Genomic DNA, 57,671 nt, shown 5'->3' on the forward strand with positions numbered 1-57,671 from the left:
GCCACCCAGCCGGGTGGCCGCCCCTCGACGTCGGCCCCGCCCCGCCCTCGTCCACCGGCCGGTGAGGACCCACACCGGCCGGTGCGCGATCCGTGCCCGACCGTGCCCGAACCTGCGCGGCCGACGCGTGGCTCACGCCAGGCCTGCTCGGCCGGTGTGTGATCCGTGCCCGAACCCGCGCGGTTGGTGCGGCTTGCGTGGGGGTGTGTGGCTGGTGCCGGGATCTGCTCGGTCGGCCCGGATCTGCTCGGCCGGTGTGTGATTCGTGCCCGGACCTGCGCGGTCGGCGTGTGATCGGTTCCCGGACGTGCGCTGCCCGTGCGAGCGCGCACCGGCCGACGCGCGGCCGTGCCCGGACCTGCTCCTGCTCGGCCGGTGCGTGGCCCGTGCTGGGACTTGCGCGGCCGGTGCGTGGCCCTGCTGGGACTTGCGCGGACGGTGCGGCTCCTACGCGGCCCGTGCTCGGCCCGTGCGGGGTTCGCCCGTGGCAGGGCCTGCTCGGGCCCTGCCACGGGGCCCCGCACGGGCCGGCTCGGCTCTGGTCTCAGCCGCTCTGCTGGTGGCCGGACGGGCGGCGCGCGAGCGTCGTCAGACGGGCCCTCCCGGACGCCTTGAGCGCCGTCCAGCGGTCGGACAGGCCCCAGATCGCGCGGATCGCCGAACGCGGCGCCACGACGGCACGCACGCGTGTGGTCCAGCCGACCCGCTCCCGCAGCGCCGCCCGCACCTTGCGGACGTCATCGGCCAGCCCCGCCTCGGCCCTCGGTTCCGGGGCGAACAGCACCTGCTCCACGGCGCCCGCGACCCGGTGCACCGACCGGCCGACTGTCCCGTCCAGCTCCGCGATCCGGACGATCCGCGCGGCAGCCGCCCGCGGGGTCAGCGCCTCGTTCGGCTCGATGCCGTAGTCCCAGGCCGTGTCGGTCAGCTCGCGCCACACCGCCAGCACATGTCCGGCGGCGGCCTCACCGGCCTCCGGCGGCGGCACGTCCAGGAGCACTCCCGGACCGGCGTCGGCAGGCTGCCGACCGTCGGCGCCGTCCTTGCTCCGGCCCGGGGGCGCCCCGGCCGGCGGGGACGAGGAGTGCTGGGCGGACGCCAGCCGCACCGAACGCCGTCTCAGCCGCCACAGCATCGGCAGCAGCGGTACGGCGAGTGCCGCCGCTCCCAGCAGTGTCCATCCCGCGATCGCGTACCAGCGGGGACCGCCGCCGTCCTGCTGCGCCTGGTCCAGGGGCAGCGCTTGGGCGCAGCCCTCGAGTTTCTTGTCCTGGGCCGAGCAGCTGGTGCTCGCCGAGGGCTGGGCGGAAGGCGCCGCGTCCGCCGAGCGGGAGGCCTGCGGCAGGTCGGGGACGGCCTCGCCCGAGGTGTCCGGCAGCGTGTACGTGGGCGTCGAGCCCCGCGTCGGGGTCGGCTCGAAACGGGTCCAGCCGACGCCCTCGAAGTACAGCTCCGGCCAGGCGTGCGCGTCCTTCAGCCCGACCGCCACCGAACCGTCCGCCTGCGGCGTACCCGGCGCGAAGCCCACCGCGACCCGTGCCGGTATGCCCAGCGTGCGGGCCATCGCGGCCATCGCGAACGAGAAGTGGACGCAGAAGCCGTGCTTGTCCCGCAGGAAACGGGCGATCGCGTTGGAGCCGCTGCCGACCTCGACCTCGGTGTCGTACTCGAAGCCGCCCGTCACCGCGAAGTAGTCCTGGAGCTCGACCGCCTTCTGGTAGTCGCTCGTGGCGCCCTTGGTGATCTCCCGGGCCCGCTGCGCCACGACCGGCGGGAGAGAGTCCGGGACCTTGGTGTAGGTGCTCTTCACGGAGCTCGGCGCCTCGGATGCCGAGGCCAGCTGCTCCGACGTCGGCTGCACATCGAGGCTCTTCACCTGGTAGGTCTTGCCGCTGGTGTTCTGGCCGTGGTCGCCGACCAGCGTCATGCCGACCGGCTCGTACCGCCAGTTGCCCTTGATCTGCACGTCACTGGGCGGGTAGGGCATCGGCAGCCAGTCCTGCGCGTACCCGGCGGCGGCCGCGACCCGGGTCGTGATCTCCGTGCGCTTGATGCCCGGGCCCAGACCGGTGGGCGAGGGGAGCTCGTCAGGTACGGCGATGATGTGACGCTTGGCCGGCTTCCACGTCGTGCCGTCGAAGTCGTCGAGCGACACGATCCGCAGATACATGTCCGAGATGTTGGTGGTGTTGGTACGCAGGGTCAGGACCGTGCGGTCCTCGTCCACGTTCAGGCTGTCGCGCAGCGAGACCAGCGGGTTGACCGCGGAGATCGTGCCCCCGCTGCCGTTGCCCGCGCCCACGCCGGTACCCGTCCCGTCCAGCAGGCCGCCCTGTATCGCGGGCAGCGGCAGCAGCGGCACCACGAGGGCGACGCCCAGCGCGGCCATGCCGATGCGCCGGCCGGTGCGCATGGGGGCCACCGGGCCGGGTGGCCCGCCCGGGGCGCGCGACCCCCCGCCGAAGACCCGGCCCCACTGCGAGAGCCGTTCCCGGCCTTCGGCGAGCAGCAGCATCAGATAGCCGGCCGCGGCGACCAGGAACCACAGCCAGTCGGTCGCCCCGGTGGACAGGCCCGCGGCGACCGAGTACAGCGCCAGCAGCGGCAAGCCGGCCGGGGCCGCGTTGCGGTAGGTCACCGCGAGGGTGTCCACGGCCAGGGCGATCACCAGCACGCTGCCGATCACCATCAGCCGGATGCCGTCGGACAGCGGGGCCGGTATCGCGTAGCGCCCCACGTCGTCGGCGCCGGTCTGGAGCAGATCACCGAAGTGCCGGAAGGCCTCCGGGCCGGGAACCAGACCGGCGAGGGCCTGCTCCCGGGCGAAGAGCAGGGTCAGCAGCACCAGCGTGACCAGGGTCTGGGCCGCCACGGTCAGCGGCCGGGCCAGCGGCACCCGCCGGGTCGCCGCGCCCACCCCGGACTGGATCGCCAGCAGGAACGCCGCCTGGAGGAGCCATGTCGCCGGGGTGACGAGCGGCAGCAGGGCGCACGAGGCCATCAGCGTCGCCGCGGCCGAGCACAGCGTCAGTCGAGCCCGCCCGCTCATGACCTGCCCTCCCAGCCGCTCGTCCCGCTCGCCGTCATCACGCCCGTCCGCTCACGGTCCGCCTGGCGCCACAGCTCGCTCAGCGAAGCGCCCCGCGGCACGCTCAGGGCCGTCCAGCCCGCCTCGCGCAGCATCCGCAGCCGCTCCTCCTGCCTGTTCATCGGACCGGGCACGCCGTTCGGTTCACGCACCCAGCTGTCCGCGTCCAGCAGGAAGGCGACCGCGCCCCCACTGCGCTGGCGCATCTTCGCGGCCACCGCCGCCTGCTCCTCGTCGAGATCGCCGAAGAAGGCCACCAGCAGCCCCTCGTTGCCGCCGCGCAGCACGTCGTAGGACCGGGACAGGCCCGTGCCGTCGGAGTGGTCGACCACCGCCAGGGTGTCCATCATCAGACCGGCCGCGTCAGCCGACTCCTGGCTCGGGCCGGCGAAGCCGTCGGCGCCCTCACCGGGCACGGAGTCGCCCGTGTCCGTCAGCAGCCGTACCGAGAAGCCCCGCTCCAGCATGTGCACCAGCACCGACGCGGCGCCCGAGACCGCCCATTCGAAGGCGGAGTCGGGGCCCGCGCCCCGGTAGGCCGGGCCCCGGGTGTCCAGCAGTACCGTGCAGCGGGAGCGCTGGGGCTGCTCCTCGCGGCGCACCATCAGCTCGCCGTAGCGCGCGGTCAGGCGCCAGTGCACCCGGCGCAGGTCGTCGCCGTAGCGGTAGCCGCGCGGGATCACGTCGTCCTCGCCGGCCAGCGCCAGTGAGCGCTGCCGTCCGTCGCCGTACCCCTTGGCCTCGCCGCTGAGGCGGACCGGGGGCAGCGGCTCCACACGCGGGATCACCGTAAGGGTGTCGTAGCTGGAGAAGGCCCTGGTCAGTTCGCACATGCCGAACGGATCGCTCAGGCGCAGCTGGAGCGGACCCAGCGGGTAGCGGCCGCGCAGGTCTGAGCGGACCCGGTAGGACACCTCGCGGCGGCCGCCCGCCTCCACCCGGTCAAGGACGAACCGGGGGCGCGGGCCGAGCACGTACGGCACCCGGTCCTGGAGCATCAGCAGGCCGGTGGGCAGCCGCGAGACGTTGTCCATCCGCAGGTGGACGCGGGCCTCGCTGCCGGCGGGCACGCGCGCGGGAGAGAGCCGACGGCTGCCCGCGACCCGGTAGCGGGTGCGGTAGACGACGGCCGCGCAGATCAGCGGTAGCGCGGCCAGCAGCAGCCCGACCCGCAGCAGGTCGGGCTGTCCGAGCACATAGGCGCAGACGGCCGCCGCGATGCCGGCGGCCAGGAAGGAGCGGCCGCGGGTGGTCAGACCGGCCAGGGCCGTGCGTGCGCCGCCCTTCTCGCCCTGCTCCCCACGGCCCGTCGACGGCTGCCCGGTCCCGCCGCCGGCCATCACAGCCTCCGCGGCTGCTGCTGGCCGTACGCCTGTGTGCCGTGGCCCAGCCCGTACCCGTGCTGCTGGGGGGTCGCGGGCACCGAGGTGCGCTGGATGATCTCCTCGACCACCTGCTCCGCCGTGCGGCGGTTCAGCTGCGCCTGCGCGGTGGGCAGCAGACGGTGGGCCAGCACGGCCACGGCGAGGTTCTGCACGTCGTCCGGCAGCGCGTAGTCCCGGCCGCTGAGCGCGGCGGTCGCCTTGGCCGCGCGCACCAGGTGCAGCGTCGCGCGCGGGGAGGCGCCGAGTCTGAGGTCGGGGTGGTTGCGGGTGGCGGAGACCAGGTCGACCGCGTAACGCCGGACCGAGTCGGCGACGTGGACACCGCGGACGGCGTCGATCAGCTTCACGATCTCGTGGGCGTGCGCGACCGGCTGGAGGTCGTCCAGAGGGCTGACCCCGCCGTGGACGTCGAGCATCTGGAGCTCGGCCTCCGGGCTCGGGTAACCGATGGAGACACGGGCCATGAACCGGTCGCGCTGGGCCTCGGGCAGCGGGTAGGTGCCCTCCATCTCGACCGGGTTCTGCGTGGCGACCACCATGAACGGGCTGGGCAGCTCGTACGTCGTCCCGTCGACGGTGACCTGGCGCTCCTCCAGCGACTCCAGGAGCGCCGACTGCGTCTTGGGCGAGGCGCGGTTGATCTCGTCGCCGATCACGATCTGCGAGAAGATCGCGCCCGGCTTGAACTCGAACTCCCGGCGCTGCTGGTCCCAGATGGACACACCGGTGATGTCCGAGGGCAGCAGGTCGGGCGTGAACTGGATACGGCGCACCGAGCAGTCGATGGACTTCGCCAGCGCCTTGGCGAGCATCGTCTTGCCGACGCCCGGAACGTCCTCGATCAGCAGATGCCCCTCGGCGAGGAGCACGGTCAGCGAAAGCCGTACGACCTCGGGCTTGCCCTCGATCACTCCCTCCACCGAACTGCGGACACGCTCCACAGTGGCGGTCAGATCTGTGAGGCTCGCTCGCTCGTCATAGGTCGTCACCCGGCCCTCCTCGGCCCAAACTTTCTCCGGGCCGACGCTCCGTGCGGCAAACGGCCCACCCCGAATCACGGACGCCGTCCGCGAACTGCTCAGCGTGACGTCACACCCGCATTCTTGCCGCCGTTACCGATTCGTGTCACTCGCCTGTGGACAACAGCCCGTGATATGTCGGCGTTATGGCCATTTGGGCACCCAGGGTGCCGAAATCAACAGCTAAACGACAGCGAACGACAGCGAACGAAGGTGAACGACGGCGCCCGTGAACGGTCGCACAAAATCCCGGAGGCGATTACGCGGGGTCGATCTCGCGCAGCAGGCCGGTCTTCACGTCGAAGACGAACCCGCGCACGTCGTCGGCGTGCACCAGGAACGGTGAGGTGCGCACCCGCTGCATCGACTGCCGTACGTCCTGGTCGACGTCCCGGAAGGCCTCCACGGCCCAGGCCGGACGCTGGCCGACCTCCATCTCCAGCTCGGTGCGGAAGTCCTCGGTGATCGCCTCCAGACCGCAGCCGGTGTGGTGGATGAGGACGATGCTGCGCGTACCCAGCTTGCGCTGGCTGATGGTGAGGGAGCGGATCACGTCGTCGGTGACCACACCGCCGGCGTTGCGGATCGTGTGGCAGTCGCCGAGCTCGAGGCCGAGCGCCGCGTGCAGGTCGAGACGGGCGTCCATGCAGGCCACGACCGCCACGCGCAGAACGGGGCGGGCGTCCATACCGGGATCGGTGAAGGCGTCCGCGTACCGCTCGTTCGCCTCGATGAGGCGATCGGTGACGGTGCCGTCGGTTATGGCGCCTTCGGGCCGTGCGGGAACCGATGCAGAAGTCGTCATACCTATGACGGTACTGGTCACACCCCTTCCGGTCCTGCTGTGGGACCGGAAAAAGAGTGTCATCACGTGCCCTTTGTGAGGTAAGCCACAGAAGTGGAGGGCGGGTGATCCGGCCGGGCCGCGCCGCGCAGGCCGGTTGATTGACCGCGAGACGGCGTGGACTAAAGTGACGCGAAGCGGGAGGCGACGATCTCCCTGCTGGACTGAACCCGTGAGACCCCGGCCCCGGCCGCCGGAGATCTCCCCGCGGCGCCGGCAGGCCTTCCCTTCTTATAGGGGGCGGGGACCCGGCGGTGCGTACACCCGCCGCACCTGAGAGGGCCCCTTGAGCCACAGTCGACACGTCCCGGTGATGCTCCAGCGGTGCCTGGACCTGTTGGCCCCCGCCCTGCAGCGGCCGGGATCGGTGGTGGTCGACTGCACACTCGGCCTCGGCGGCCACAGCGAGGCCCTCCTGACCCGGTTCCCCGAGGCCCGGCTGATCGCCCTCGACCGTGACAAGGAGGCGCTGCGCCTGTCCGGTGAGCGCCTCGCCCCGTTCGGTGAGCGCGCCACCCTCGTGCACGCGGTCTACGACGAGCTCCCCGAGGTACTGGACCGGCTCGGCATCGCGCGCGTGCAGGGCGTTCTGTTCGACCTCGGCGTCTCCTCCATGCAACTCGACGAGGCCGACCGCGGCTTCGCCTACGCCCAGGACGCCCCGCTCGACATGCGGATGGACCAGACGACCGGCGTCAGCGCCGCCGAGGTCCTCAACACGTACCCGCCCGGTGAACTCGTGCGGATCCTGCGGGCGTACGGCGAGGAGAAACAGGCCAAGCGGATCGTCTCCGCGGTCGTGCGCGAGCGGGACACGGAGCCGTTCACCAACAGCGCCCGGCTGGTGGAACTGATCCGTAACGCGCTTCCCCAGGCCGCCAAGCGCACCGGGGGCAACCCCGCCAAGCGCACCTTCCAGGCGCTGCGCATCGAGGTCAACGGCGAACTCTCCGTCCTGGAACGGGCGATCCCGGCCGCCGTGCAGACGATCGACGTCGGCGGGCGGATCGCCGTCCTGTCGTACCACTCGCTCGAAGACCGGCTCGTCAAGCAGGTGTTCGCGGCCGGTGCCGCCAACACGGCGCCGCACGGACTGCCGGTCGTCCCCGAGCGTTACCAGCCCCGGCTCAAGCTGCTCACCCGCGGTGCCGAACTTCCCACCGAGGAAGAGGTCGCCGAGAACCGGCGCGCCGCCCCGGCGCGCCTGCGCGGGGCCGAGCGAATCAGGGAGTCCATCGAATGACGGGCGTGAGCCGAGGGTTCGGAATTGCGACCCGGGGAGGGCGTGTGAGTAGGAAACCCGAACTGAAAGGGAGGGCCGCCCGGCTCGCGCGGCTTTTCCCGGCCGGCCCGCGGCAGGCGGCCCGCACGCCGTTCGTCCTCCTCGTCGTCCTCCTCCTGGGCGGCGGTCTGATCGGACTGCTCGTGCTGAACTCCGCGCTCAGCGAGGGCTCGTTCAAGATGGACGACCTCCAGAAGGACACCAAGAGCCTCACCGACGAGCAGCAGGCGCTCCAGCGGGACATCGACTCGTACTCCGCTCCCGACGCCCTCCAGCGCCGCGCGCGCGAACTCGGCATGGTCCCGGGCGGAGACCCGGCCTTCCTGAACCCCGACGGCACCGTGAAGGGCGTTCCCTCGGCCGCCGCCCAGCGGTCGCTGGGGGACGTCCCCGCCGCAGTCCGCCCGCCGGAGGCGGTCTCGCTCTCCCGGACGATCGAGGCGCCGCCGTCCCCCGCGACACCCACGCCGAGCACCCTCACCGGGCCGAGCGAGCCCCCGGCCCCGAGTGCCGCCCCGACCGAAGCCATCCCCGAGACCCCCGGCAGGTGACGGAAGTGTCCGACAGGGAACCGCCGCGCCGGCGCGTACCCGGCCCCGCCCGGCCCTCCCGCCCCGCGTCCGCCCAGCGGCGCCCGGGCCCCGGCGCCCGTCCCGCCCGCCGCCCCACCGCACCCGCCGCACGCCCCGCCCCGCCCGCCCTCCGGCTCGGCAGCCCGCGTCCCCGTCTGCGGATGGTCGGGCTCGCGCTGGCCCTGGTGCTGATCGCCTTCGTCGTCCGGCTCCTCCAGGTACAGGCCGTCGACGCGAGCACCTACGCCGCCAAGGCCGAACAGAACCGGTTCGTCGGCCAGGTGCTGACCGCCGAACGCGGCGAGATCACCGACCGCACCGGCGTGGCCTTCGCGACCAGCGTGGACGCCTACGACATCACGGCCGACCCCACGATGTTCACCCGCGGGCAGCTGAAGGTCGACGACGGCCCCGAACAGGCGGCCGCGCTCCTCGCGCCGATCCTCGGCCAGGAGCAGTCGGCGCTCGTCAGGAAGCTGCGGCCCAAGGACGCGAGCCTGCGCTACGTCAGACTCGCCGGCCGGCAGACCCCGCAGGTCTGGAAGCAGATCAAGGACCTGAGGTCCGCCCTGTCCGCCAAGGCGGAGACGGACAGCTCCACCGTCAACGTCCTCGCCGGCGTCTTCTCCGTCCCGAGCAGCAAGCGCGTGTACCCCAACGGGAACCTCGCCGCCGGGATACTGGGCTGGGTCAACGCCGACGGCAAGGGCGGCGGAGGTGTCGAGCAGCAGCTGAACACGACCCTGTCCGGCAAGGACGGCAAGATCCGCTACGCCCAGTCCGGCGGCCGCCAGGTGCCCACCGTGGGGTCCACCGAGACCCCCGCGGTGCCCGGCTCCGACGTCGAGCTGACGATCGACCGCGACATCCAGTGGGCCGCGCAGAACGCCATCACCGACCAGGTGAAGGAGTCCCGGGCGGACCGCGGCTACGTCATCGTCCAGGACAACCGCACCGGCGAGATCCTCGCCATGGCGAACTCGCCGGGCTTCGACCCGGGCGACCTCTCGCAGGCCCGCTCCGCGGACATGGGCAACGCGTCCGTCCAGGACGCCTACGAGCCCGGCTCCACGGCCAAGGTCATGTCGATGGCTGCCGTGCTGGAGGAGAACGCCGCCACACCGCTGACGCATGTCACCGTGCCCAACCGGCTGCACCGTGGCGACCGGCTCTTCCAGGACGACATCGACCACGCCACCTGGTACCTCACGCTCAACGGCGTGCTCGCCAAGTCCAGCAACATCGGCACCATCCTGGCCACCGGCCAGCTCGGCAGGACACAGGCCGAGGCCAACCGGGTCCTCTACTCGTACCTGCGCAAGTTCGGTATCGGCAGCCAGACCGGACTCGGCTTCCCCGGCGAGACGAGCGGCATCCTGGCCCAGCCCGGCAAGTGGTCGACCTCGCAGCAGTACACGATCCCCTTCGGCCAGGGCATGTCCCTGAACGCGCTCCAGGCGGCCTCCGTGTACTCGACGATCGCCAACGGCGGGGTCCGCGTCGAGCCCACCCTGGTGCGCGGTACCAAGGGACCGGACGGACGCTTCACCCCCGCCGGGGCTCCCGCGAAGACCCGGGTCGTCAGCCAGAAGACGGCGAAGGCCCTCGCCCAGATGCTGGAGTCGGTCGTGGACGACCAGGAGGGCACGGGCGCCAAGGCGCGCATCCCCGGCTACCGCGTCGCGGGCAAGACCGGTACCGCCAACCGCGTAGATCCGGCCACCGGCACCTACAAGGGCTACACCTCGTCGTTCGCCGGGTTCGCGCCCGCCGACAACCCCCGGGTCACCGTGTACTGCGCCATCCAGAACGCCACCCAGGGCAGCTACTTCGGCGGCCAGATCTGCGGTCCCGTCTTCAAGCAGGTCATGGAGTTCGCCCTGAAGACCCTCCAGGTCCCACCGACCGGCGCGAAGGCCGCGAACCTCCCGGTCGCCTTCACTCCCTGACCCTCCCGCGACTCCCCGGCACCCGCCCGCCCCCGACCCTCCGACCCGTCACTGTTCAGCGCCGAACAAGCCAGGAACCAGCCCGTGACCATGATCACTCCCGACCCCGGGAACCATGCGCCGTCCACGACGTCGCCCGCCTCCCCGCCCTCGCTTCGCCCGCAGGCGGGTGTGCCCGGTACGCTCACCGCCGTGCCACACGCTGATCAGTCCCACACCACCCAGAAGGGCGCTTCCGTGACATATCCGGGACCGCCGCGACCGGCCCGAGTCTCCGCCACACCCCTCGTGGAGCTCGCCGATCAGCTGGGGACCGAGCAGCCGGAGAGCGCCGCCGCCGAGGTCACGGGCATCACCCACGACTCACGCGCGGTCCGCCCCGGCGATCTGTACGCCGCCCTCCCGGGCGCCCGTCTGCACGGCGCCGACTTCGTCACGCAGGCCGCGGGCCTGGGCGCGGTCGCCGTCCTGACCGACCCCACCGGTGCCGAGCGCGCCGCCGCGACCGGCCTGCCGGTCCTGGTGGCCGACGACCCGCGCGGGCGGATGGGCGAACTGGCGGCGACGATCTACGGGCGCCCCGGCCGCGGCCTGCTCCAGATCGGGATCACCGGCACCTCCGGCAAGACGACCACCGCCTATCTCGTCGAGGGCGGCCTCAGGACGGTCCGCTCCACCGGGCTCATCGGCACCGTCGAGACGCGCATCGGTGACGAGCGCATCAAGTCCGAGCGCACCACCCCCGAAGCCACCGACCTCCAGGCGCTGTTCGCCGTGATGCGCGAGCGCGGTGTCGAGGCGGTCACCATGGAGGTTTCCAGCCACGCCCTGGTCCTCGGCCGGGTCGACGGCTGCGTCTTCGACGTTGCCGTCTTCAACAACCTCAGCCCGGAACACATGGAGTTCCACTCCGGCATGGAGGACTACTTCCAGGCCAAGGCGCAGCTGTTCACCCGGAAACGCAGCAAACTCGGCGTGGTCAACTTCGACGACGAGTACGGCCGCCGGCTGATCCAGGAGGCGGAGGTCCCCGTCGTCACGTTCTCCGCCGAGGGGCACCCGGACGCCGACTGGCGGGCGGTCGACGTCGAGGCCGGTCCGATGGACTCGACCTTCACCGTCGTGGGTCCGGACGGCGTGCGGGTCGCCGCCAGGTCGCCGCTGCCGGGCTCCTTCAACGTGGCGAACACCCTCGCCGCGATCGTCTCCCTGGCCGTCGCCGGCATCGACCCGCGGACCGCCGCCGACGGCGTCGCCGCGGTGCCGGGCGTGCCGGGCCGGCTGGAGCGCGTGGACGCCGGGCAGCCCTACCTCGCGGTCGTCGACTACGCCCACAAGACGGACGCCGTCGAGTCGGTCCTCAGGGCGCTGCGCAAGGTCACCAAGGGCCGGCTGCACGTCGTTCTCGGCTGCGGCGGCGACCGGGACCGCACCAAGCGCGCCCCGATGGGCGCCGCCGTCGCACGGCTGGCCGACACCGCCGTACTGACCTCCGACAACCCCCGCTCCGAGGACCCCCTCGCGATCCTCGCGACCATGCTCGAGGGCGCGGCGTCCGTGCCCGCGCACGAGCGCGGCGAGATCCTGCTGTTCGAGGAGCGGGCCGCCGCGATCGCCGCGGTCGTCGCCCGCGCGCACGCCGGGGACACCGTGCTGGTCGCGGGCAAGGGCCATGAGCAGGGCCAGGACATCGCCGGGGTGGTCCGTCCGTTCGACGACCGCCAGGTGCTTCGCGAAGCTATCCAGCAGACCCAGGGATGAACTTGTGATCGCCCTCTCCCTCGCCGAGATCGCAGCAGTCGTCGGCGGGCAGACGCACGACATACCGGATCCTTCCGTGGAAGTCACCGGACCGGTCGTCCGGGACTCACGTGAAGTGGTGCCCGGCGCCCTCTTCGTCGCCTTCGTCGGCGAACGCGTGGACGGCCACGACTACGCGGCCCAGGTCGTCGGGGCGGGTGCGGTGGCCGTACTGGCCGCACGCCCCGTCGGCGTCCCCGCGATCGTCGTGGACGACGTCCAGACGGCGCTGGGCGCACTGGCCCGGCACGTGGTGCACAAGCTCGGCGCGACCCTCGTCGCGCTCACCGGCTCGGCCGGCAAGACCAGCACCAAGGACCTCATCGCGCAGGTCCTGCGGCGCAGGGCGCCCACCGTCTTCACGCCGGGCTCGCTCAACAACGAGATCGGGCTGCCGCTGACGGCCCTGTCGGCGACCGGGGAGACGAAGTTCCTCGTGCTCGAGATGGGCGCCCGCGGGATCGGTCACATCCGCTACCTCGCCGATCTGACGCCCCCGAAGATCGGCCTCGTCCTCAACGTCGGCACCGCCCACATCGGCGAGTTCGGCGGCCGCGAACAGATCGCACAGGCAAAGGGCGAGCTCGTAGAGAGTCTGCCCCCGGCCAGTGCGGGCGGCGCCGCGATCCTCAACGCCGACGACCCGTTGGTACGGGCCATGGCCTCCCGTACGAAGGCGAAGGTGGTCTTTTTCGGAGAGTCCGGCGAAGCGGACGTTCGGGCCGAGAACGTGCGACTCACGGACAGCGGACAGCCCGCCTTCAGCCTTCACACACCCTCCGGGTGCAGTGACGTGACCATGCGCCTGTACGGTGAGCACCACGTGTCGAACGCGCTCGCAGCGGCCGCCGTCGCCCATGAGCTGGGCATGTCCGCGGAAGAGATCGCCACCGCGCTCTCCGAGGCGGGCTCCCTCTCCCACTGGCGGATGGAGGTCACCGAGCGCCCGGACGGCGTGACGATCGTCAACGACGCCTACAACGCGAACCCCGAGTCCATGCGAGCCGCCCTGCGCGCGCTCGCGGCCATGGGCAAGGGGCGGCGGACCTGGGCGGTGCTCGGCAAGATGGCCGAGCTCGGGGACGAGGCGCTCGCCGAGCACGACGCGGTCGGACGGCTCGCCGTCCGGCTCAATGTCGGCAAGCTCGTCGCGGTCGGGGGCAGGGAAGCCGCCTGGCTGCAACTGGGCGCATATAACGAGGGTTCGTGGGGTGAGGAGTCGGTGCACGTGTCCGACGCACAGGCGGCGGTCGACCTGTTGCGCAGCGAGTTGCGCCCGGGGGACGTCGTGCTCGTGAAGGCGTCCCGTTCGGTCGGCCTCGAGAGTGTCGCGCAGGCGCTGCTCGCGACCGGCACCGAGGGTGAGGTCGCCGCCCGATGATGAATCAGATCCTGTTCGCGGGTGTGATCGGCCTCTTCCTGACGCTGGTCGGTACGCCGCTGCTCATCAAGCTGCTGGCGCGCAAGGGCTACGGCCAGTACATCCGCGACGACGGCCCGCGCGAGCACGCCAGCAAGCGCGGTACGCCGACCATGGGCGGCATCGCCTTCATCTTCGCGACGATCGCCGCGTACTTCCTGTCCAAGGTGATCACCGGCAAGCCGCCGACCTACACCGGTCTGCTGGTGCTGGGCCTGATGTGCGGCATGGGCCTGGTCGGCTTCCTCGACGACTACATCAAGATCGTCAAGCGGCGTTCGCTGGGTCTGCGGGCGAAGGCGAAAATGGCCGGCCAGCTGATCGTCGGTATCACCTTCGCGGTGCTCTCGCTCCAGTTCTCCGACTCGCGCGGCAACACCCCGGCCTCCACGAAGCTGTCGTTCATCACGGACTTCGGCTGGACGATCGGCCCCGTGCTGTTCGTCGTCTGGGCGCTGTTCATGATCCTCGCGATGTCCAACGGCGTGAACCTGACGGACGGTCTGGACGGCCTCGCCACCGGCGCCTCCGTCCTCGTCTTCGGCGCCTACACGTTCATCGGCGTCTGGCAGTTCCAGGAGTCCTGCGCCAACGGCGAGACCCTGACCAACCCCAGCGCCTGTTACGAGGTGCGCGATCCACTGGACCTCGCGGTCATCGCCTCCGCCCTGATGGGCGCGTGCCTGGGCTTCCTGTGGTGGAACACCTCACCGGCCAAGATCTTCATGGGCGACACCGGTTCACTGGCGCTCGGCGGCGTGCTCGCGGGTCTGGCGATCTGCTCCCGCACCGAGCTGCTGATCGCCCTCCTGGGCGGCCTGTTCGTGCTGATCACGATGTCGGTGGTCATCCAGGTCGGCTCCTTCAAGCTCACCGGAAAGCGCGTCTTCCGCATGGCGCCACTCCAGCACCACTTCGAACTCAAGGGCTGGTCCGAAGTCCTTGTGGTGGTCCGTTTCTGGATCATCCAGGGCATCTGCGTGATCGTCGGACTGGGTCTCTTCTACGCGGGATGGGCAGCGGACAAGTGACCGACTGGCAGGGGAAGAACGTCACCGTCGCCGGGCTCGGCGTCTCCGGCATCCCGGCGGCCAGGGTGCTGCACGGGCTCGGCGCGAGGGTCACCGTCGTCAACGACGGCGACGACGCACGCGCGCGTGAGCAGGCCGCCGAGTTGGAGGCGCTGGGCGTCACGGTGCGCCTCGGTGACGGCGCGACCCTGCCCGAGGGCACCGAACTCATCGTCACCGCACCCGGCTGGAAGCCCGACAAGCCGCTCTTCACCGCCGCCCACGAGGCCGGCGTACCGGTCTGGGGCGACGTCGAACTCGCCTGGCGGCTCAGGGAACTGGACGGCAGGAAGGCCGCGCCCTGGCTGTGCGTGACCGGCACCAACGGCAAGACGACCACCACACAGATGCTGGCGTCGATTCTGAAGGCGGCCGGCCTGCGCACGGCGGCCGTCGGCAACATCGGGGTCTCCCTGCTGGACGTCGTCCTCGGCGAGGAGCCGTACGACGTCCTCGCCGTGGAGCTCTCCAGCTACCAGCTGCACTGGGCACCCTCCCTGCGCGCCCACTCGGCGGCAGTCCTGAACCTCGCGCCCGACCACCTCGACTGGCACGGCTCCATGGAGGCGTACGCCAAGGACAAGGGGCGCGTCTACGAGGGCAATCAGGTCGCCTGCGTCTACAACGTGGCCGACAGGTCCACGGAGGACCTGGTGCGGGAGGCGGACGTCGAGGAGGGCTGCCGGGCCGTCGGCTTCACGCTCGGCGCCCCGGGACCGTCCCAACTCGGCGTCGTGGACGGCATCCTGGTCGACCGCGCCTTCGTGGAGAACCGGCAGAAGAACGCGCAGGAGCTGGCCGAGGTCTCCGACGTCAACCCGCCGGCCCCGCACAACGTCGCCAACGCCCTTGCCGCGGCGGGCCTCGCGCGCGCGTTCGGGGTGCCCGCCAAGGCCGTACGGGACGGTCTGCGGGCCTTCACCCCGGACGCCCACCGCATCGCCCACGTGGCGGACGTGGACGGCGTCGCGTACGTCGACGACTCCAAGGCGACCAACACACACGCGGCACAGGCCTCGTTGGCGGCCTACGAGTCGATCGTCTGGATCGCCGGCGGACTGGCGAAGGGAGCCACCTTCGACGAGCTGGTCGCCAAGTCGGCGAAGCGGCTTCGCGCGGTGGTGCTCATCGGCGCCGACCGGGCCCTGATCCGTGAAGCCCTGGCGCGACACGCCCCGGAAGTACCCGTCGTCGACCTCGACCGGACGGACACTGGGGCGATGCTCGCGGCCGTCCAGGAGGCCCGGCGCCTCGCCGTCGAAGGCGACACGGTGCTCCTCGCCCCGGCCTGCGCCTCCATGGACATGTTCACCAACTACAACCAGCGCGGTGACGTGTTCGCTCAGGCGGTTAGCGAACTCGGCGCCTGACCCGGCCGCCTGCCGGGCGACCTTGGGAGGGACGCGTGGGACCGTCACGGCAGACGTACGTCGCGGCAGCCGATCACAGCGGCTGCGCCATGCCCGGTGGAGCGGCAGATGCCCGGTAGCCGTACCGGGCGTCCGCCCGTCCAGCGGACCGTCCGTAAACCCGCCGACGCCTCCCGCCCGCGCCGCGACAACCCCGTACGACGGCTCTACACGCGTGTGCACAAGGCCTGGGACCGGCCGCTGACCGCGTACTACCTGATCTTCGGCGGCAGCCTGCTGATCACCGTGCTGGGCCTCGTGATGGTCTACTCGGCCTCCCAGATCACCGCGCTGCAGATGTCGTTGCCGGGATCGTTCTTCTTCCGCAAACAGTTCCTGGCCGCCTCCATCGGGGCCGCGCTGCTGCTGGTCGCCTCCCGGATGCCGGTGAAACTGCACCGGGGGCTCGCCTACCCGATCCTGGCGGGCGCCGTCTTCATGATGGTGTTGGTGCAGGTGCCGGGCATAGGGATGTCGGTCAACGGCAACCAGAACTGGATCTCGCTCGGCGGCTCCTTCCAGATCCAGCCCAGCGAGTTCGGCAAGCTCGCGCTGGTGCTGTGGAGCGCCGATCTGCTCGCCCGCAAACAGGAGAAGAATCTGCTCGCGCAGTGGAAGCACATGCTGGTGCCGCTGGTGCCGGTCGCGTTCATGCTGCTCGGGCTGATCATGCTCGGCGGCGACATGGGCACGGCGATCATCCTCACGGCGATCCTGTTCGGACTGCTGTGGCTGGCGGGGGCGCCCACGCGGCTCTTCGTCGGGGTGCTGTCGATCGCCGTTACCCTCGGTGTGATCCTCATCAAGACCAGCCCGAACCGGATGGCCCGGTTGCAGTGCATCGGCGCGACCGATCCCGGCCCCGGCGACGCCTGCTGGCAGGCCGTGCACGGGATCTACGCCCTGGCCTCCGGCGGGATCTTCGGCTCGGGGCTCGGCGCGAGTGTGGAGAAATGGGGCCAACTGCCCGAAGCGCACACCGACTTCATCTTCGCCGTCACCGGGGAGGAACTGGGTCTCGCGGGGACGCTGTCGGTCCTCGCCCTGTTCGCGGCTCTAGGCTATGCGGGTATCCGCGTGGCCGGACGCACGGAGGACCCCTTCGTCAGGTATGCCGCGGGAGGCGTGACCACCTGGATCACCGCTCAGGCGGTGATCAACATCGGTGCGGTGCTCGGCCTGCTGCCGATCGCCGGTGTCCCTCTCCCGCTGTTCTCCTACGGGGGTTCCGCCCTGCTGCCGACCATGTTCGCCATCGGGCTGCTGATCGCCTTCGCACGCGACGAGCCCGCTGCGCGGGCGGCGCTTGCGATGCGGCACCCCCGCTTTGGTAGAAAGCGGGGGACTGGGGGCTCCGCGTTCGACCGGAGTCCCCGCAGATGGAACACGATGCGACGGCGTGCCTCGGCGGCGCGCTCGTCCGGAGAGCGGTGAATTTCGGTGCATGTCGTACTCGCTGGTGGGGGGACCGCCGGCCACATCGAGCCCGCGCTGGCCCTCGCGGACGCCCTGCGCAGGCAGGACCCCACTGTGGGGATCACAGCCCTCGGTACGGAGCGCGGCCTGGAGACCACGCTCGTTCCGCAGCGGGGCTACGACCTCGCGCTGATCCCCGCCGTGCCGCTGCCGCGCAAGCCCACACCTGAGCTGATCACCGTCCCGGGCAGGCTGCGCGGCACGATCAAGGCCGCCGAGCAGATCCTGGAGCGCACCAAGGCGGACGCGATCGTCGGCTTCGGCGGTTACGTGGCCCTGCCCGGCTACCTGGCCGCCAAGCGCCTCGGCGTCCCGATCATCGTCCACGAGGCGAACGCCCGCCCCGGTCTGGCCAACAAGATCGGCTCGCGCTACGCGGCCCGGGTCGCCGTCTCCACGCCCGACAGCAAGCTCCGGGACGCCCGCTACATCGGCATCCCGCTGCGCCGCTCCATCGCCACCCTGGACCGCGCCGCAGCGCGCCCCGAGGCCCGGCACATGTTCGGCCTCGACCCCAACCTGCCGACCCTCCTGGTCTCCGGCGGTTCGCAGGGCGCCCGCCGCCTCAACGAGGTCGTCCAGCAGGTCGCGCCCTGGTTGCAGCAGGCCGGGATCCAGATCCTGCACGCGGTCGGCCCGAAGAACGAACTGCCGCATGTGCAGCAGATGCCTGGAATGCCCCCCTATATCCCGGTACCGTACGTGGAGCGGATGGACCTCGCGTACGCCGCCGCGGACATGATGCTCTGCCGCGCGGGCGCGATGACCGTCGCCGAACTCTCCGCCGTCGGGCTCCCGGCCGCCTATGTCCCGCTGCCCATCGGCAACGGCGAACAGCGGCTGAACGCCCAGCCGGTGGTCAAGGCGGGTGGCGGACTGCTGGTCGACGACGCGGAACTGACCCCCGAGTGGGTCCGGGAGACCGTCCTGCCCGTCCTCGCCGACCCGCACCGGCTGTACGAGATGTCCCGCGCGGCCAGCGAGTTCGGCCGCAGGGACGCCGACGACCTGCTCGTCGGCCTGGTGTACGAGGCGATCGCCGCCAGCCGTGCACGCCGATAGGAAACGCGTCGGCGAGTGAGCCGAAGGGGCGCGTCGGTGCTGAGAGGCCGAGTGTGCGCAGGCCCGAAGGGGTGAGCACGGCCGGCCTCTCGGCACCGGATGTGGTGCCCCGGAGGTGAACCGAGCCAGGAAAGGAAGTGTGCGTGGCCGGATCCGCCACCGTCGAGCGCGGTGCACGTCAGCAGGAGTCGTCCGGCCCGCCCCTCGTCCGGTGGTTGGGACCGCGCCGACTTCGTAAGATCATCATTCTCGCGCTGGCCGTCGTGCTCCTCGGTGCGGGTACCGGCTGGGTGTTGTACGGCTCGCAGTGGCTGCGCGTCGAGCGGGTCTCCGTGTCCGGCACCGGCGTACTGACGCCGCAGCAGGTGCGCGAAGCCGCCGCCGTACCGGTCGGATCGCCGTTGGTCTCCGTCGACACCGACGCGATCGAGGCGCGGCTGCGGACTAAACTGCCCCGGATCGACTCGGTCGACGTGGTGCGTTCCTGGCCCCATGGAATCGGCCTGAAAGTGACAGAGCGTACGCCGGTTCTGCTTGTGCAAAAGGGGTCGAACTTCGTGGAAGTGGACGACGAAGGTGTCCGTTTCGCCACGGTTTCCAAGGCCCCGAAAGGCGTTCCGCTGCTCGAAATGGCCGTCACCTCGTCGCGTTCGGCCGCCGCGAGCCTGCGCCGCTTCGGCGAGGCCCGGCTGGTCCGGGAGGCGGTGAAGGCCGCCGGCTCCCTCCCGGCCCCCGTCGCGCGGGCCACCCGGGTCGTCAAGGTCCGTTCCTACGACGACATCTCGCTGCGGTTGAGCGGGGGTCGCACGGTGGCGTGGGGGAGCGCCGACGAGAGCGCCGCGAAGGGCCGTACACTCACCGCTCTCATGAAAGCCGCCCCGGCAGCTCGGCACTTCGATGTCAGCGCTCCCACCGCCCCTGCGTCAGCGGGCAGTTGACGCACATTCGCGCAGGCCAGCACCCTGGTTGGGCAGCGACACGGCTGATCACATAGGGTGAAAAGAAAAACGGGAGGTTCGGCGTGTTCGTTGAACGGGCGCCACTTGTCGACTTAGTGTCCTGTTCAGAAGACTCCAAGGAACAGACACACTGGTAACCCTAAACTTCAGCGTTAGGGTTCGGGTCGGCGAAACGGACCGCCCCATTCGGCATCAGTCGTCGGATCACATCACCTGTGAGGCGACGACACGTAACTCGAGGCGAGAGGCCTTCGACGTGGCAGCACCGCAGAACTACCTCGCAGTCATCAAAGTCATCGGTGTCGGCGGCGGTGGTGTCAATGCCATCAACCGGATGATCGAGGTCGGTCTCAAGGGCGTCGAGTTCATCGCCATCAACACCGACGCGCAGGCGCTGTTGATGAGCGACGCCGACGTCAAGCTCGACGTCGGCCGTGAACTCACGCGCGGACTCGGCGCCGGCGCCAACCCGGCTGTCGGCCGCAAGGCCGCCGAGGACCACCGCGAGGAGATCGAGGAGGTCCTCAAGGGGGCCGACATGGTCTTCGTGACGGCCGGCGAAGGCGGCGGCACCGGCACCGGCGGCGCACCCGTCGTGGCCAACATCGCACGCAACCTCGGCGCCCTCACCATCGGCGTGGTCACCCGCCCGTTCACCTTCGAGGGCAGGCGCCGCGCCAACCAGGCCGAGGACGGCATCGCCGAACTCCGCGAAGAGGTCGACACCCTCATCGTCATCCCCAACGACCGGCTGCTGTCCATCTCGGACCGCCAGGTCTCGGTCCTCGACGCCTTCAAGTCGGCCGACCAGGTCCTGCTCTCCGGTGTACAGGGCATCACCGACCTCATCACCACCCCCGGTCTGATCAACCTCGACTTCGCCGACGTCAAGTCGGTCATGTCCGAGGCCGGTTCGGCCCTCATGGGCATCGGTTCGGCCCGTGGCGACGACCGCGCGGTGGCCGCCGCCGAGATGGCGATCTCCTCGCCGCTCCTCGAGGCCTCCATCGACGGCGCCCGGGGCGTCCTGCTCTCCATCTCGGGCGGCTCCGACCTCGGCCTGTTCGAGATCAACGAGGCCGCCCAGCTGGTGAGCGAGGCCGCGCACCCCGAGGCCAACATCATCTTCGGCGCGGTCATCGACGACGCCCTCGGTGACGAGGTCCGGGTCACCGTCATCGCGGCGGGCTTCGACGGGGGGCAGCCCCCGGCCCGCCGGGAGACCGTCATGGGCTCGTCCTCGTCCTCGGCCCGCCGTGACGAGCCCACTCCGGTACGGCAGGCCGAGAGCCGTCCGTCCTTCGGATCGCTCGGTAGCGTGACCCCGAAGGAGGAGCCGGAGCCGGCGCCCGAGCCGGTGGCCGACCTCCCGGTCGCCCCGCCGGTACCGCCGTCGCGGTCCTACTCGGACAGCGCGGCCGAGGAGCTGGACGTGCCGGACTTCCTGAAGTGATAGGACAGCGCGAAAGCGTGAGCGGCGCGCACTTCGCCTTCACCGACCGGTGGGGCGGGGTGAGCGCCGCTCCGTATGAGGAGCTCAACCTCGGCGGAGCGGTCGGCGACGACCCCGACGCCGTACGCACCAACCGCGAGCTGGCCGCCAGGTCGCTGGGCCTGGACGCCGGCCGGGTCGTCTGGATGAACCAGGTGCACGGCAACGACGTCGCCGAGGTCGACGGACCGTGGACCACCCCGCTCATCCCGCCGGTCGACGGTCTGGTGACCGCGGCCCGTGGACTCGCCCTCGCCGTGCTGACGGCGGACTGCGTGCCGGTGCTGCTCGCCGACCCCGTAGCCGGGGTGGTCGGGGCCGCGCACGCCGGGCGGCCCGGCATGGTCAAGGGCATCGTGCCCGCGGCGATCGACGCGATGGAGTCGCTCGGCGCCGACCCCTCCCGGATCGTCGCCCGCACCGGGCCGGCCGTGTGCGGGCGCTGCTACGAGGTGCCGGAGGAGATGCGGGCCGAGGTGGCCGCCGTCGAGCCGGCGACGCACGCCGAGACGAGCTGGGGAACTCCCGCGGTCGACGTGACCGCCGGGGTGCACGCGCAGCTCGACCGGCTCGGGGTGCACGACCGGGAGCGGTCGCCGGAGTGCACTCGGGAGTCGAAGGATCACTTCTCGTATCGCCGCGATCGCTCCACAGGGCGACTCGCGGGATATGTCTGGTTGGACTGATGGGGCATGACGGACCGTAAGGACGAACTCGCCGCAAACCTGGCGAAGGTGGAGGAGCGCATCGCCGCCGCGTGCGCGGCCGTCGGCCGTGAGCGCGACGAGGTGACCCTGATCGTGGTCACCAAGACCTACCCGGCGAGCGATGTGCGGCTGCTGTCGGAACTCGGCGTGCGCCATGTCGCCGAGAACAAGGACCAGGACGCGGCGCCCAAGGCGGCCGAGTGTGCCGAGCTGCCCCTGAGCTGGCATTTCGTCGGCCAGTTGCAGACCAACAAGGTGCGCTCCGTGGTCGGTTACGCGGATGTGGTGCAGTCCGTCGACCGGGCCAGGCTGGTGACGGCCCTGTCGAAGGAAGCCGTTCGGGTCGGCCGTGAGGTGGGCTGCCTTCTTCAGGTGGCCCTCGACGCGGGGGCGAGCGAGCGGGGTGAGCGGGGCGGTGTGGCGCCGGGCGGCGTCGAGGAGTTGGCGGGTCTGGTCGCCGGCTCGCCGGGGCTGCGACTTGACGGACTGATGACCGTCGCACCCCTGACCGGGGAGTACGCCGGTCGCCAACGGGAGGCCTTCGGGCGGTTGATGGATTTGTCGACTGACCTGCGCCAGGCTCATCCTGCTGCGAACATGGTGTCGGCAGGGATGAGTGCGGACCTCGAGGAGGCCGTGGCGGCCGGAGCGACACATGTACGCGTCGGCACTGCGGTACTCGGAGTCCGCGCCAGGCTCGGGTAACGTCGCCAGGAAGTCGGACCACAGCAGAAAATATGGTCATTACCGCCGAAAGGCGGACACAAGGGCCACGTGGATCGCGGGACTTGGCAGTCGAAAGTCGATCCACCACAGAGCGGAGGACTCAGAGAATGGCCGGCGCGATGCGCAAGATGGCGGTCTACCTCGGCCTCGTGGAGGACGATGGGTACGACGGCCGGGGCTTCGACCCCGACGACGACTTCGAACCCGAGCTGGACCCGGAACCCGAGCGGGACCACCGGCGACACGAGCCGTCCCACCAATCACACGGTACGCATCAGTCCCAAAGGGATGAAGAGGTGCGAATCGTGCAGCCACCCGCGCCGCGTGAGCCGGTGGCGCGATCCGCTTCGCTGGGCGCGGAATCCGGACGTCCGGCGCGCATCGCGCCCGTGGCATCCATCACACAAGAACGTCAGTCCCTGGAGAAGAACGCACCGGTGATCATGCCCAAGGTCGTGTCGGAACGAGAGCCGTACCGGATCACCACGCTTCACCCCCGGACCTACAACGAGGCCCGTACCATCGGGGAACACTTCCGTGAGGGCACCCCGGTGATCATGAATCTGACCGAGATGGACGACACGGACGCGAAGCGACTTGTCGACTTTGCGGCCGGTTTGGTGTTTGGTCTTCACGGCAGCATCGAGCGGGTGACGCAGAAGGTGTTCCTGTTGTCGCCTGCTAACGTCGATGTCACGGCGGAGGACAAGGCCCGCATCGCAGAGGGCGGGTTCTTCAACCAGAGCTGAGACGCAAGACCGGAAGAGCAGTACAGAACAGCACGGAGCAGGGGAGAGGGAAGCACCGAACATGAGCGTGGTCCTGGATGTCGTCTACATCGCGCTGATGGTCTTCCTCATCGTGCTCATCTTCCGGTTGGTCATGGACTACGTCTTCCAGTTCGCCCGCTCATGGCAGCCCGGCAAGGCGATGGTGGTCGTTCTCGAGGCCACCTACACTGTCACCGATCCACCGCTCAAGCTTCTGCGGCGGGTAATCCCGCCGTTGCGTCTCGGGGGCGTGGCGCTCGACCTGTCCTTCTTCGTACTGATGATCATCGTCTACATCCTGATCTCGATCGTGAGCCGGCTGTGAGCGATGTGAACTACCGTCTTGCCGATGCCGACGACTACGTTGAGGTGAAGAGATGCCGTTGACCCCCGAGGACGTGCGGAACAAGCAGTTCACGACCGTCCGCCTCCGAGAAGGCTATGACGAGGACGAGGTCGATGCCTTCCTCGATGAGGTCGAAGCCGAACTGACCCGCCTGCTTCGTGAGAACGAAGACCTGCGTGCCAAGCTCGCCGCGGCCACGCGCGCTGCTGCCCAGAACCAGCAGAACATGCGCAAGCCGCCGGAACAGGACCAGCAGCAGGGTGGCATGCCCCAGCAGGGTGGCATGCAGCAGGGCGGCATGCAGCAGGGCGGCATGCAGCAGCAGGGGATGCCCCAGCAGGGGATGCCTCCGCAGGGCATGCCGCAGCAGGGCATGCGAGGTCCGGGCGCTCCGGTGCCCGCCGGCATATCGGGCCCGCCGCAGCAGCAGATGGGTGGCCCCATGGGAGGCCCGCCCCAGCTGCCGAGCGGTGCGCCGCAGCTGCCCGCCGGTCCCGGCGGCGGTCAGGGTGGTCCGCAGGGTCCCGGCCCGATGGGTCAGGGTCCGATGGGCCAGAACCCCATGCAGCAGCAGATGGGCCAGAACCCGATGCAGCAGCAGATGGGTCAGAACCCCATGCAGCAGCAGATGGGTCAGAACCCGATGCAGCAGCAGATGGGCGGCCCCATGGGCGGTCCGATGGGCGGCCCCGGTCAGGGCCCCGGTGGCGACAGCGCCGCCCGTGTCCTCTCGCTGGCCCAGCAGACCGCCGACCAGGCGATCGCCGAGGCGCGTTCCGAGGCCAACAAGATCGTCGGTGAGGCCCGCAGCCGCGCCGAGGGTCTCGAGCGCGACGCGCGTGCCAAGGCCGACGCCCTGGAGCGGGACGCGCAGGAGAAGCACCGCGTCGCGATGGGCTCCCTGGAGTCCGCGCGCGCCACGCTGGAGCGCAAGGTCGAGGACCTGCGTGGCTTCGAGCGCGAGTACCGCACGCGTCTGAAGTCGTACCTCGAGTCCCAGCTGCGTCAGCTGGAGACCCAGGCCGACGACTCCCTCGCGCCGCCGCGCACCCCGGCCACGGCTTCCCTGCCGCCGTCCCCGGCGCCTTCCATGGCTCCGGCCGGCGCGGGCGCCCCGTCCTACGGCAACCCGGGCATGGGCGCTCCCGGTCAGGCCGCTCCGTCCTACGGCGGTCAGCAGCAGATGTCCCCGGCGATGACCCAGCCGATGGCGCCGGTGCGGCCGCAGGGCCCGTCGCCGATGGGTCAGGCCCCCTCGCCGATGCGTGGTTTCCTCATCGACGAGGATGACAACTGACGGCCAGTAGTACGCCTTAGGCGTCGGCAGCGTTCAAAGGGCGGGACCCCGGATCACCATCCGGGGTCCCGCCCTTTTTACGCGTGTTGACAGCGATCACGGCGACGACGGCTCCGACGGACGCGCTCCCGCCTGGTTCCCCTCGTGAAGCTGCCAAGGGCCCTCACAGGGCCTGCGGGAGGCCGGCCGGACAAGCGTGAGGGCCCGGCGCCCCCTCGGGGGTACCGGGCCCTCACGGCTGTGTCGTGCGCGCCCTACACCTTGCGCAGGCGGAACGTCAGCGTCAGGCCGTCGTCCGTGAACGGGGCGCCGAACGTGTCGTCCGCCTCACCCTGGGCGAAGTCCGTGCCGAGCACCTCGTCGGCGATGAGGCCGGCGTGGCCGGACAGGGCGTCGACGGTCGCCGGATCGGTCGCTGTCCAGCGGAGCGCGATGCGGTCGGCGACGTCGAGGCCGCTGTTCTTGCGGGCTTCCTGGATCAGCCGGATCGCGTCCCGGGCCAGGCCCGCGCGGCGCAGTTCCTCGGTGATCTCCAGGTCGAGGGCGACCGTCGCGCCGGAGTCGGAGGCGACCGACCAGCCCTCGCGCGGGGTCTCCGTGATGATGACCTCGTCGGGGGCCAGGGTGATCGTCTCGCCGTCGACCTCCACCGACGCCGTGCCCTCGCGCAGGGCGAGGGAGAGCGCGGCCGCGTCGGCGCTCGCGACGGCCCTGGCCACGTCCTGGACGCGCTTGCCGAACCGCTTGCCCAGGGCACGGAAGTTGGCCTTGGCGGTCGTGTCGACCAGGCTGCCGCCGACTTCGGAGAGGGACGCCAGGGACTCGACGTTCAGCTCCTCCGTGATCTGCGCGTGCAGTTCGCGGTCGAGGGTGTCGAAGCCCCCGGCGGCGATCAGGGCGCGCTTCAGGGGCTGGCGGGTCTTGACGCCCGACTCCGCGCGCGTGGCGCGGCCCAGCTCCACCAGCCGGCGGACCAGGACCATCTGCTTCGACAGCTCCGGGTCGATCGCGGAGAGGTCGGCCTCCGGCCAGGCCGCGAGGTGGACGGAGTCCGGGGCGCCCGGGGTGACCGGCACGACGAGGTCCTGCCAGACCCGCTCGGTGATGAACGGCGTCAGCGGGGCCATCAGCTTCGTGACCGTCTCGACGACCTCGTGCAGGGTGCGCAGCGCGGCCTTGTCGCCCTGCCAGAAGCGGCGACGGGAGCGGCGCACGTACCAGTTGGACAGGTCGTCGACGAACGCGGAGAGCAGCTTGCCGGCGCGCTGGGTGTCGTACGCCTCCAGCGCCTGCGTCACCTGGTCGGTGAGCGCGTGGAGTTCGGAGAGCAGCCAGCGGTCCAGGACCGGGCGGTCGGCGGGGGCCGGGTCGGCCTCGCTCGGCGCCCAGTCGGACGTACGGGCGTACAGAGCCTGGAAGGCGACCGTGTTCCAGTACGTCAGGAGCGTCTTGCGGACGACCTCCTGGATGGTGCCGTGGCCCACCCGGCGGGCCGCCCACGGGGAACCGCCGGCCGCCATGAACCAGCGGACGGCGTCGGCGCCGTGCCGGTCCATCAGCGGGATCGGATCCAGGGTGTTGCCCAGGTGCTTGGACATCTTGCGGCCGTCCTCGGCGAGGATGTGGCCGAGGCAGACGACGTTCTCGTACGACGACTTGTCGAAGACCAGTGTGCCGACGGCCATCAGCGTGTAGAACCAGCCGCGGGTCTGGTCGATGGCCTCGCTGATGAACTGCGCCGGGTAGCGGGACTCGAAGAGGTCCTTGTTCTTGTACGGGTAGCCCCACTGCGCGAACGGCATCGAACCCGAGTCGTACCAGGCGTCGATGACCTCGGGCACGCGCGTGGCGGTCCGTGCGCAGTCCTCGTGCGGGCACGCGAAGGTGACCGCGTCGATGAACGGACGGTGCGGGTCCAGCTCGGACTGGTCGGTGCCGGTGAGTTCGCTGAGCTCCGCGCGCGAGCCGACGACGGTGAGGTGGTCGTCCTCGCAGCGCCAGATCGGCAGCGGTGTGCCCCAGTAGCGGCTGCGGGACAGCGCCCAGTCGATGTTGTTGTTCAGCCAGTCGCCGAAACGGCCGTGCTTGACCGTCTCCGGGAACCAGTTGGTCTTCTCGTTCTCCTGGAGGAGGCGGTCCTTGATGGCCGTCGTGCGGATGTACCAGGACGGCTGCGCGTAGTAGAGGAGCGCGGTGTGGCAGCGCCAGCAGTGCGGGTAGCTGTGCTCGTACGGGATGTGCTTGAAGAGGAGGCCGCGCTGCTGGAGGTCCTCGGTGAGCCTCTCGTCGGCCTTCTTGAAGAAGACGCCGCCGACCATCGGGACGGACTCCTCGAAGGTGCCGTCGGGGCGGACCGGGTTCACGACCGGCAGGCCGTACGCGCGGCAGACCCTGAGGTCGTCCTCACCGAAGGCGGGGGACTGGTGGACCAGACCCGTACCGTCCTCGGTCGTGACGTACTCGGCATTGACGACGTAATGGGCCGGCTCCGGGAACTCCACGAGCTCGAACGGACGTTGATAGGTCCAGCGCTCCATTTCGGCGCCGGTGAAGGTCTGCCCGGTGGTCTCCCAGTCCTCACCGAGCGCCTTGGCGAGCAGCGGCTCGGCGACGACGAGCTTCTCCTCGCCGTCGGTCGCGACGACGTAGGAGACGTCGGGGTGCGCGGCCACGGCCGTGTTGGAGACCAGCGTCCAGGGGGTCGTCGTCCAGACGAGAAGGGCGGCTTCGCCGGCGAGCGGACCGGAGGTGAGCGGGAAACGGACGTACACGGACGGGTCGACGACCGTCTCGTAGCCCTGGGCCAGCTCGTGGTCCGAGAGGCCGGTGCCGCAGCGCGGACACCAGGGGGCGACGCGGTGGTCCTGGACCAGCAGGCCCTTGTTGAAGATCTCCTTCAGCGACCACCAGACCGACTCGACGTACTCCGGGTCCATGGTCCGGTAGGCGTCGTCGAGGTCGACCCAGTAGCCCATGCGGGTCGTCAGCTCGGTGAAGGCGTCGGTGTGCCGGGTCACGGACTCGCGGCACCTGGCGTTGAACTCGGCGATGCCGTACGTCTCGATGTCCTGCTTGCCGGAGAAGCCGAGCTCCTTCTCGACCGCCAGCTCCACCGGGAGGCCGTGGCAGTCCCAGCCGGCCTTGCGGGCCACGTGGTAGCCGCGCATGGTGCGGAAACGGGGGAAGACGTCCTTGAAGACGCGGGCCTCGATGTGGTGGGCGCCGGGCATGCCGTTGGCGGTGGGCGGGCCCTCGTAGAACACCCACTCGGGGCGGCCCTCGGACTGCTCAAGGCTCTTGGCGAAGATCTTCTGCTCGCGCCAGAAGTCGAGCACCGCGTGCTCGAGGGCGGGCAGGTCGACCTGGGCGGGCACCTGGCGGTACTGCGGCGTTGTCATCTGCGAGCTTCCTCCGGCGGACGTACTGCCTTCCGTCGGAGGGACGAGAGCCTTCTTGCCTGTCTACGCCTTCTGCGGCGCGCTCCCGCGGTACCACCCTCCTTGGCCCTCCGGTGCGCTCTGCGCGCCGGCGAGCCCCCTCATTGGGGTCGCGATGCCGGTTCTACTGGCCCTCGCCTGTCGGCTGTGGCTTTCTTCCGGCGGCTCCGGGGTGATCTTCACGTCGCGCTCACCCCCGGGCTCCCACCGTCCCCGGGTCGCTCTGGGCCGCGTACGCCGCTACTCGTCCCCATCCATGCTTCTCGCTCCGCCCAGTGTACGGGTCCACGACGACAGCGGCCGACCGGTTTTCGGGGGCGCGGAGAGCGCGGATCGGGTCGGTTCGAAATGACTCGAATGGTGGCTGTATGGGATGGTTCGCGCGTTCGGATTCCGGAGGGCCCGGCTCGGCGGATTACCGGGCGGGGAGCTGGGCACAACGGATGCAGGCTTTCCGCGTGGCATGCGCGAGGAGGGTGAATCGGGCGGTGCGTCCCGTTGCCGCGGACTCCAAGTCGATTTATCGTCCCAGCACGATTCGCGTGCAAGATCACAATATGTGAAGGGGCCGCGGCCATGGTGGCGAAGAAGACCGCCGTACAGCAGTCGGCGTCCGGCAGGTCCACGCATGCCTCCGGCGGTGCGGCCAGGGACGCCGGGGTCGTGAAGACGGTGCGGTCCGCCGCGGCGGACGTGGCCACGAAGGGTGCCGCCGAGGAGGCGGTGGCCCGAAGACCTGTGCAGGAGGCGACGGAGGCGGCTGAGCCGGCGGCTGAGCCGGTCGGGAGGGACGCACCTGCCGGGAGGGCATCCGCCGGGAAGGCGTCCGCCGCGAAGAAGAGCCCGGCGAAGAAGAGCGCGCCGAAAAGGGCCGCCGCCATCAAGGAGGCCACCTTCAAGGAGGCCACAAGCCAGGCGGCCTCGAGCAAGGCGGCAGCCAAGAAAGCGGTCGCGAAGAAGCCGGTCGCCAGGAAGACGGCGACCGCGAAGAAGGCGGCCGTGAAGCAGGCCACCGTCGACGAGGAGAAGATCGCCGGCGCCGAAGGCGTGACCGGGACGAGTGCGGGCAGGAAGAGCACGGCCAAGAAGGTGGGCGCGGCCTCGGCCGCGGAGCAGACGGGAGCCACGACTGTGGTTGCGAAGAAGACTCCGGGTACGGCCACAGCGGCGAAGACCGCCGTTCCCAAGGCGCGCCTCGCCGCTGTGGAGCCGGGCGAGCTCGCGGTGCGTCCCGGCGAGGAGCCGTGGACGCCGGAGGAGGTCGAGGAGGCCCGCGCGGAGCTCGAGTCCGAGCAGGCGCGGCTGCGCGCGGAGCTCGCCTCGTCCGAGGCGGCCCTGGCCGGACTGATGCGGGACTCCGGCGACGGCGCCGGCGACGACCAGGCGGACACCGGGACGAAGAACATCACACGCGAGCACGAACTGGCGCTGGCCGCCAACGCGCGCGAGATGCTGATCCAGACCGAGCACGCCCTGGAGCGGCTGGACGCCGGTACGTACGGCCTGTGCGAGAACTGCGGTCGGGCCATCGGCAAGGCCCGGATGCAGGCCTTCCCGAGGGCCACGCTGTGCGTCGAGTGCAAGCAGAAGCAGGAGCGCCGGTACTGATCACCTGGCGGCCGGGGGGTGTGCCGTACCCTCGTCCTCAGTCAGGTACCTAGTTGAGGGACTCACGTGGCAGAGGCGGAGCGCGTCATCGGTACGCCGGACACCCCACAGGCGGGATCCGAGCCGGAGCAGTCGTCCGGCCCGGGAGGGCAGGGGAGCACCGAGGCGCGGCCCAGGGGCAAGCGCCGGATCGCCGTGCTCTTCGCCGTCGCCACGTTCGCGTACGCACTCGACCTGGTCAGCAAGATGATCGTGGTCGCCAGGCTGGAACATCACGCGCCGATCGAGATCGTCGGTGACTGGCTGAGGTTCGAGGCCATCCGCAACGCGGGTGCGGCCTTCGGCTTCGGCGAGGCCTTCACGATCATCTTCACGGTGATCGCGACGGCCGTGATCGTGGTGATCGCCCGGCTCGCCCGCAAGCTCTACAGCCTGCCCTGGGCGATCGCCCTGGGGCTGCTGCTGGGCGGCGCGCTGGGCAACCTCACCGACCGGATCTTCCGCGCGCCGGGCGTTTTCGAGGGCGCGGTCGTGGACTTCATCGCACCCAAGCACTTCGCGGTCTTCAACCTCGCCGACTCGGCGATCGTCTGCGGCGGCATCCTGATCGTGCTGCTTTCCTTCAAGGGGCTGGACCCGGACGGGACCGTCCACAAGGACTGACCGCCCGGCGGTTGTCCACAGGCCCGTACGGCGGTACCGGAGCCGTCCGGCATACTCGACGGGTGAGCACGATTCCCGAGATCCGTACCCTGCCCGTGCCGGACGGCCTGGAGGGCGAGCGCGTAGACGCCGCCATCTCCCGCATGTTCGGCTTCTCCCGTACGAAGGCCGCCGAGCTGGCTGCGGCGGGGAAGGTCACGGTCGACGGCTCGGTGGTCGGCAAATCCGAGCGGGTGATCGGCGGCGCCTGGCTCGAGGTCGAGATGCCTCCGGCGCCGGCGCCCGTGCAGATCGTCGCCGAGCCGGTCGAGGGCATGGAGATCGTGCATGACGACGAGGACGTGGTCGTCATCGTCAAGCCGGTCGGCGTGGCCGCGCACCCGTCGCCCGGCTGGAGCGGACCGACCGTCATCGGCGGGCTCGCCGCGGCCGGCTACCGCATCTCCACCTCCGGTGCCGCCGAACGCCAGGGCATCGTGCACCGTCTCGACGTCGGCACCTCGGGGCTGATGGTGGTCGCCAAGTCGGAGCGGGCGTACACGTCGCTGAAGCGCCAGTTCAAGGAGCGCACGGTCGACAAGCGCTACCACACGCTCGTCCAGGGCCACCCGGACCCGACCAGCGGCACGATCGACGCGCCCATCGGCCGGCACCCGCAGCACGACTACAAGTGGGCGGTCACGGCCGAGGGCAAGCCGTCCGTCACGCACTACGACCTGATCGAGGCCTTCCGCGCGGCCTCCTTGCTGGACGTGAAGCTGGAGACGGGCCGTACGCACCAGATCCGCGTGCACATGGCCGCCCACCGCCACCCCTGCGTGGGCGACCTGACGTACGGCGCCGACCCGACGCTGTCCAAGCGGCTGCACCTGACCCGGCAGTGGCTGCACGCCGTGCGGCTGGGCTTCGAGCACCCCGGGGACGGGCAGTGGGCGGAGTTCGCCAGCGACTACCCCGAGGACCTGACCAAGGCTCTGGATCAGGTCCGCGAAGAGACCTACGGATGAGCGGCACGCACGCGTACGCGGTGCGCGTCGCCGAGGGCCTCGCCGACCGCGAGGCGTGCTTCTCGGTGCGCAAGGAGGTCTTCGTCGGCGAGCAGGGCGTGCCCGAGGACCTGGAGTACGACGAGCACGACGCCGACGCCGTGCATGTGCTGGCGGTCCGGGAGGACGGACTGCCGCTCGGCACCGGGCGGCTGCTGTACGGCGAGGCGGCCGCGGTCAGGACCGGCGGCGACCTGTCGGTGGGCTCGCTGGGGCGGCTCGCCGTGACCCGCGAGGCGCGCGGGCTGGGCGTCGGGGTCGCACTGGTGCGGGCCGTCGAGGAGGCGGCACGCGCGCGGGGGCTGGCCGCCGTGGACCTGCACGCGCAGACGCAGGCGCTGGGATTCTACGAACGGCTGGGGTACACGGCCTATGGGCCGGAGGACCTGGAGGCGGGCATTCCGCACCGGTCCATGCGGCGTTCGCTGTAGCGGATGGTGGGCGTGCGACGCTGGGGGTCCGGATGTTCTTGATCGTCTAGACCCGGAGTGCTGACCGTGGACCAGTTGGCCCTTTTGTTCGTCCTGCTGCTCGGGGCCGTGGTGAGTGTCCCGGTCGGGGACCGGTTCGGGCTGCCCGCGCCGGTGCTCATGACCTTGCTCGGGATCATCCTCGCGGTGCTCGACTTCGTGCCCAACGTGGAGATCCCGCCGGAGCTGATCCTGCCTCTCCTGCTGCCACCCCTGCTGTACGCGGCGGTTCGGCGGACCTCGTGGCGGCAGTTCGCGGCGAATGTGCGGCCGATCTTCCTGCTGGCCGTGGCGCTGGTGTTCGTCACGACGGTGTGCGTGGCCGCCGTGGCCCACACGATCGTGCCCGGGCTGCCGATCGCCGCGGCCGTCGCGCTGGGCGCGCTGGTCGCGCCGCCCGACCCGGTGGCCGCCACCGCCGTGGCCGGACAACTCGGGCTGCCCCGTCGCCTGGTGTCCATCCTGGAGGGCGAGGGGCTGTTCAACGACGTGACGGCCATCGTGCTGTACCACGTCGCGATCGCCGCGGCCGTGAGCGGGTCGTTCTCGCCGTGGCAGGCCGGCCTCGACCTGGTGCTGTCCGCGGTGGTCGCGGTTGCGGTGGGCGTCGCGCTCGGCTGGGGTGCGAACAGGCTGCTGGACGTCCTCGGGGACACGACGTTGCAGATCGGGCTGACGCTCCTGGTGCCGTACGCCTCGTACGTGCTGGCGGAGGAGTTCCACGGGTCCGGGGTGCTGGCCGTCCTGACCACCGCGCTGTTCCTCGCCGAGTACGCCACCGACCCCGACGACGTGCTGACCCGGCTGGCCGGTCACACCTTCTGGGACATCATCGACACCCTGGTCACCGGCGTCGCGTTCGGGCTGATCGGCCTGGAGCTGCACAACGCGATCCGCACGGCGGCCGGGCGGTGGGGGGAGATGCTGGGGTGGGCGGGGGTGATCGTGGCCGTGGTCGTCGTCGTACGGCTGCTGTGGCTGCTGCCGGCGACCTGGCTGACGCAACGGCTGCACGCCAGGAAGGACCACCTCGAGGACATCCCGACGAACTGGCGCGAGACCCTCGTCATGTGGTGGGCCGGGATGCGCGGGGTGGCCTCGGTGGCGCTGGCGCTGGCCGTGCCGCTGAAGACCGACGACGGGGGGCCCTTCCCCGACCGGGACGAGATCATCTTCATCGCGTTCGGCGTGATCATGGCGACGCTGGTCCTTCAGGGACTGACCCTGCCGTGGCTGGTGAAGCGCCTCGACGTGCAGTCGGACACCGACCGAGAGAAGGCGTTCGAGAAGGAGCTGGCCGTGCGGGCCGCGAAGGCGGCGAAGCAGCGGCTGCGGGAGATCGAGGCCGAGGAGAACCTGTCGGAGGAGCTGTCCGAGCAGATGCTGCGGCGGGCACTCGACATCGCGCTGCGGATCAGTCCGGACGTGGGGGAGGACGAGCGGCGCGAGGGACACGATCAGCGGGTGCGGAGGCTGAAGCGGGTCCGGCGGATCCAGGGGGAGATGCTCAGCGCGGCCCGGCACGAGGTGGTCGCGGCGCGCAGCGAGCCAAACGCCGATCCGGAGATCGTGGACCGGGTACTGCGCCATCTGGACGTGCGCAGCCTCAAGTGAGGCGGGCGGGGCTGGCCTTCGGCAACCGTCTGTCACCGGCTCGCCGCGCCCGGCGGGCGGGTGCTGTTCGTCAGCTCGATCGCCGCCTACCGGGGGTCCGGCAGCGGGCGTACGCCGGCGCCAGGGCCGCGTTGCACCCGTACCCCCGTGATCTCGCCCGGGAGCTGGGACCCCGGGGCGTCACCGTGAACCTCGTCGCCCCCGGGTATGTCGAGGACACCGGGTTCTTCGGCGACGCCATCGAGCCGGCGCGGCGCGAGCGGCTCGTCGGCGAGACCTTCACCGGGCGGGCCGGGACCCGGGGACATCGCCACCACAATGCAGTGGCTGGCCTCCCCGGGTGCCGGACAGGTCACTTCGCAGGTCGTCCAGGTCAACGGGGGTGCGGAGCGCGGGAACCGACGGTCAGCGGCCCGCCCGCGGTGTCTCGTGGGCGCGGCGGGCCGCGCCGTCCGGGGAGGCGGACTGGCCGGGCAGATGCCCCGGGGGCAGTGCCGCGTCCGACGTGCTGACCTTCGGGAGCGCGTATGCGTGCTCCTTCGACAGCCAGCGGATCATCTCCTCGCGGACCCTGACCCGCACCGTCCAGATGTCGTCGGCGTCCTTCGCCGTGACCAGGGCCCGCACCTGCATGGTGTTGGGGGTGGTGTCGGTGACGTCGAGCCCGCAGGCGCGGCCGTCCCAGGCCGGGCACTCGCGCAGGATGTCGCGCAGCTTCTCGCGCATGAGCTCCACCGGCGCGTGGTGGTCGACGTGCCAGTAGACGATGCCGGTCATCTGCGGGGTGCCGCGCGACCAGTTCTCGAAGGGCTTCGAGGTGAAGTACGAGACCGGCATCGTGATCCGGCGCTCGTCCCAGGTCCGTACGGTCAGGTACGTCAGGGTGATCTCCTCGACCGTGCCCCACTCGCCGTCCACCACGACCGTGTCGCCGATGCGCACCATGTCGCCGAAGGCGATCTGGAAGCCGGCGAACATGTTGCTCAGCGTCGACTGGGCGGCCACACCGGCGACGATGCCGAGGATCCCGGCCGAGGCCAGCAGGGAGGCGCCCGCCGCGCGCATGGGCGGGAAGGTCAGCAGCATCGAGGCCGCCGCGACCACACCGACGACGGCCGACACCACCCGCATGATCAGCGACACCTGGGTCCGCACCCGCCGGACCCGGGCCGGATCGTGCTGCATGCGCGCGTATCGGCGGTACGACGTCTCGACGATCGCCGCCGTGATTCTGATCACCAGCCAGGCCGCAGAGCCGATCAGCACCAGGGTGAGGACCTGGGCGAGGCCGGCCCGGTGGTCCCGCGTCAACTGCGCGGCGTCGTACGACCCTCTCAGCATCGCCGCGCACAGCACGAGCTGATAGGGGATGCGGCCACGGCGCAGCAGACCCCACATAGGGGTCTCGGGGTGCCGTCGGTCGGCCTTGCACAGCAGGCGGTCGGTGGCCCAGCCGATGAGGATTGTCAGCACCACCGAGCCGCCGACCACGATCACGGGGCGGAGCAGGTTCTCCATGCCTTCGAACGTAACCGGGTCGGAGGGGCCTTGAACATGCGGTTTCTGTGAGGAGGCGCACTCACGGCGTTGTCGGCGCAGGCTGGCACCATGGGCACATGAACATCATGCTCTTTCACTCGACCTACGGCCCGCGGCCCGCGGTGCGCGCCGCGGCGGACCGGCTGCGTGCCGCCGGGCACGAGGTGTGGACGCCGGACCTCTTCGAGGGACGCACGTTCGACACGGTCGAGGAGGGCATGGCCCACAACGAGGAGATCGGCAAGGACGAGCTGCTGAAGAGAGCGGTTCTGGCCGCCGCGCCCTACTCGGAGCGCGGGCTGGTGTACGCCGGGTTCTCACTCGGCGCGTCGATCGCGCAGACCCTCGCCCTCGGCGACGCCAGGGCGCGTGGCCTGCTCCTCCTGCACGGCACCTCGGACCTCGCGCCGAACGTCTCGGTGGACGACCTCCCGGTGCAGCTGCATGTCGCGGAGCCGGACCAGTTCGAGACCGACGACTGGCTGAGCGCCTGGTATCTCCAGATGGGCAGAGCGGGCGCCGACGTGGAGGTCTACCGGTACGCGGGAGCCGGGCACCTGTACACCGACCCCGAGCTGCCCGACTACGACGAGGAGGCCGCCGAGGCCACCTGGCGGGTGGCACTCGGCTTCCTCGAGACGCTCTAGGAGGGCGCCGACCCGGACCTAGACCGGGTCGTAGGACCGCTCCACCTTCTGTGTGCCGCTGCGTGTGCGGTACGAGCGGGACCAGGCGGAGGTCGCGGTGGTGCTGGTGCGGTCCGACAGCACGTAGTAGTCCATCTGCGCGCGTTCGGCGGTGATGTCCAGGACGCCGTAGCCGTGCCGGTCGGTGTCGACGAAGTGGACGTGCCGGTTGGCGGCCCGGATGACCGGGGAGGCGATCGCGGTGAGCGTGCCCTCCGGGACCTTCACGATGTCGTCGAGGTTGTCGGAGGTCACCGAGGTGACCACGAACTCCGTGGCGGCCGAGGCCGACAGCGGATAGGTCCCGGCGTCCACCGGCACGTCGTTGGCCCACGCCATGTGGATGTCACCGGTCAGGAACACGGTGTTGCGGATGGCGTTCGAGCGCAGGTGGGCGAGGAGTTCCCGGCGGTCGTCGGTGTAGCCGTCCCACTGGTCGGTGTTGAGGCCGAGGCCCTCCTGCGGCAGGCCGAGCAGCTTGGCGAGCGGTTTGAACAGGTCCGCGGAGAGCGAGCCGATGACGAACGGCGAGATCATCACCGAGTTGCCGACCAGCCGCCAGGTGGTGTCGGACGCCTTCAGCCCGGCCTTCAGCCAGTCGAGCTGGGCGCGGCCGGTGAGCGTGCGGTCCGGGTCGTCGACGGTGCCGTTGCCGACGGCGACCTGCTGCGAGCGGAAGGACCGCAGGTCCAGCAGGGACAGATCGGCGAGCTTGCCGAAGCGCAGCCGGCGGTAGGTGGTGCCGGCGATGGCCGGCCGGACCGGCATCCACTCGAAGTAGGCCTGTTTGGCGGCCGCCTGCCGGGCCGACCAGGCGCCCTCGGCGCCCTCGGTGTGGTTCTCGGCGCCACCCGACCAGGTGTCGTTGGCGAACTCGTGGTCGTCCCAGATCGCGACGACCGGCGCCTTCGCGTGCAGGGCCTGGAGGTCCGGGTCGGTCTTGTACTTGCCGTGCCGGGTCCGGTAGTCGGCGAGGGTGAGGATCTCGTGCGTGGGCGCCGTCTGCCGTACGACGGTCCCGCGCGTGCCGTATTCGCCGGTGCCGTACTCGTAGATGTAGTCGCCGAGGTGCAGCCAGGCGTCCAGGTCGCCACGGGCGGCGAGGTGACGGTACGAGGAGAAGTAGCCGGCCTCCCAGTTGGCGCAGGAGACCACGCCGAAACGCAGGCCCGGCACGGCGGCGTCCGCCGCCGGCGCGGTGCGGGTACGCGCCACCGGGGAGTCCGTGCCGTCGGCCGAGAAGCGGAACCAGTAGTCGGTGGCGGGCGCGAGACCGCGGATGTCGGCCTTGACGGTGTGGTCGGTCGCGGCGGACGCGGTGGTGGAGCCCTTGGCGACCACGTTCGTCAGTGCCTTGTCCGTGGCGACGACCCAGCTCACCTCCGTGGCCGGACCGAGTCCGGAGCCGGGTATCGCCTCGGGGGTGGGCGTCACCCGGGTCCACAGCAGGACGCCGTCGGGCAGCGGGTCGCCGGAGGCGAGGCCGTGCAGGAAGACGGGGGCCTCGGCGGCACGGGCCGGCAGCGCGGCGGCGAGCGGGCCGGCCAGCACCGCGGTGGCGGCCACGGCCTTGAGCGCCGTACGGCGGCGCGGCGACAGCGAGTTGGGGCGCTCTGACGGGGTGTCGGCGCTCTCGGAGGATCTGTATCGACTGGTCACGGGCGATCAGATTACTGACCAGTACGGCAAAGAGCGGGCGAACTGTCAAAAGTTCGCCCGCTCTTCATGCCTGGTGCTCTCCGCCCGGCTGTGGAGCGGCCGAGTAGGAGTGGGGGCTGGCCGGGAATCAGGCCGTGGCAGACCCTCGCACGAGGTTCTTGGGGGAGCCGTCCGCGCCGTCTTGATGCCAGGTGATCACGGTCACCTTCTGGCCTTCTGTCAGATTCTTGTTGCCTACGGCGCAGGAGTTACCCGAGCCGTTGGTGTCCTGAATCCGCAGCACGTGGCTGCCTCCCGCGTCGCCCCACTGGACTTCCAGGACGGCTCGGTGTCCATCTGCGTAGTTGTCGCAGACCTTCCAGTGATCACCGTCGTGGTAGAAGTAGCCGTCGGCGTGCTCCACGGTCGTGCAGCCGAGGGCTCCACAGCTTTCGCTGTACGACTTCAGGTGAAGATTGGTTCCTGCGGAGGCGGGAGCGGCGCTCATCGCCACGGCGGCCGTGGCGACAGCTGCTCCGGTGAGCACGCGTTTGATGGTCATGCTCCAGGCGGTCAACTTGGAGTCCTCCCCGATTTCTGCAGTTGTCTTTCGGTGTCACATCAGACCCGAACATTCGCATGCGTGTTCGGGTCTGATGTGACGCTATTTCGAGGTTGGGGCGAAGTGCAACTCAAAATCGGCAGCACACGGGGAAGTGGCTTGATCCTGCGGGCATGTGACGGTCGCCTACCCCTTGAGGGCCGCCGTGATCGCCGTGGTGAAGTCGGCGACCGTCATCGGGGCGTTCTGGCCGCCGGAGTCGGTGAGCTTCTTGCCGTCCATGACCAGGGTCGGGGTGCCGCTGACGTCGTCCTTATTTGTGTCGAACGTCTTCGACATGGCTAGCGCCCACGCGTCGTAGGTGCCGCTCTTGACGGCGCTCCGGAACTTCGCGTTGCCCTTCAGGGCAGGGACCGTATCGGCGACCTCGATGAGGTAGCTGTCGCTCTTGAACTTGTCTTCCGACTCGTCCGGGTGCCACTTCGCGGAGTAGAGCGCCGTCTTGTACTCCAGGAAGGCCTCCCCGCTCACGTTCAGAGCCGCGCCCATGGCGCTCATCGCGTTCTTGGAGCCTTCGCCGCGTGACCCGATCGTGCCGTCCTTGAGCTGGTCGCCGTCCAGGAACGTGCCGCCGATGTACTGGATCTTGAACTTGCCGGCGTCGAAGTCCGTCTTGACCGTGGGACCGACGGCCTGCTCGAACGAGGCGCAGACCGGGCAGCGTGGGTCCTCGTACATCTTGAGGACCTTCTTGGCCGTGCTCTTGCCGAGAGTGACCACCGTGCCGTTCGTGCCCGACGTGTTGGCGGGGGCGATGACCTTGGCGTCCTTGGCCTCTTCCCAGTAGCTCGGCTTGTTCGCCTGGACGACGGCGTAACCTATGCCGCCGGCCAGGGCGAGCACGCCGACGACCGAGCAGGCGACGATGATCTGCCGCCTGACCTTGGACCGCTTGGCCTCGCGCTCACGCTCGATGCGCAGCCGCTCCCGGGCCGCCGTCTTCGCCTGCGCGCTGTTCCGCTTGCTCATGGTGTTCTCCAAAGGGGACGCGCACTCGTCGTACGCGGAAGTTCGTGTGGGGACTGAAAGACCGAGGTGGTGCTCGGGTGACCGGGCCTGCGCAGACGTCGAGGGTCTGTTCAGACCGCGGCGAGCGAGCACGGCGGTCCACGCCGTCCCAAGGAGTGCACGAGAATCCGCTCGCGGACGGTGGTCGACCGGCGAACGGGCCGCGGCAGGCGGCGGGCCGCCGGGGCGCGTCGTACGGTCACGGCGGCGACGGCCAGCAGCAGCGGCCGGAAGGTGGTCGCGCCCGCCGCTCGCAGCAGCTGGGCCAGCGCCCGCTCGCCCCGGCGCAGCCAGGCGGCCGCGATCAGGCCGACGCACAGGTGCGCGCCGAGCAGCAGCCACGCGGCGGCCGGGTCGGGGTGGGCGAGGAGCCCGCCCAGCTGGTCGGTGTCGGTGCCGGTGACCTGGGCCAGCGGGGTGCCGACGGGTGTGCCGTCGCCGCACAGCACGTCCCAGCCGACCGAGGCCAGCGGGCCGGCGACCGGGCCGCCCGCACGGCCGTAGCAGACGTGCTGGCCGGTGGTGAAGACGGTGTCGGCCGCCAGCTCCAGCGGGATCAGCAGGGCGGCGATCCGCCCGAAGCCGCACTCGCGGCCGGCGAGGGCGTACGCGAGGGCGAACACGGCGGCCGCGACGGCGGCCACCGTGTTGAGCGGCAGCGGGGCCCGGGACAGCAGCACGTGCGACGCGGTGCTGAGCGTCACGACGCATGCCGTGAACAGCGCCGCGCGTACGGCTCTGAGGCGGGTCCCGGATATGTCCATAGCGGAGGAGAGTGTGTCACGTGCTCCCGTAGGAGACCCCTAAAGGGTCCCTGTGAGAAGGCGGACCGTCACAGACCTGGAATCCGGCCGTTGCGGAAGAGGTCGACGAAGATCTGGTGGTCGGTACGCGCGCGTGCGCCGTAGGCGTGCGCGAAGTCGACCAGGAGCGGCGCGAAGCCGTCCTCGTCGGCCGCGATCGCCGCGTCGATGGCCCGCTCGGTGGAGAAGGGCACCAGGGACTCGCCGGAGGTGTCGTCCGCCGCCGCGTGCATCGTGGCCGTGGCCCGGCCCAGGTCGGCGACGACGCCCGCGATCTCCTCCGGGTCGTCGATGTCGCCCCAGTCCAGGTCGACCGCGTACGGCGAGACCTCGGCGACCAGCTGGCCGGCGCCGCCGAGCTCGGTCCAGCCCAGCCACGGGTCGGCGTGCTGCTGGAGGGCACGCTGGGAGATCACCGTGCGGTGGCCCTCGTGCTGGAAGTAGTCGCGGATCGCCGGGTCCGTGATGTGCCGGGAGACGGCCGGCGTCTGGGCCTGCTTGATGTAGATCACGACGTCGTTCTCCAGGGCGTCGCTGTGGCCCTCGAGGAGGATGTTGTACGACGGCAGACCGGCCGAGCCGATGCCGATGCCCCGGCGGCCGACGACGTCCTTCACGCGGTAGGAGTCGGGGCGGGTCAGGGAGGTCTCCGGCAGCGTCTCCAGATAGCCGTCGAAGGCCGCGAGCACCTTGTAGCGGGTGGCCGCGTCCAGCTCGATGGAGCCGCCGCCCGCCGCGAAGCGGCGCTCGAAGTCACGGATCTCCGTCATCGAGTCCAGCAGCCCGAAGCGGGTCAGCGACCGGGCGTCGCGCAGCGCGTCGAGCAGCGGGCCCTGCGCGGTGTCCAGGGTGAAGGGCGGCACCTCGTCGCTCTTGGCGCCGGTGGCCAGCGCGTGGATCCGCTCCCGGTACGCGCCCGCGTACACCTCCACCAGCTCGCTGATCTGCTCGTCGCCGAGCGCCTTCGCGTACCCGATGAGGGCGATGGAGGCGGAGAAGCGCTTCAGGTCCCAGGTGAAGGGGCCGACGTACGCCTCGTCGAAGTCGTTGACGTTGAAGATCAGCCGGCCTGTCGCGTCCATGTACGTGCCGAAGTTCTCCGCGTGCAGGTCGCCGTGGATCCACACGCGCGAGGTGCGCTCGTCCAGGAACGGGCCGCCCCGCTTCTCGGCGTCGACATCGTGGTAGAAGAGGCCCGCGGTACCCCGGTAGAACGCGAACGCCGAGGCCGCCATCTTCCGGAACTTCACTCGGAACGCGGCCGGGTCGGCGGCCAGGAGCTCGCCGAACGCGGTGTCGAAGACGGCGAGGATCTCCTCGCCGCGGTGCTCGTCGTTGAGCTGCGGGACCGACATCGCTGGGTGCCTCCTGGTGCATGCATGTACGACAGCGTTTCTGTCGTCTTCAACGGGCCGGGTCACGCGAAAGTGCCCGTGACCCTCGCTGTGAAGGTACGCGGGGATGCGGCTCGGGTGTCAGTGCCGAGGCATAGACTTCGACGCTGTCCCCCGGACCGTCCCCAACCCGTGGGACACCTGTCGACGCTCGTTTCCCTTGGAGGCCGCAGCCGTGTCAAAGCCGCCGTTCACGCACCTGCACGTCCACACCCAGTACTCGCTGCTGGACGGTGCCGCGCGGCTGAAGGACATGTTCGACGCGTGCAACGAGATGGGCATGACCCATATCGCCATGTCCGACCACGGCAACCTGCACGGGGCGTACGACTTCTTCCACACCGCGAAGAAGGCCGGAGTCACCCCGATCATCGGGATCGAGGCGTATGTCGCCCCCGAGTCGCGGCGCAACAAGCGCAAGATCCAGTGGGGCCAGCCGCACCAGAAGCGCGACGACGTCTCCGGTTCCGGTGGCTACACCCACAAGACGATCTGGGCGGCCAACGCGACGGGCCTGCACAACCTCTTCCGGCTCTCCTCGGACGCGTACGCCGAGGGCTGGCTCCAGAAGTGGCCCCGGATGGACAAGGAGACGATCTCCCAGTGGTCCGAGGGGCTGATCGCCTCCACCGGCTGCCCCTCCGGCGAGCTCCAGACCCGACTGCGCCTCGGCCAGTTCGACGAGGCGCTGAAGGCGGCCTCCGAGTACCAGGACATCTTCGGCAAGGACCGGTACTTCCTGGAGCTGATGGACCACGGCATCGAGATCGAGAGCCGGGTCCGCGCCGGCCTCCTGGAGATCGGCAAGAAGCTCGGCATCCCGCCGCTGGTCACCAACGACTCGCACTACACGTACGCGCACGAGGCGACCGCGCACGACGCGCTGCTGTGCATCCAGACCGGCAAGAACCTCTCCGATCCGGACCGCTTCCGCTTCGACGGGACCGGCTACTACCTGAAGTCCACGGACGAGATGTACGCCATCGACTCCTCGGACGCCTGGCAGGAGGGCTGCGCCAACACCCTCCTGGTGGCCGAGCAGATCGACACCACCGGCATGTTCGAGGCCAGGAACCTCATGCCGAAGTTCGACATCCCGGACGGCTTCACCGAGGTCACCTGGTTCAAGGAGGAGGTCCGCCGGGGCATGGACCGCCGCTTCCCGGGCGGTGTCCCCGAGGACCGGCAGAAGCAGGTCGAGTACGAGATGGACGTCATCATCCAGATGGGGTTCCCGGGCTACTTCCTCGTCGTCGCCGACTTCATCATGTGGGCGAAGAACCAGGGCATCGCGGTCGGTCCGGGGCGCGGTTCCGCGGCCGGCTCGATCGTCGCCTACGCGATGGGCATCACCGACCTCGACCCGATCCCGCACGGCCTGATCTTCGAGCGGTTCCTCAACCCCGAGCGCGTCTCCATGCCCGATGTCGACATCGACTTCGACGAGCGCAGGCGCGTCGAGGTGATCCGCTACGTGACGGAGAAGTACGGTGCCGACAAGGTCGCCATGATCGGCACCTACGGCAAGATCAAGGCGAAGAACGCCATCAAGGACTCCGCGCGCGTGCTGGGCTACCCGTACGCGATGGGCGACCGGCTCACCAAGGCCATGCCCGCCGACGTCCTGGGCAAGGGCATCGACCTCAACGGCATCACCGACCCCTCGCACCCCCGCTACAGCGAGGCGGGCGAGATCCGCGCGATGTACGAGAACGAGCCGGACGTCAAGAAGGTCATCGACACCGCCAAGGGCGTCGAGGGCCTGGTCCGGCAGATGGGTGTGCACGCCGCCGGCGTGATCATGTCCAGCGAGCCCATCGTCGACCACGCCCCCATCTGGGTGCGGCACACGGACGGCGTGACCATCACCCAGTGGGACTACCCGCAGTGCGAGTCGCTCGGCCTGCTGAAGATGGACTTCCTGGGCCTGCGCAACCTGACGATCATGGACGACGCCGTCAAGATGGTGAAGTCCAACAAGGGCGTCGACCTCGACCTGCTGGCACTGCCGCTCGACGATCCGAAGACCTTCGAACTGCTCCAGCGCGGCGAGACCCTCGGCGTCTTCCAGTTCGACGGCGGCCCCATGCGCTCGCTGCTGCGCCTGATGAAGCCCGACAACTTCGAAGACATCTCCGCCGTCTCGGCGCTCTACCGTCCGGGCCCGATGGGCATGGACTCGCACACCAACTACGCGCTGCGCAAGAACAAGCTCCAGGAGATCACCCCGATCCACAAGGAGCTGGAGGAGCCCCTCGAAGAGGTCCTGGCCGTGACCTACGGCCTGATCGTCTACCAGGAGCAGGTGCAGAAGGCCGCCCAGATCATCGCCGGGTACTCGCTCGGCGAGGCCGACATCCTCCGCCGCGTGATGGGCAAGAAGAAGCCCGACGAGCTGGCGAAGAACTTCACCATCTTCCAGGCGGGCGCGAAGAGGAACGGCTACAGCGACGAGGCGATCAAGGCCCTGTGGGACGTCCTGGTGCCCTTCGCCGGCTACGCCTTCAACAAGGCGCACTCCGCCGCGTACGGCCTGGTCTCGTACTGGACCGCCTACCTCAAGGCGAACCACCCCGCCGAGTACATGGCCGGGCTGCTCACCTCGGTCAAGGACGACAAGGACAAGTCGGCCGTCTACCTCAACGAGTGCCGGCGCATGGGCATCAAGGTGCTCCCGCCGAACGTCAACGAGTCGGTGCACAACTTCGCCGCGCAGGGCGACGACGTGATCCTCTTCGGCCTCGAAGCCGTGCGCAACGTCGGCACCAACGTGGTGGAGTCGATCATCAGGAGCCGCAAGGCCAAGGGGAAGTACGCCTCCTTCCCCGACTACCTCGACAAGGTCGAGGCGGTCGCCTGCAACAAACGCACCACGGAGTCGCTGATCAAGGCGGGCGCGTTCGACACCCTGGGGCACACCCGCAAGGGTCTCACCGCGCACTTCGAGCCGATGATCGACAACGTGGTCGCGGTCAAGCGCAAGGAGGCCGAGGGCCAGTTCGACCTCTTCGGCGGCATGGGCGAGGAGGAGACCAGCGAGCCCGGCTTCGGACTCGACGTCGAGTTCACGACCGACGAGTGGGAGAAGACGTATCTGCTCGCCCAGGAGCGGGAGATGCTCGGCCTGTACGTCTCCGACCACCCGCTGTTCGGCCTGGAGCACGTGCTGTCCGACAAGGCCGACGCGGGCATCGCCCAGCTCACCGGGGGTGAACACGCGGACGGCGCGGTCGTCACCATCGGTGGCATCATCTCCGGTCTCCAGCGCAAGATGACCAAGCAGGGCAACGCCTGGGCGATCGCCACCGTGGAGGACCTCGCGGGCTCCATCGAGTGCATGTTCTTCCCGGCTACCTACCAACTCGTCTCGACCCAACTCGTCGAGGACGCCGTCGTCTTCGTCAAGGGCCGCCTCGACAAGCGGGAGGACGTGCCGCGGCTCGTGGCCATGGAGCTCCAGGTCCCGGACCTGTCGAACGCGGGCACCAACGCGCCCGTGATCCTCACCATCCCGGCCACCCGGGTCACCCCGCCGATGATCAACCGCCTCGGGGAGATCCTCACCCACCACCGGGGTGACAGCGAGGTCCGGATCAGGCTCCAGGGCCCGACCAGGACGACCGTCCTGCGGCTCGACCGGCACCGGGTCAAGCCCGACCCCGCGCTGTTCGGCGATCTGAAGGTGCTGCTCGGCCCGGCCTGCCTGGCCGGCTGATCGCGGGAGACGACGGGGAAGACACGTGCGAGGGGCGCATCCGGTACCGGATGCGCCCCTCGGTGCGTCCGCCGCAACGGTCCGTCGCGCGGGGGCAGTTGCGGACGTCGGTCGCGGACGTCAGTTGTGGCCGAAGCGCTTCTGCCGGCCCTTGCGGGCGACGTCGGCGGGCGTCACCTGCGCGATGCGCTGCTCGACCTGCGACTCCATCGACGACTGCTGTGCCGCCTGCTGACCACGCTCGGACTGCGGCTGTTTACGATCCTGCTTCTTGTTCTTGGCCATGGTGATCTGCCTCCTGCGGGGGATCTGGGGGCCAGAGACGGGACCAGATTCACATAGGCTGACTTACGACGCATTTCGGATAATTACCGTCTGTAACAGGAGTTGTCAGAGCGCAAGCCCCGAAACGCCACGCCGAAGATCGAGTTCCGGCCGTTAACCCCCGCGCAGTCGGGCAGACTCGAAGCAAGCTCGAAGCAAACCTCCCGGAAAGAGGGTGAGTCGTGTGGACCGCTGCATCGTCCTGGTGGACGCCGGGTATCTGCTGGGGGCCGCCGCCAGTCTCCTCGCCGGAGAGCCCTCGCGATCGAGGATCACCGTCGACCACTCCGCCCTCGTCCAGGGCCTGCGAGAACAGGCCGAGTCGGAGACCGAGCGGCCGCTGTTGCGCATCTACTGGTTCGACGGCGCCCCGGACCGCGTCCCCCAGCCCGAACACCGCAGACTGCGGGTGATGCCCCGGGTGACCGTCCGGCTGGGCGCGCTGACCCGCAGCGACGGCCGCTGGGCCCAGAAGGGCGTCGACGCCGCCATGCACGCCGAGCTGACCGAGCTGGCCCGCAACCGCGCCTGCTCCGACGTCGTGCTCGTCACCGGCGACGGCGATCTGCTGCCCGGCATGATGGCCGCCAAGGAGCACGGCGTAGCCGTCCACCTGTGGGCCGTCCAGGCCGCCGACGGCGACTACAACCAGTCCGAGGACCTGGTCGCCGAGGCCGACGAACGGCGCGTCCTGGACCGCAACTGGATCACCAAGGCCGTACGCGCCAAGGAACTCGGCGGGATCTGCGCGCCGCCGCCCGCGACCCGGCCCGAGATCACCGCGATCCTCTCGGCGCCGCTGCCCGACTCCGGCCTCGCCCCCGCCACCGAGCGGAGCGCCGAGGAGGCCGAGCACGCCTCGGCCGCCGGCGCCTCCGAGCACGGCGTCCAGGAGCGGGTGCCCACCCCCAAAGGAGGCGTGCCGACCCCCAAGGACCTGGCCGTGCTGCGCGCACCCGGCGCCCAGCCCCCCCAGCACCCCACCACCGCGACCCTGCGCTGGTCCTCCGACAAGGGCTGGGTCGAACGCCCCGGGATTGCCTCCGAACCCTCCGAGGTCGCCGCGATGCCGACCCTGGCGCAGCTCACCACGGCGGAACAGCGGTGGGCCGACCGTGAGGAGGACATCACCACCGTCGGCGGCGACCCCTACGAGGTGGGGCAGGTCTTCGCCCGCCGGTGGATGGGCCGTCTCGGCGAACAGGGCCAGCTGCAGAAGCTGTCGGGCATGTACCCGCGGATCCCGCACCGCATCGACGGCGAGCTGCTGAGATACGCGGCGCGCTTCGGACTGCTCGCGCACAAGGACGACCAGATCGACGAACACGACCGGTACGCCATCCGGGCGGGTTTCTGGCGCGAGATCGACGTACGGACGACCGCCGACCACGCTCCGGCAGGGGACTGAACGGGCTGTCCGGGACGCCCCCGACGGCGACCGGCGGTCCGTGACCCCGTAGTCTCGTCCTTTGTGAGTACGCGCGCGGCACCGCCCATTCGGCACGGGGACGAGGTCGTATGTGCCGTGCGCGGGCTGACCAAGACCTACCCGGCGGTCCGCGGCCGGCGCGGCACTCCCGCGACACCCGAGGTCCGGGCCACCGACGACGTACGGCTGGACATCCGGCGCGGTGAGATCTTCGGGCTGCTCGGGCCGAACGGCGCCGGCAAGACCACTCTCGTACGGCAGATGACCGGGCTGATGCGCCCCGACTCGGGCAGCGTGGAGATCCTCGGGCACGACATCGTGCGCCACCCCGACCGGGCCGCGCGGATCCTCGCCTACCTCGGGCAGGAGTCCACCGCCCTCGACGAACTCACCGTCTCGCTGGCCGCCGAGACCACCGGACGGCTGCGCGGCCTCGACGTGCGCACGGCCCGCCGGGAGCGCGACGCCGTCCTCGACGAGCTGGGGCTCACGCCGATCGCCGGGCGGCCGCTGCGCAAGCTGTCCGGCGGACAGCGGCGACTCGCCTGCTTCGCCACCGCGCTGGTGGGCGAGCGGCCCCTGCTCGTGCTGGACGAGCCGACCACCGGAATGGACCCGGTGGCCCGGCGGGCCGTGTGGGCCTCCGTGGACCGGCGGCGGGCCGAGCGCGGGGCGACCGTGCTGCTCGTCACCCACAACGTCATCGAGGCGGAGACCGTCCTCGACCGGGTCGCCGTCCTCGACCAGGGCCGGGTCATCGCCTGCGACACCCCCGCCGGGCTCAAGGAGCAGGTCGCCGATGAGGTGCGGGTCGAGCTGGTGTGGCGGGAGCGGGCGCCGCTGGAGGTGCCCGAGGTCGCCGCGCTGCGCGAGCGGGCCGTGGAATCGGGCCGCCGCTGGACGCTGCGGCTGGCACCCGAGGAGGCCCGCGCGGTCGTCGCCACCGTCACCGGCGGGGCCGCCTTCGCCGCCCTCGACGACTTCACGCTGGCCACACCGAGCCTGGAGGACGTCTATCTGGCGCTGGGCGGGGCGGCACGGCAGGGCCTGGTACGAGCATGAGAGCGGCGAGCGCGAGAGCGTGCGGCGCCGAGGTGAGTGCGCGGGACTCCGGGTCCGTATGGGACGGTATGGGAACCGCAGGGAAGAGGAGCAGCGTCACGTGAGTGTCGTACCCGCCGAGGTTCTGCCGGGCGGCGCCCGGGCCGCCACCCGGACGGCGCCCCGCGCCGCCGCCGAGCTGGCTCCCCGCGCGCGGCTGTGGCCGTCGCTCGCGGCCGTCTACCGGGCACAGCTGTCCCGCGCGCGGGTGGCGCGCATCCCGCTGCTGTTCGTGGCGACCTTCCAGTCGGTCGGCATCCTGATCATGATGCGCGGAGTGGTGGACGGCGGCCGTGAGGCCGAGGCCGTCGTGGCGGGCTCCGCGGTCCTCGTCGTCGCGTTCGTCGCGCTGAACCTGCTCGCGCAGTACTTCGGGCAGCTGCGCGCGAGCGGGGGACTGGACCACTACGCGACCCTTCCGGTGCCGCCGGCGGCCGTGGTGCTGGGGGCGGCGGGGGCGTACGCGTCCTTCACCGTGCCGGGCACCCTGGTGACCGCGGTATTCGGGTGCGTGCTGTTCGGGCTGCCGTTCACCCATCTGTGGGTGCTCGTGGCGGTGATCCCGCTGGCCGGCGCCGCGCTGTCCGGGCTCGGCGCGGCCTTCGGGCTGCTCGCGCCGCGGCCGGAGCTGGCCACCGTACTGGGGCAGCTCGGCATGTCGGCGGCGCTGCTGCTGGGCGTGCTGCCGCCGGACCGGATGCCGGAGGTGGTGCGCTTCGCCCGCGACCTGCTGCCGTCGACGTACGGGGTCGAGGCCTTCGCCCGGACCTTCCGGGCCAGTCCCGACTGGGCGTTCGTCCTCGGTGACCTCGCCGTGTGCGCGGGTGTCGGCGTCGCGTCGCTGGCAGTCGCCACCTGGGCGTACCGCCGGGCCGCCGTCCGGTGACGCGCCGCTCGGGCGGGCCTGGCACGATGTCAGGGTGACCGCACCGCTGACTCCGCCCCCACCACCGCACGAACCGTCTCCGCACGCGGCCTGGCCGCCGTCGCCCGGCGGGTACGCGGGGGTGGCCGCCGGGCCCCACGACGTCGCGTACGGACAGGACGGGCCTGGCATGAAGACCGAACTGCGGGAAGCCGCCGTGATCACGGTGGCGGTCGCGGTCGCCGGGGCGCTGCTCGGGCTGCTGTGGGTGTGGCTGGCGCCGAAGGTGCCGCTCGTCGGTGATCTGGTGGACGACAACTGGGTCGTCTACTTCAAGGACACCGAGGGGGAACAGGCGATCGGCGTGGACGGCACGTTCACGCTGCTGGCCCTGGCGTGCGGTGCGGTGAGCGCGGTGGCGGTGTTCCTCTGGCGACGGCGTGGCGGGGTGCCGCTGGTGGTCGCTCTCGGTCTCGGGGGGTTCCTCGGGTCGCTGCTGGCGTGGCGGCTGGGGGTGTGGCTGGGGCCCGGGTCCGATGTGATCGCGCACGCGCAGGCGGCGGGCAAGGGGGTCACGTTCTCCGCGCCGTTGAAGCTGGGGGCGAAGGGGGCGTTGCTGGCGTGGTCGTTCGCGGCGGTGCTGGTGCATCTGGGGCTCACGGCGTTGTTCGGGCCCCGGGATCCTGATCCGTATCAGGCACATGTCGGGGTGCCGAAGGACGGGTACGGGGCGCCGATGGCGTAAGGGCCTTTCCCCGCCCCCGCTGCCGCCGCCCATTCCAGTTCCCGTCCCCGGGGGCTGTGCCCCCGGACCTCCCTTTCGGCCTGCACCGCCTCGTCCTCGATCGCCCCCGGAGGGGGCACGCCCGGACGGGCTGTTCATGCGCGGGCGATAGGGGACAGCACCGCCCCGGTGAGCCTGGCCAGGTCCTCGGGGGAGAGCTCGACCTCCAGGCCCCTCCTGCCCGCCGACACGCAGACGGTGGGGTGGGTCGTGGCCGAGGCGTCCAGGACCGTGGGGAGTTTCCTGCGCTGGCCGAGGGGGGAGATGCCGCCCCGGACGTAGCCCGTGGTGCGTTCCGCCAGGGCCGGGTCGGCCATCGCCGCCCGTTTTCCGCCCACCGCCGACGCCAGGGCCTTCAGGTCCAGGGAGCCGGCCACCGGGACCACGGCCACCGTCAGGGCGCCGTCCACCTCCGCGACCAGGGTCTTGAAGACCCGGTCGGGGGAGACGCCCATCACCTCGGCCGCCTCCTCGCCGTAGGACGGGTGGCCCGGGTCGTGGTCGTAGGCGTGGACCGTGAAGTCCGCGCCCGCCGCGGTCAGGGCCACGGTCGCGGGCGTGCCCGCGGACTGCTGCTGTTGCTTCCTCGGCTTCTTCGCCATGCGGGCCTTCCCGGTGACGTCAGTTGAGACTCGTCGGGCCGCGCGTCAGTTCCGACGCGGGCAGCGAGGGCAGGCTGCGGATGATCGCCGTCTCGGCGCGCAGCAGGTTCAGCTCGTCCCGCAGCCGGGAGGCCGTGTCGGGCGCCTGGAGCAGGCGCTGCTTGGACGGGGTGTCCAGCATCATCGCGGCCGCCACCAGGTACGACACCACCGACGGGTCGTCCGGGAGGTCGGCGCCGGTGGCGAGTGAGCGTTCGCGGGCGCCTGCCAGACGCTTCTGGTACTGACGGAAGGCGCGCAGCACGCCCTCCGCGAGGGCGCCCGCCTCGTCGCCCGGCTCCTCGGGCAGTTCCTGGAGCTCGGCCGTCAGAAACGGGCCCGACGCGTCCACCGACAGCAGCTTCACGCGGGTCGTGCCCGTCGCCAGCACCTCGAAGGTGCCGTCGGCGCGCTCGCGGATCGTCGCCGCGTCGGCCACGCAGCCCACGTCGTGGAACGCCTTGAGCGGGGCGTCGCCGAAGCCGGCCGCGGGGCCGCGTTCGGGCAGCGCGGTCGGGTCGGGCAGGCCCGGGGAGCTGGCTGCCACCTCGTGGCCGTCGCGGATGGCCACGACGGCGAACCGGCGCGATTCGTCCTCGGGGGTCTTCAACAGGTCGCGCATCATGGCGCGATAGCGCTCCTCGAAGATGTTGAGCGGGAGCACGAGTCCCGGGAACAACACCGAGTTCAGGGGGAAGAGCGGCAGGCGGACGGTGGTCACGACGCAGAAGCCTAGTGGTCCGTGGGGCGGGCTCGTTCGCCGTGCCCATTCCCTGGATGCCACGGAGGCCGCGCGGACGGCCCGGAGCGCACTTCCTCGCGCACCGCCAGGAAGTGGCCGAGCGGGTCGTCCGACAGCCGGCCCCACGGGAAGGACGTGGCGTAAGGGCCGATCAGGCGCAGTTGGGCGAGGGCGTCGTCGCGGCGGTCCAGGCGGACCAGGACGTACGTCAGCACGTTGCGGATCTCGGCCGGCCACGGGTCGACCGACGGGAAGCGGGCGGAGAGCGCGATGGCGCGGTCGGCGGCCGCGTCCAGCCGCTCGCGCGGCACCTCGGGCCCGCAGCCGTCGGTCAGGTACGCGAAGGCGGCCCGCGCCGGCAGCGCCTGGACGAGGGAGCCGGCCGGCGCGTCCTGCGCGGCCCGGTCGGCGAAGTCGAAGCACTCCCGGTGGGAGCCGTGCCACGACTCGGCCAGGTAGCGCTTGGCGGCCACATGGCAGCCGTAGTGGTGCGGGGCGCGGCGGACCGCCGCCTCCCACAGCTCGCCGAAGTACTTGTGCCCGGCCCGCGTACCGCGCGCGTGGTCCAGGGCGATCCGCCACGGCACCGGGTCGCGGACGTCGCTCTGCGCGGCCGCCGTGATCAGCGGACTCACCTCGCGCAGCAGCTCGGCCCGGGCCGGCGACCGCCAGGCCCGGTCCACCGCGAGCTGGGCGGCGACCAGCAGGACGTCCGGGTCGCGCGGGGCGGCGGCACGCCACTCCTCGAACCACTCCGAACGTGAGTGTGCGAAGGACGCCAGCCGGGTCGCGTACCGGTCTCGGTACTCCCACTCGGCCCGTTCCCGGGTGTGGGCCATCAGCTGGGCGGCGGGAGCGTAGGCGCCCAGGCCGGCGGCGACCAGGGCGGGACCGAGACGGTCGTCGGGCACGTCGAGGAGCACCTCGTCGTCGGTGGGGAGCCCGGCGGCGCTGTGGGGGGCGGCGGCGTTCCGTGTCGTCCGGGAGGCCCGGGAGACGCGGATGAACGGGGGCAGCAGAGCCATGGTCCGCCCATTGAAAAGCCGCAGGTTCAGATTGCGCCAGAGGGTTCGAGTACCTTCACGAAAGTTGTACACAGTCCGGTCAAGGGGCGGTAAAGGCCACCGTGCGCCGACTGCCGGTGACCGGCGGCCCGCCGGTCAGCCCCGGCGCAGCAGTCGTGTCGCCCCCGCCGCCACCGTCGTCGCCAGGATCCAGCCCAGCAGGATCAGCGCCGCCGACAGCCACTGCCAGCCGCCGCTCAGCTGCCACTGGCCGACCTGTCCCAGGTCGATGACCGGCAGCAGCAGATCGAGGGCGAAGAGGGACGGATTCCAGGGCGGGTGCCCGTCGCGGTTGACGGGTGGATGCGCGGCGTGCCCGAAGGCCAGCGAACTCGCCGCCCACAGCACCGCCATCCACACCGCCGCCCGGCCCGGCCGGTAGCCGTACGCGACCGTCCAGTCCTGTACGTAGCCCCAGAGCTTCGCGGCCGGCGGCAGGGTCTCGCGCCGCCGCCGCTGTTTGGCGAGCAGTACCTCGCGGGCGTCCTCGTCCTCCCCGCCCGCCCGCAGCACGGTCGCCAGCCGTTCGTACGGCTCCGGGGCGTACTCGGCGGTCGCCGCGGCCACCCAGCGCAGCCGCTCGGCCAGCGGGAACGGGCCCTGCGGCACCAGGTTCTCGTACGCGAAGCCGCCCATGTGCACACTGCCGGGGCCCGGCCAGGCGCTCGCCCGGTCCACCAGGTTGATCACCCGGGCGCCCGACAGCACCACCTTGCCGCGCCCCGGCCGCTCCCCGAGGAAGCGCAGCTCGGGCGTCTGTACCCGGCGCAGCGACAGTTCCTGGTCCTCCGTGAACACGAACCGGGCCCGCTCCAGGTCGACGGCGTCCCCGAACCGCCCGTCGTCCAGGCGTATCCCGCCCCGGCACTCGAAGCGCTGGATGCGTGTCCCGCGCGCGGGTGTCGTGCCGCTCAGCGCCTGGCCGCCGACGCCGGCGGGGGTCAGGTACAGCGAGCGCTCCACCGTCAGCTGTGGCGCGTTCAGCGCGAGCCGCGTGTAGGGGTTGGCCAGCCGAGCCCCGCGCAGGCTCAGCGACACGCCGATCTTGGCGCTGCGCAGACTCAGTTCGCCGTGCGATTCGAGCAGCTCGGCCTGGAGATCCTGGCCGACCGTCATGCCGTCGGCGGCGATCGAGCGGCCGGACCGGTCGCGGTAGACGATCGCCTGGTTGAGCAGCAGGTCGGTGCCGATGTGCGCGTCGGTGAGCCGGACGCCGTTGTGGAAGCGGCAGCGGGGGAGGTGCAGATCGCCCTCGGTGTGCACCCGGGCCGCCTCCAGGCGCGGCACCGAGCAGTCCACCATCCGCAGCGTCGTGAACCGAGCCTCGGGCAGCAGTACCTCCCGCTCGAACCGGCAGCGCTTCATCTCCAGGTACGGCACCACCGTGCCGCCCGCGAGATCCAGGGTGCCGCTGACCTGCACGCCCACCAGTTTCAGCGAGGGGACCCGGCCGGCCAGCGCGGGAGGCCCGGCCAGCAGCAGCCAGGCGACGATCCGCGCCCGCACGGTCCGCGACTCACCCCACGGATGGCCACCGTGCGGGTCGTCGACGACCGTGTCCCCGCTGCTCAGGTCGTACACGCTGCCGTTGCGGAAGGCCTGCCACATGCCGGCCTCGGCGGCGGTCAGGTCGTCCGGCAGATCTCCCGCGTCGTCTCCTGTACGGATGCCGGCCCCCTCGGTCACTCCACGCACCCCTTCCGTCACTCGCGGGTGTCGCACAGCTGTTCATGCCCGGTGAGCGACCCCCGAACGCTAGACCCGAAGGGGATCTTCCGGATTCCGGCCAGGTTCTGTATCAGCCATTGATACGCGCGAACGACGCCCGATCCCGGTCTGAGAGAATTGACCCTGTGATCTCCCGAATCGATCTGCGCGGCGACGCCCTCCCCGAGGGCCCCGCCCTGCGCGACCTGCTGCCCCGAGCCGACTTCGACGTCTCGGCCGCCCTGGAGAAGGTGCGTCCGATCTGCGAGGCCGTGCATCATCGGGGCGACGCGGCGCTGATCGACTTCGCGGAGAAGTTCGACGGGGTGCGGCTGGAATCCGTACGCGTTCCCGCGCGGGCGATCACGGACGCGCTGGAGCAGCTCGACCCGGCCGTGCGCGCGGCCCTGGAGGAGTCCATCCGCCGCGCCCGTCTCGTCCACCGCGCGCAGCGCCGTACGACGCACACGACCCAGGTCGTGCCCGGCGGATCCGTGACCGAGAAGTGGGTGCCCGTCGAGCGGGTCGGGCTGTACGCGCCCGGCGGCCGGTCGGTCTACCCGTCCTCCGTGATCATGAACGTCGTCCCGGCCCAGGAGGCCGGCGTCGGGTCGATCGCGCTCGCCTCCCCGGCGCAGGCCGAGTTCGGCGGCCTTCCGCACCCGACGATCCTCGCCGCGTGCGCCCTGCTCGGCGTCGACGAGGTGTACGCGGCCGGTGGCGCGACCGCCGTCGCGATGTTCGCGCACGGCACCGAGTCCTGCGCGCCCGCGAACATGGTCACCGGCCCCGGCAACATCTGGGTCGCCGCCGCCAAGCGCTACTTCGCCGGCAAGATCGGGATCGACGCCGAGGCCGGACCGACCGAGATCGCCGTCCTCGCGGACTCCACGGCCGACCCCGTGCACGTCGCCGCCGACCTGATCAGCCAGGCCGAACACGACCCGCTCGCGGCCGCCGTCCTGGTCACCGACTCCGTCGAGCTGGCGGACGCGGTCGCGAAGGAACTGGAGCCGCAGGTCGCGGCCACCCGGCACGTCGAGGACCGGATCGTCCCGGCGCTCGCCGGCCGGCAGTCGGCGATCGTGCTGGTCGACGGCGTCGACGAGGGCCTGCGGGTGGTCGACGCGTACGGCGCCGAACACCTGGAGATCCAGACGGCCGACGCCGCCGCGGTGGCCGAACGGGTGAAGAACGCGGGTGCGATCTTCGTCGGGCCCTGGGCGCCGGTCTCCCTCGGCGACTACGCGGCCGGATCCAACCACGTGCTCCCGACGGGCGGCTGCGCCTGCCACTCCTCCGGGCTGTCCGTGCAGTCCTTCCTCCGGGGCATCCACATCGTCGACTACACGCGGGACGCGCTGGCCGAGGTCGCGCACCACGTGGTGACGCTGGCGGAGGCGGAGGACCTGCCGGCCCACGGGGCGGCGATCAAGGCGCGGTTCGACTGGAAGGTACCGACGGGCAAGTGAGCTTCGGAATCGACGATCTCCCCGTACGGGACGAGCTGCGCGGCAAGTCCCCCTACGGCGCGCCCCAACTGGACGTCCCCGTACGGCTGAACACCAACGAGAACCCCTACCCGCTGCCCGAGCCGCTGGTCGAGCGGATCGCGGAGCGGGTGCGCGAGGCGGCCCGCGACCTCAACCGGTACCCGGACCGGGACGCCGTCGAGCTGCGTACCCAACTCGCGAAGTACCTGACCGACACGGCCGGGTACGAGGTCGGCCCGGCCGAAGTCTGGGCGGCGAACGGCTCCAACGAGGTCATCCAGCAGCTGCTCCAGACCTTCGGCGGGCCCGGCCGTACCGCGATCGGCTTCGAGCCGTCGTACTCGATGCACGGGCTCATCGCGCGCGGCACGGGCACCGGATGGATCTCCGGTCCGCGCAACGAGGACTTCACCATCGACCTGGCGGCGGCCGAGCGGGCCATCGCCGAGCACCGGCCCGACGTCCTCTTCATCACCACCCCCAACAACCCCACCGGCACCGCGGTCCCGGCCGAGACGGTCCTCGCGCTGTACCAGGCCGCGCAGACCGCCAAACCGTCGATGGTGGTCGTGGACGAGGCCTACATCGAGTTCAGCCACGGCGACTCACTGCTGCCGCTGCTCGAAGGTCGGCCGAATCTCGTCGTCTCACGCACCATGTCGAAGGCCTTCGGCGCGGCCGGCCTGCGCCTCGGCTACCTCGCCGCGCACCCCGCGGTCGTGGACGCCGTCCAGCTCGTCCGGCTGCCGTACCACCTGTCGGCCGTCACCCAGGCGACCGCGCTGGCCGCCCTGGAGCACACCGACACGCTGCTCAAGTACGTCGAGCAGCTCAAGTCGGAGCGCGACCGGCTGGTGGACGAACTGCTAGCGATCGGCTACGAGGTCACGGCGTCCGACGCCAACTTCGTGCAGTTCGGCCGGTTCGCGGACGCCCACCGGGTCTGGCAGCAGATCCTCGACCGCGGGGTGCTCGTCCGGGACAACGGTGTGCCGGGCTGGCTGCGGGTCACCGCCGGAACCCCCGAAGAGAACGACGCGTTCCTCCACGCGGTCCGTGAGTTGAAGTGTCTTGTGGGGGACACCCCCACACCCCCGAAGGAGCAGAGCGCATGACTCGCGAAGGCCGTATCGGAAGAATCGAGCGCACGACGAAGGAGACGTCGGTCCTCGTCGAGATCAACCTCGACGGCACCGGCAAGGTCGACGTGTCGACCGGCGTCGGCTTCTACGACCACATGCTGGACCAGCTCGGCCGGCACGGTCTGTTCGACCTGACCGTGAAGACCGACGGCGACCTGCACATCGACTCCCACCACACCATCGAGGACACCGCCCTCGCGCTCGGCGCCGCCTTCAAGCAGGCCCTCGGCGACAAGGTGGGCATCTACCGCTTCGGCAACTGCACGGTCCCGCTGGACGAGTCCCTCGCCCAGGTCACCGTCGACCTCTCCGGCCGTCCCTACCTCGTGCACACCGAGCCCGAGAAGATGGCGCCGATGATCGGCGAGTACGACACCACGATGACCCGGCACATCCTGGAGTCCTTCGTGGCCCAGGCACAGATCGCGCTGCACGTGCACGTGCCCTACGGGCGCAACGCGCACCACATCGTGGAGTGCCAGTTCAAGGCGCTGGCCCGGGCCCTGCGCTACGCCGCCGAGCGCGACCCGCGCGCGGCCGGCATCCTCCCCTCCACGAAGGGCGCACTGTAAAGCCATGAGCGGACTGTCGACCGTCCTGATCGTCGTCGGCCTCTTCCTGGCCGGAGGCATCTACTCCTTCGTCAAGCAGCAGATGCCGAAGAGCCTGATCGTGCTGCTCTCGATCGGCGCCGCGATGTGTCTCCTCGCCGGCGTCGTGCGGCTGGAGGTGTGGAATTGAGCGCCGCCCCGAAAAGCCCGAAGAAGGTCGTCGTCTTCGACTACGGCTTCGGCAACGTCCGCTCCGCCGAACGCGCCCTCGCGCGCACCGGGGCCGACGTCGAGATCACCCGTGACTTCGACACGGCCATGAACGCCGACGGGCTGCTGGTGCCGGGCGTCGGCGCCTTCGCCGCCTGTATGCGCGGCCTGAAGGAGGCCCGCGGCGACTGGATCATCGGCCGCAGGCTGTCCGGCGGGCGCCCGGTGATGGGCATCTGCGTCGGCATGCAGATCCTGTTCGCCCGCGGCATCGAGCACGGTGTGGAGACCGAGGGCCTCGACGAGTGGCCCGGCGCGGTCGAGCCGCTCCAGGCCGAGATCGTGCCCCACATGGGCTGGAACACCGTCGAAGCCCCGGCAGGCTCCGAGCTCTTCGCCGGACTGGACACGGACGCGCGCTTCTACTTCGTGCACTCCTACGCCGTCCAGGACTGGTCCTTCGATGTGCACAACCCGCTCCTGCGCGCGCCGAAGGTGACCTGGTCCACGCACGGCAAGCCGTTCGTGGCCGCCGTGGAGAACGGCGCCCTGTGGGCCACGCAGTTCCACCCCGAGAAGTCCGGCGACGCCGGAGCCCAGCTCCTCACCAACTGGATCGGAACACTGTGAGCAAGCTCGAACTCCTCCCCGCCGTCGACGTCCGCGACGGCCAGGCCGTCCGCCTCGTACACGGCGAGTCGG

The 57,671-nt window shown here is 70.8% G+C and carries 49 protein-coding genes and 1 pseudogene (1 of these 50 running past the window's edge); 34 read left to right on the forward strand and 16 right to left on the reverse strand.

Annotated elements, in window-relative coordinates:
* Nucleotides 1–544: 544 nt before the first annotated feature.
* The 4 genes from ACFWBB_RS28555 to ACFWBB_RS28570 all read right to left on the reverse strand — a co-directional run bounded on the left by ACFWBB_RS28555 (nucleotide 545) and on the right by ACFWBB_RS28570 (nucleotide 6,360).
* Nucleotides 545–3,049, reverse strand: coding sequence for a transglutaminaseTgpA domain-containing protein (locus ACFWBB_RS28555; protein ID WP_385278038.1), 2,505 nt, complete (start codon nucleotides 3,047–3,049; stop codon nucleotides 545–547).
* The gene (locus ACFWBB_RS28560) at nucleotides 3,046–4,428 is read right to left on the reverse strand and encodes a DUF58 domain-containing protein (RefSeq protein WP_385278040.1); all 1,383 of its coding nucleotides are present in this window, start codon (nucleotides 4,426–4,428) and stop codon (nucleotides 3,046–3,048) included. Before ACFWBB_RS28560 ends, ACFWBB_RS28555 begins: the two co-directional genes overlap by 4 nt.
* Nucleotides 4,428–5,462: an AAA family ATPase gene (locus tag ACFWBB_RS28565; RefSeq protein ID WP_385278042.1), complete on the reverse strand. Its 1,035-nt coding sequence runs from the start codon at nucleotides 5,460–5,462 to the stop codon at nucleotides 4,428–4,430. The genes ACFWBB_RS28560 and ACFWBB_RS28565 overlap by 1 nt, the downstream gene beginning before the upstream one ends.
* Nucleotides 5,463–5,751: 289 nt before the next feature.
* The gene (locus ACFWBB_RS28570; RefSeq protein ID WP_385278044.1) at nucleotides 5,752–6,360 is read right to left on the reverse strand and encodes a beta-class carbonic anhydrase; all 609 of its coding nucleotides are present in this window, start codon (nucleotides 6,358–6,360) and stop codon (nucleotides 5,752–5,754) included.
* 262 nt (nucleotides 6,361–6,622) lie between these two features.
* Between ACFWBB_RS28570 and rsmH the strand changes: the two genes are divergently transcribed.
* From rsmH to ACFWBB_RS28650, 16 genes are all read left to right on the forward strand, one after another.
* On the forward strand, nucleotides 6,623–7,579 hold the full coding sequence (rsmH, locus tag ACFWBB_RS28575) for a 16S rRNA (cytosine(1402)-N(4))-methyltransferase RsmH (protein ID WP_385278046.1): 957 nt from the start codon (nucleotides 6,623–6,625) through the stop codon (nucleotides 7,577–7,579).
* A gap of 44 nt (nucleotides 7,580–7,623) precedes the next feature.
* On the forward strand, nucleotides 7,624–8,169 hold the full coding sequence (locus ACFWBB_RS28580) for a septum formation initiator family protein (protein WP_385278048.1): 546 nt from the start codon (nucleotides 7,624–7,626) through the stop codon (nucleotides 8,167–8,169).
* 5 nt (nucleotides 8,170–8,174) lie between these two features.
* Nucleotides 8,175–10,139, forward strand: a complete 1,965-nt coding sequence (locus ACFWBB_RS28585) for a peptidoglycan D,D-transpeptidase FtsI family protein (protein ID WP_385278050.1) — start codon at nucleotides 8,175–8,177, stop codon at nucleotides 10,137–10,139.
* An 84-nt stretch (nucleotides 10,140–10,223) separates the two neighbouring features.
* Nucleotides 10,224–11,900 carry a UDP-N-acetylmuramoyl-L-alanyl-D-glutamate--2,6-diaminopimelate ligase gene (locus ACFWBB_RS28590; RefSeq protein WP_385278052.1) on the forward strand — a complete coding sequence of 559 codons (1,677 nt, stop codon included), beginning with the start codon at nucleotides 10,224–10,226 and terminating at the stop codon, nucleotides 11,898–11,900.
* 4 nt (nucleotides 11,901–11,904) lie between these two features.
* Complete coding sequence (gene murF, locus ACFWBB_RS28595; protein ID WP_385278054.1) at nucleotides 11,905–13,320, forward strand: UDP-N-acetylmuramoyl-tripeptide--D-alanyl-D-alanine ligase; 1,416 nt, start codon at nucleotides 11,905–11,907, stop codon at nucleotides 13,318–13,320.
* The gene (gene mraY / locus ACFWBB_RS28600) at nucleotides 13,317–14,390 is read left to right on the forward strand and encodes a phospho-N-acetylmuramoyl-pentapeptide-transferase (protein WP_356251263.1); all 1,074 of its coding nucleotides are present in this window, start codon (nucleotides 13,317–13,319) and stop codon (nucleotides 14,388–14,390) included. Before murF ends, mraY begins: the two co-directional genes overlap by 4 nt.
* A complete protein-coding gene (murD, locus tag ACFWBB_RS28605) occupies nucleotides 14,372–15,799 on the forward strand; it encodes a UDP-N-acetylmuramoyl-L-alanine--D-glutamate ligase (RefSeq protein ID WP_385278057.1) in 1,428 nt (475 codons plus the stop codon). The genes mraY and murD overlap by 19 nt, the downstream gene beginning before the upstream one ends.
* A gap of 108 nt (nucleotides 15,800–15,907) precedes the next feature.
* Nucleotides 15,908–17,272 (forward strand): putative lipid II flippase FtsW, encoded by a 1,365-nt coding sequence (gene ftsW / locus ACFWBB_RS28610; protein ID WP_385278059.1) that lies wholly within the window; start codon nucleotides 15,908–15,910, stop codon nucleotides 17,270–17,272.
* A gap of 6 nt (nucleotides 17,273–17,278) precedes the next feature.
* A complete protein-coding gene (gene murG, locus ACFWBB_RS28615) occupies nucleotides 17,279–18,376 on the forward strand; it encodes an undecaprenyldiphospho-muramoylpentapeptide beta-N-acetylglucosaminyltransferase (RefSeq protein WP_385278061.1) in 1,098 nt (365 codons plus the stop codon).
* A 143-nt stretch (nucleotides 18,377–18,519) separates the two neighbouring features.
* The gene (locus ACFWBB_RS28620) at nucleotides 18,520–19,314 is read left to right on the forward strand and encodes a cell division protein FtsQ/DivIB (protein WP_385278063.1); all 795 of its coding nucleotides are present in this window, start codon (nucleotides 18,520–18,522) and stop codon (nucleotides 19,312–19,314) included.
* Between the two features lie 277 nt (nucleotides 19,315–19,591).
* Complete coding sequence (gene ftsZ, locus ACFWBB_RS28625) at nucleotides 19,592–20,788, forward strand: cell division protein FtsZ (protein ID WP_385278065.1); 1,197 nt, start codon at nucleotides 19,592–19,594, stop codon at nucleotides 20,786–20,788.
* Entirely contained in the window at nucleotides 20,785–21,513 is a 729-nt protein-coding gene (gene pgeF, locus ACFWBB_RS28630) for a peptidoglycan editing factor PgeF (RefSeq protein WP_385278067.1), read from the forward strand. Before ftsZ ends, pgeF begins: the two co-directional genes overlap by 4 nt.
* Nucleotides 21,514–21,519: 6 nt before the next feature.
* Nucleotides 21,520–22,239 carry a YggS family pyridoxal phosphate-dependent enzyme gene (locus ACFWBB_RS28635; protein ID WP_385278069.1) on the forward strand — a complete coding sequence of 240 codons (720 nt, stop codon included), beginning with the start codon at nucleotides 21,520–21,522 and terminating at the stop codon, nucleotides 22,237–22,239.
* Nucleotides 22,240–22,367: 128 nt separating this feature from the next.
* Nucleotides 22,368–23,009, forward strand: coding sequence for a cell division protein SepF (locus tag ACFWBB_RS28640; RefSeq protein WP_062647419.1), 642 nt, complete (start codon nucleotides 22,368–22,370; stop codon nucleotides 23,007–23,009).
* Nucleotides 23,010–23,070: 61 nt separating this feature from the next.
* Nucleotides 23,071–23,355, forward strand: a complete 285-nt coding sequence (locus ACFWBB_RS28645; RefSeq protein ID WP_020129925.1) for a YggT family protein — start codon at nucleotides 23,071–23,073, stop codon at nucleotides 23,353–23,355.
* 52 nt (nucleotides 23,356–23,407) lie between these two features.
* On the forward strand, nucleotides 23,408–24,673 hold the full coding sequence (locus ACFWBB_RS28650; RefSeq protein ID WP_385278072.1) for a DivIVA domain-containing protein: 1,266 nt from the start codon (nucleotides 23,408–23,410) through the stop codon (nucleotides 24,671–24,673).
* A 254-nt stretch (nucleotides 24,674–24,927) separates the two neighbouring features.
* Here ACFWBB_RS28650 and ileS read toward each other — a convergent pair whose 3' ends face one another.
* Complete coding sequence (gene ileS, locus ACFWBB_RS28655; protein ID WP_385278074.1) at nucleotides 24,928–28,071, reverse strand: isoleucine--tRNA ligase; 3,144 nt, start codon at nucleotides 28,069–28,071, stop codon at nucleotides 24,928–24,930.
* A gap of 615 nt (nucleotides 28,072–28,686) precedes the next feature.
* Here ileS and ACFWBB_RS28660 point away from each other — a divergent pair.
* From ACFWBB_RS28660 to ACFWBB_RS28685, 6 genes and pseudogenes are all read left to right on the forward strand, one after another.
* Nucleotides 28,687–29,718, forward strand: a complete 1,032-nt coding sequence (locus tag ACFWBB_RS28660; RefSeq protein WP_385278076.1) for a TraR/DksA C4-type zinc finger protein — start codon at nucleotides 28,687–28,689, stop codon at nucleotides 29,716–29,718.
* A 66-nt stretch (nucleotides 29,719–29,784) separates the two neighbouring features.
* Nucleotides 29,785–30,381 (forward strand): signal peptidase II, encoded by a 597-nt coding sequence (lspA, locus tag ACFWBB_RS28665; protein WP_385278078.1) that lies wholly within the window; start codon nucleotides 29,785–29,787, stop codon nucleotides 30,379–30,381.
* A gap of 62 nt (nucleotides 30,382–30,443) precedes the next feature.
* On the forward strand, nucleotides 30,444–31,388 hold the full coding sequence (locus ACFWBB_RS28670; RefSeq protein ID WP_385278080.1) for an RluA family pseudouridine synthase: 945 nt from the start codon (nucleotides 30,444–30,446) through the stop codon (nucleotides 31,386–31,388).
* The gene (locus ACFWBB_RS28675; RefSeq protein WP_385278083.1) at nucleotides 31,385–31,858 is read left to right on the forward strand and encodes a GNAT family N-acetyltransferase; all 474 of its coding nucleotides are present in this window, start codon (nucleotides 31,385–31,387) and stop codon (nucleotides 31,856–31,858) included. Before ACFWBB_RS28670 ends, ACFWBB_RS28675 begins: the two co-directional genes overlap by 4 nt.
* Before the next feature lie 66 nt (nucleotides 31,859–31,924).
* Nucleotides 31,925–33,511, forward strand: coding sequence for a Na+/H+ antiporter (locus ACFWBB_RS28680; protein WP_385278085.1), 1,587 nt, complete (start codon nucleotides 31,925–31,927; stop codon nucleotides 33,509–33,511).
* Nucleotides 33,512–33,547: 36 nt separating this feature from the next.
* Nucleotides 33,548–33,910: pseudogene (locus ACFWBB_RS28685) on the forward strand (SDR family NAD(P)-dependent oxidoreductase); the annotation flags it as partial.
* 6 nt (nucleotides 33,911–33,916) lie between these two features.
* Here the strand turns inward: ACFWBB_RS28685 and ACFWBB_RS28690 are convergent.
* Entirely contained in the window at nucleotides 33,917–35,029 is a 1,113-nt protein-coding gene (locus tag ACFWBB_RS28690; RefSeq protein WP_385278087.1) for a mechanosensitive ion channel family protein, read from the reverse strand.
* Between the two features lie 98 nt (nucleotides 35,030–35,127).
* Here ACFWBB_RS28690 and ACFWBB_RS28695 point away from each other — a divergent pair, with 98 nt between their 5' ends.
* Nucleotides 35,128–35,697, forward strand: coding sequence for a dienelactone hydrolase family protein (locus tag ACFWBB_RS28695; protein ID WP_384118671.1), 570 nt, complete (start codon nucleotides 35,128–35,130; stop codon nucleotides 35,695–35,697).
* 18 nt (nucleotides 35,698–35,715) lie between these two features.
* Here ACFWBB_RS28695 and ACFWBB_RS28700 read toward each other — a convergent pair whose 3' ends face one another.
* The 5 genes from ACFWBB_RS28700 to ACFWBB_RS28720 form a co-directional block, all read right to left on the reverse strand.
* Nucleotides 35,716–37,395 (reverse strand): alkaline phosphatase D family protein, encoded by a 1,680-nt coding sequence (locus ACFWBB_RS28700; RefSeq protein ID WP_385278089.1) that lies wholly within the window; start codon nucleotides 37,393–37,395, stop codon nucleotides 35,716–35,718.
* 127 nt (nucleotides 37,396–37,522) lie between these two features.
* The gene (locus tag ACFWBB_RS28705) at nucleotides 37,523–37,936 is read right to left on the reverse strand and encodes a hypothetical protein (RefSeq protein WP_385278091.1); all 414 of its coding nucleotides are present in this window, start codon (nucleotides 37,934–37,936) and stop codon (nucleotides 37,523–37,525) included.
* Nucleotides 37,937–38,122: 186 nt separating this feature from the next.
* Nucleotides 38,123–38,965, reverse strand: a complete 843-nt coding sequence (locus ACFWBB_RS28710) for a thioredoxin domain-containing protein (RefSeq protein ID WP_385278093.1) — start codon at nucleotides 38,963–38,965, stop codon at nucleotides 38,123–38,125.
* Between the two features lie 110 nt (nucleotides 38,966–39,075).
* Complete coding sequence (locus ACFWBB_RS28715; protein ID WP_385278095.1) at nucleotides 39,076–39,768, reverse strand: hypothetical protein; 693 nt, start codon at nucleotides 39,766–39,768, stop codon at nucleotides 39,076–39,078.
* Between the two features lie 68 nt (nucleotides 39,769–39,836).
* On the reverse strand, nucleotides 39,837–41,162 hold the full coding sequence (locus tag ACFWBB_RS28720) for a DUF2252 domain-containing protein (RefSeq protein WP_385278097.1): 1,326 nt from the start codon (nucleotides 41,160–41,162) through the stop codon (nucleotides 39,837–39,839).
* Between the two features lie 214 nt (nucleotides 41,163–41,376).
* Between ACFWBB_RS28720 and dnaE the strand changes: the two genes are divergently transcribed.
* Nucleotides 41,377–44,916, forward strand: coding sequence for a DNA polymerase III subunit alpha (gene dnaE, locus ACFWBB_RS28725; RefSeq protein ID WP_385278099.1), 3,540 nt, complete (start codon nucleotides 41,377–41,379; stop codon nucleotides 44,914–44,916).
* 120 nt (nucleotides 44,917–45,036) lie between these two features.
* Here the strand turns inward: dnaE and ACFWBB_RS28730 are convergent, their stop codons facing one another.
* On the reverse strand, nucleotides 45,037–45,201 hold the full coding sequence (locus ACFWBB_RS28730) for a hypothetical protein (RefSeq protein ID WP_385278101.1): 165 nt from the start codon (nucleotides 45,199–45,201) through the stop codon (nucleotides 45,037–45,039).
* 223 nt (nucleotides 45,202–45,424) lie between these two features.
* Between ACFWBB_RS28730 and ACFWBB_RS28735 the strand changes: the two genes are divergently transcribed.
* From ACFWBB_RS28735 to ACFWBB_RS28750, 4 genes are all read left to right on the forward strand, one after another.
* Nucleotides 45,425–46,648, forward strand: a complete 1,224-nt coding sequence (locus ACFWBB_RS28735; RefSeq protein WP_385278103.1) for an NYN domain-containing protein — start codon at nucleotides 45,425–45,427, stop codon at nucleotides 46,646–46,648.
* 63 nt (nucleotides 46,649–46,711) lie between these two features.
* Nucleotides 46,712–47,731, forward strand: coding sequence for an ABC transporter ATP-binding protein (locus ACFWBB_RS28740; protein ID WP_385278105.1), 1,020 nt, complete (start codon nucleotides 46,712–46,714; stop codon nucleotides 47,729–47,731).
* A 100-nt stretch (nucleotides 47,732–47,831) separates the two neighbouring features.
* Nucleotides 47,832–48,656: an ABC transporter permease gene (locus ACFWBB_RS28745; RefSeq protein ID WP_385278107.1), complete on the forward strand. Its 825-nt coding sequence runs from the start codon at nucleotides 47,832–47,834 to the stop codon at nucleotides 48,654–48,656.
* 34 nt (nucleotides 48,657–48,690) lie between these two features.
* A complete protein-coding gene (locus ACFWBB_RS28750) occupies nucleotides 48,691–49,380 on the forward strand; it encodes a DUF2567 domain-containing protein (RefSeq protein ID WP_385278109.1) in 690 nt (229 codons plus the stop codon).
* 134 nt (nucleotides 49,381–49,514) lie between these two features.
* Here the strand turns inward: ACFWBB_RS28750 and ybaK are convergent, their stop codons facing one another.
* From ybaK to ACFWBB_RS28770, 4 genes are all read right to left on the reverse strand, one after another.
* Nucleotides 49,515–50,021 carry a Cys-tRNA(Pro) deacylase gene (gene ybaK / locus ACFWBB_RS28755; protein WP_385278111.1) on the reverse strand — a complete coding sequence of 169 codons (507 nt, stop codon included), beginning with the start codon at nucleotides 50,019–50,021 and terminating at the stop codon, nucleotides 49,515–49,517.
* Between the two features lie 19 nt (nucleotides 50,022–50,040).
* On the reverse strand, nucleotides 50,041–50,781 hold the full coding sequence (locus ACFWBB_RS28760) for an LON peptidase substrate-binding domain-containing protein (RefSeq protein WP_385278113.1): 741 nt from the start codon (nucleotides 50,779–50,781) through the stop codon (nucleotides 50,041–50,043).
* A gap of 11 nt (nucleotides 50,782–50,792) precedes the next feature.
* A complete protein-coding gene (locus ACFWBB_RS28765; RefSeq protein ID WP_385278115.1) occupies nucleotides 50,793–51,827 on the reverse strand; it encodes a hypothetical protein in 1,035 nt (344 codons plus the stop codon).
* Between the two features lie 135 nt (nucleotides 51,828–51,962).
* Nucleotides 51,963–53,552, reverse strand: a complete 1,590-nt coding sequence (locus ACFWBB_RS28770) for an oxidoreductase (protein WP_385278117.1) — start codon at nucleotides 53,550–53,552, stop codon at nucleotides 51,963–51,965.
* Between the two features lie 167 nt (nucleotides 53,553–53,719).
* Here ACFWBB_RS28770 and hisD point away from each other — a divergent pair, with 167 nt between their 5' ends.
* The 6 genes in view from hisD to priA are tightly spaced (at most 4 nt apart) and all read left to right on the forward strand, a layout consistent with a single transcriptional unit that may run on beyond the window.
* Nucleotides 53,720–55,045, forward strand: a complete 1,326-nt coding sequence (hisD, locus tag ACFWBB_RS28775) for a histidinol dehydrogenase (RefSeq protein ID WP_385278119.1) — start codon at nucleotides 53,720–53,722, stop codon at nucleotides 55,043–55,045.
* Nucleotides 55,042–56,181, forward strand: a complete 1,140-nt coding sequence (locus ACFWBB_RS28780) for a histidinol-phosphate transaminase (RefSeq protein ID WP_385278121.1) — start codon at nucleotides 55,042–55,044, stop codon at nucleotides 56,179–56,181. The genes hisD and ACFWBB_RS28780 overlap by 4 nt, the downstream gene beginning before the upstream one ends.
* Nucleotides 56,178–56,780, forward strand: coding sequence for an imidazoleglycerol-phosphate dehydratase HisB (hisB, locus tag ACFWBB_RS28785; protein WP_385278123.1), 603 nt, complete (start codon nucleotides 56,178–56,180; stop codon nucleotides 56,778–56,780). Before ACFWBB_RS28780 ends, hisB begins: the two co-directional genes overlap by 4 nt.
* Before the next feature lie 4 nt (nucleotides 56,781–56,784).
* Nucleotides 56,785–56,949, forward strand: coding sequence for a hypothetical protein (locus tag ACFWBB_RS28790; RefSeq protein WP_189916770.1), 165 nt, complete (start codon nucleotides 56,785–56,787; stop codon nucleotides 56,947–56,949).
* Nucleotides 56,946–57,599 carry an imidazole glycerol phosphate synthase subunit HisH gene (hisH, locus tag ACFWBB_RS28795; RefSeq protein ID WP_385278125.1) on the forward strand — a complete coding sequence of 218 codons (654 nt, stop codon included), beginning with the start codon at nucleotides 56,946–56,948 and terminating at the stop codon, nucleotides 57,597–57,599. The genes ACFWBB_RS28790 and hisH overlap by 4 nt, the downstream gene beginning before the upstream one ends.
* Nucleotides 57,596–57,671, forward strand: the 5' portion of a protein-coding gene (gene priA, locus ACFWBB_RS28800; protein WP_385278127.1) for a bifunctional 1-(5-phosphoribosyl)-5-((5-phosphoribosylamino)methylideneamino)imidazole-4-carboxamide isomerase/phosphoribosylanthranilate isomerase PriA. It continues 650 nt past the right edge of the window; only the first 76 of its 726 coding nucleotides appear in the window; its start codon is at nucleotides 57,596–57,598; the stop codon falls past the right edge of the window. The genes hisH and priA overlap by 4 nt, the downstream gene beginning before the upstream one ends.

Origin of the sequence: Streptomyces sp. NPDC060000, assembly GCF_042737375.1 — a bacterium.
In the GTDB taxonomy this organism is placed as follows: Bacteria; Actinomycetota; Actinomycetes; order Streptomycetales; family Streptomycetaceae; genus Streptomyces.

What these genes read in the sequence shown, in the direction of transcription:
- ACFWBB_RS28675 (WP_385278083.1), top strand. Translation starts at nt 31,385, where the DNA reads ATGAGCGGCACGCACGCGTACGCGGTGCGCGTCGCCGAGGGCCTCGCC.
- ACFWBB_RS28660 (WP_385278076.1), top strand. Translation starts at nt 28,687, where the DNA reads ATGGTGGCGAAGAAGACCGCCGTACAGCAGTCGGCGTCCGGCAGGTCC.
- ACFWBB_RS28555 (WP_385278038.1), bottom strand. Translation starts at nt 3,049, where the DNA reads ATGAGCGGGCGGGCTCGACTGACGCTGTGCTCGGCCGCGGCGACGCTG.
- ACFWBB_RS28635 (WP_385278069.1), top strand. Translation starts at nt 21,520, where the DNA reads ATGACGGACCGTAAGGACGAACTCGCCGCAAACCTGGCGAAGGTGGAG.
- ACFWBB_RS28570 (WP_385278044.1), bottom strand. Translation starts at nt 6,360, where the DNA reads ATGACACTCTTTTTCCGGTCCCACAGCAGGACCGGAAGGGGTGTGACC.
- ACFWBB_RS28790 (WP_189916770.1), top strand. Translation starts at nt 56,785, where the DNA reads ATGAGCGGACTGTCGACCGTCCTGATCGTCGTCGGCCTCTTCCTGGCC.
- ACFWBB_RS28645 (WP_020129925.1), top strand. Translation starts at nt 23,071, where the DNA reads ATGAGCGTGGTCCTGGATGTCGTCTACATCGCGCTGATGGTCTTCCTC.
- ACFWBB_RS28765 (WP_385278115.1), bottom strand. Translation starts at nt 51,827, where the DNA reads ATGGCTCTGCTGCCCCCGTTCATCCGCGTCTCCCGGGCCTCCCGGACG.
- ACFWBB_RS28730 (WP_385278101.1), bottom strand. Translation starts at nt 45,201, where the DNA reads ATGGCCAAGAACAAGAAGCAGGATCGTAAACAGCCGCAGTCCGAGCGT.
- ACFWBB_RS28640 (WP_062647419.1), top strand. Translation starts at nt 22,368, where the DNA reads ATGGCCGGCGCGATGCGCAAGATGGCGGTCTACCTCGGCCTCGTGGAG.
- ACFWBB_RS28650 (WP_385278072.1), top strand. Translation starts at nt 23,408, where the DNA reads ATGCCGTTGACCCCCGAGGACGTGCGGAACAAGCAGTTCACGACCGTC.
- ftsW (WP_385278059.1), top strand. Translation starts at nt 15,908, where the DNA reads ATGCCCGGTAGCCGTACCGGGCGTCCGCCCGTCCAGCGGACCGTCCGT.
- ACFWBB_RS28560 (WP_385278040.1), bottom strand. Translation starts at nt 4,428, where the DNA reads ATGGCCGGCGGCGGGACCGGGCAGCCGTCGACGGGCCGTGGGGAGCAG.
- ileS (WP_385278074.1), bottom strand. Translation starts at nt 28,071, where the DNA reads ATGACAACGCCGCAGTACCGCCAGGTGCCCGCCCAGGTCGACCTGCCC.
- ACFWBB_RS28695 (WP_384118671.1), top strand. Translation starts at nt 35,128, where the DNA reads ATGAACATCATGCTCTTTCACTCGACCTACGGCCCGCGGCCCGCGGTG.
- mraY (WP_356251263.1), top strand. Translation starts at nt 13,317, where the DNA reads ATGATGAATCAGATCCTGTTCGCGGGTGTGATCGGCCTCTTCCTGACG.
- ACFWBB_RS28705 (WP_385278091.1), bottom strand. Translation starts at nt 37,936, where the DNA reads ATGACCATCAAACGCGTGCTCACCGGAGCAGCTGTCGCCACGGCCGCC.
- ACFWBB_RS28720 (WP_385278097.1), bottom strand. Translation starts at nt 41,162, where the DNA reads ATGTCGGTCCCGCAGCTCAACGACGAGCACCGCGGCGAGGAGATCCTC.
- ybaK (WP_385278111.1), bottom strand. Translation starts at nt 50,021, where the DNA reads ATGGCGAAGAAGCCGAGGAAGCAACAGCAGCAGTCCGCGGGCACGCCC.
- murD (WP_385278057.1), top strand. Translation starts at nt 14,372, where the DNA reads ATGGGCAGCGGACAAGTGACCGACTGGCAGGGGAAGAACGTCACCGTC.
- ACFWBB_RS28715 (WP_385278095.1), bottom strand. Translation starts at nt 39,768, where the DNA reads ATGGACATATCCGGGACCCGCCTCAGAGCCGTACGCGCGGCGCTGTTC.
- hisB (WP_385278123.1), top strand. Translation starts at nt 56,178, where the DNA reads ATGACTCGCGAAGGCCGTATCGGAAGAATCGAGCGCACGACGAAGGAG.
- ACFWBB_RS28710 (WP_385278093.1), bottom strand. Translation starts at nt 38,965, where the DNA reads ATGAGCAAGCGGAACAGCGCGCAGGCGAAGACGGCGGCCCGGGAGCGG.
- ACFWBB_RS28690 (WP_385278087.1), bottom strand. Translation starts at nt 35,029, where the DNA reads ATGGAGAACCTGCTCCGCCCCGTGATCGTGGTCGGCGGCTCGGTGGTG.